The organism is Thermophilibacter provencensis (genome assembly GCF_030372065.1).
Taxonomy (GTDB): Bacteria; Actinomycetota; Coriobacteriia; order Coriobacteriales; family Atopobiaceae; genus Thermophilibacter; species Thermophilibacter provencensis_A.
Genome location: NZ_JAUDEA010000003.1, coordinates 1 through 57671, shown reverse-complemented (window position 1 = coordinate 57671; position 57671 = coordinate 1). Strand labels below are relative to the sequence as shown.

The window sequence follows — 57671 nt, the reverse complement described above, 5'->3', positions numbered from 1 at the left end:
CAGGTCATCGTCAACGAGGGCCTGCGCAACGTGGCCGCCGGCGCCAACCCCATCGCCATCCGTCGCGGCGTCGACAAGGCTGTGAACGCCGTCGTCGAGGAGATGCGCAAGAACGCGCAGGAGGTCTCCACCAAGAAGCAGATTGCCTCCGTCGGCACCATCTCCGCCTCCGACCCGGAGATCGGCAACAAGATTTCCGACGCCATGGAGGTCGTGGGCAAGGACGGCGTCATCACCGTCGAGGAGTCCCAGACCTTTGGCATCGACATCGACACCGTCGAGGGCATGCAGTTTGACAAGGGCTACATCTCCCCGTACTTCTCGACCAACAACGAGACCATGACGGCCGAGCTCGATTCCCCGTACATCCTCATGACCGACCAGAAGGTCTCCAACATCCAGGACATCCTGCCGATTCTCGAGGCCGTCCAGAAGCAGGGCGCGCCGCTGCTCATCATCGCCGAGGACGTGGACGGCGAGGCCCTTGCCACCCTCATCCTCAACAAGCTCCGCGGCGTCCTCAACGTCTGCGCCGTCAAGGCTCCCGGCTACGGCGACCGCCGCAAGCGCATGCTCGAGGACATTGCCATCCTGACCGGCGGCCAGGTTGCCATGAAGGAGCTCGGCGTCCAGCTCACCGACGTCACCGCCGAGATGCTCGGCCGCGCCAAGTCCGTCAAGATCTCCAAGGACGACACCACCATCGTGGGCGGCGCCGGCTCCAAGCAGGCCATCGACGAGCGCATCGCTCAGATCAAGGCCGAGTATGACGTGACCACCTCCGACTTTGACAAGGAGAAGCTCCAGGAGCGCCTTGCCAAGCTGGCCGGCGGCGTGGCCGTCATCAAGGTTGGCGCTGCCACCGAGGTCGAGCTCAAGGAGATCAAGCACCGCATCGAGGACGCCCTTCAGGCTACCCGCGCGGCCGTTGAGGAGGGCATCGTCGCCGGCGGCGGCGTGGCGTTCCTCGAGGCCTCCAAGGTTCTCGACGGCGTTGAGACCGTCGACTCCGACGAGAAGATCGGCGTCGAGATCGTCCGCAAGGCGCTCGAGGCGCCCGTGAAGACCATCGCCAACAACGCTGGCTTCGAGGGCTCCGTCGTGGCCGAGAAGATCAAGGGCCTGCCGACCGGCCAGGGCCTCGACTCCGCCACCGGCGAGTACGGCGACATGATCGAGATGGGCGTGCTTGACCCGGTCAAGGTCTGCCGCGTCACGCTGCAGAACGCCGCCTCCGTGGCGTCGCTCATCCTCATCACCGAGGCCACCGTCTCCGACGAGCCCAAGAACACCACTATCGAGGAGGCCATCTCCGCGGCGGCTGCCCAGGGCGGCCAGGGCGGCATGTACTAGGCTCAAGGTCTGATACGCACCTGACGGCGCCCCCGACCTTCCTACGAGAAGTGCTCTTCGAGAAACTTCTCTCCGGAAGGTCGGGGGCGTCTTCCGTCTGGGGCCCTGAAGGTCCTCTCGGGGCGTGGTGACGAGCTCAACTGATGGTTGTCCCCGCTGCTGGAATGGGGTATCAGGATGGTTGGTGGAACTCAACCGAGGGAGATGTCACAGTGGGAGCCACATGCAGGAACCCAAGGAAAGGACCAACCATGGACGAGAAGAACGAGTCGCTGGGACGTCGAATCGCGCGGCTGCGCCTGGAGCACGGCATGACGCAGGAGCGCCTGGCAGGCGAGCTGGGCGTGACGGCGCAGGCGGTGAGCAAGTGGGAAAATGATCTGAGCGCGCCCGACATCTTGCTGCTGCCCACGCTTGCGCGCACGCTCGACGTAACGGTTGACGAGCTGCTGGGCTCAAAGGGGCCCGACATTCCGACGTTGTCGATCGAGTCCGTTGAGGTTGAGTTTGGGCCTGACGAGTCCGATGAGCCCGACGATGCCAGGCCCCGCAAGCTGCACATCAACGTGGAGAGTGCCGACGGGGACAACGTCAACATCAACGTTCCGCTGGGGATGGCGAGCATGGTCCTGAAGGCCGGCTCCAAGATTCCCGGCACCGTCAACCTCAACCTTGGTGATGCCGACGTTGACGCGGCGCTTATCGCCGAGGCCATCAAGCACGGCGAGAAGGGCACGCTGCTCGAGGTTGACGGCGGTGACGGCGACCACGTGACCATCTCGCTGGAGTAGGGCGTTCCGTCGGGCTCGCAGGCGCCCGCCTCCCATCTCCCTAACGCGCCGTTTTGCGATAATGGGTCCTGTTGGGTAACGCTCTTCGCGAGGATGGTGCATGTCGCACAGGAAACGCCATACGGACATTGGGGTCGAGCTTCTGCGCGTAGTGGGCTGCCTCTTGGTCATCTGCGCGCACGTGCGCCCGCCCTATCTTCTTGACGAGGGAGCGCTCGACAGCGGGCGTCTGCTCATCACCTGTCTTGTCGCCGACGGAGTGGCGGTCTTCTGGCTCATCACCGGTTTCTTCCTCTTTAGGACGAAGAGCTATCCCGACCTGCTAAAACGGTCCGCGCGCACGATCGCGCTGCCGCTTCTTGCGATCATTCTTCTTACGTTCTACTTCTGGGGGTTCGTCATCGAGGGGCTTTCGCTTGCCCAGAGCGTGACGCACGGCGTCGATGACTACCGGGCGCTGCTCACGAGCCTGCTCTCCTGGAACGACCCCTTCCCGCAGCTGGGACACATCTGGTACCTCTTTGTCTACCTGCTGCTCATGCTGCTCTTTCCCTTTCTCAAGGGAATGGCGAGCTACCTTGACGAGAGGCCCCGGCGTTGGCGTGTCTTTCTCGTGGCGTCCGCCTGCCTGCTTCTGGTCAATGACGTTGTGGACAACGCCCTCGCGGGCTTCTCGCATCATGCGTTTGGCGGGGCGACCTGCGCCGCCATCTACGTGCTTTGGGGGCATTGGCTCTATCAGCATCGTGGCTCGCTGCGGCGCCGAGGCCTTGCCATCGGTGCGGTCGTGGCGTTTCTTGCGGTCAACGTCCTGCGCATGATGGTGCAGCGCTGGCTCATCCTGGAAGGCTCGCCCTCGGTTCACCTGCTCTTCTGGTACACCTCGTTTGGGCTTGCGTCGGCGCTCTGCCTTGCTGTTGCCTGTCTTTCCCTCGTGCCGCCACGCGGCGAGCATGACCGCGAGCCCGGCCCCGCCCTTCGCGGAATCGCCTTCCTTGGGTCGTGCACGTTTGTCGTGTACCTCGTGCACAAGCCCGTGATTCAGTTCCTTGACGCTCGCGGTCTTACCAGCGGCCTGATCAGCTCCGTCACCGGGCTCCTGGGCACGGGAAGCATGCTCTCCGACATTGCCCTCGTCCTGAGCGAGGCTGCGGTGGTGGCTGTCATCTCCCTTGTCCTGACGCTGCTCATCAAGCTACTGTCCACGTGCGCCCGTCGTCTGGTCACCCGATAAAGCCGGCGAGAAGAACCTCGCAATGGAAAAAGGCCTCCCGGCTTCCGTGGAAACCGGGAGGGCCGTCAGCTACGACCAGAGGTTCTTCTCGCTACCCGACGAGCGCCTTGGTGATGCTCGCCGCGGCGGTCTTGCCGGCGCCCATGGCCAGGATGACCGTGGCCGCGCCGGTGACGATGTCGCCGCCGGCCCAGATGCGCGGGTCGGAGGTGCGGCCGTCCTCGTCGGCGATGATGTAGCCCCACTTGTTGAGCTTGATGTCGCCGATCATCTTGGCAAACGGGTTGGCGTTGGTGCCAATGGCGGAGATGGCCACGTCGCAGGGGATCTCCTCGACGGCGCCCTCGATGGGCACCGGGCGACGGCGCCCAGAGGCGTCGGGCTCGCCGAGCTCCATCTTCTGGACGCGCACGGCACAGACGGCGCCGTCCTCGCCCTTCAAGAACTCCAGCGGGGCCACGAGCGGCATAACCTCGACGCCCTCGGCCTTGGCGTGGTGGAGCTCCGCGCGACGGGCGGGCATCTCGTCCTCGGTGCGGCGGTAGGCGATGATCGCGCGCTCGGCGCCCAGGCGCTTGGCGGTGCGCACCGCGTCCATGGCAACGTTGCCGCCACCAAAGACCACGACGTTCTTGCCGTGCTTGGTGGGGGTGTCGTACTCGGGGAAGCGGTTGGCCTTCATGAGGTTCACGCGCGTGAGGTACTCGTTGGCAAAGAAGACGTTGGGGAGGTTCTCGCCCGGGACGTTGAGGAACTTGGGCAGGCCCGCGCCCGTGGCGATGTAGATGGCGTCGTAGCCCTCGGCAAAGAGCTCGTCGGCGTCGGTGATGCGGCCAACGACGGAGTTGTACTCAAACTTGACGCCCATCTCCTCCAGGCCGTCGATCTCGCGCTTGACGACGGCCTTGGGCAGACGGAACTCGGGGATGCCGTAGACGAGCACGCCGCCGCCGGTGAAGAAGGCCTCGAAGACGGTGACGTCAAAGCCGTTGCGGGCGAGCTCGCCGGCGCAGGTGATGCCGGACGGGCCGGAGCCCACGACGGCGACCTTCTTGCCGTTCTTGGGGGCCATCTTGGGCTTGGAGGCAAGCTCGGGCTGGTCGCCGAGGAAGCGCTCCAGCTGGCCGATGGCCACCGGGTCGCCCTTCTTGCCGCGGATGCACTTGCCCTCGCACTGGTTCTCCTGCGGGCACACGCGGCCGCAGATGGCGGGGAGCATCGAGTCCTCGCGGATGATGTCCAGCGCCTCGCCGAACTTCTCCTCGCGGATCTTCTCGATGAACTTGGGGATGTTGATGTTGACGGGGCAGCCCTCAACGCAGAACGGCTTCTTGCAGTCCATGCAGCGCTCGGCCTCGGCCAGCGCCATCTCCTTGGTGAAGCCCTTGTCGACGGGGCGGAAGTCGCACGCGCGCTCGGCTGCCGGCTCCTCGTTGTCCGGCGTGCGCGGGGACTTCATGTCCGGAACAAAGCGACCGTTTACCTGTGGCATGCGCAGTTCGCCTCCTCATAGGCCTTGAGGGACTGGCCCTCCTCGGTGAGATACGCGGCCTGACGCGCGCGAAGGTCATTCCAGTCGACCTTGGTGGCGTCAAAGTCGGGGCCGTCGACGCAGGCGAACTTCGTCTCGCCGTCGACCTCAACGCGGCAGCAGCCGCACATGCCGGTGCCGTCGACCATGATGGGGTTGAGCGACGCGGTGATCGGCGTGTTGTACTTCTCGGCCGTGAGGGCGGAGAACTTCATCATGGGCACGGGGCCAACGCAGAAGACCTGCGTGACGGCCTTCTCCTGGAGCAGGCGCTCGAGCGGCGCGGTGACCACGCCCTTCTCGCCGTAGGAGCCGTCGTCGGTGGTGATGTGGATGTGGTCCTCCGGCAGGAGCTCGCGGAACTGCTCCTCAAGCAGCAGCAGGTCCTTGGTGCGGGCGCCCATGATGGCGTGGACCTCGTGGCCGGTCTCCACCAGGTGCTTGGCAACCGGGTAGGCGATGGCCAGGCCAACGCCGCCGCCGATGACCGCGCAGGGGCCCTCGGCCATCTCGGTGGGCATGCCCAGCGGGCCGGTGACGTCCTTGATGGACTCGCCCGCCTCGTAGGTGGACAGCATCTCGGTGGTCTTGCCGATCACCATGAAGATAAACTCGACCCAGCCCTCCTCGGCGTTCCAGCCTGCAAGCGTGAACGGGACGCGCTCGCCCGTCTCGTTGGCGCGCACCATCAGGAACTGGCCGGCGTGAGCGTGCTTGGCCATCCTGGGCGCCTCGATGCGGAACTTGAACACCTTCTCCGAGAACTGCGTCTTTTCGAGGATCTTGTACATTAACCGAACTCCTCTCCTGCATTCCCTCTGAGATTTGGCGGCCCTGTGCTGGGCCTTTCCAACACCCCTCATTGTACCCCAGCGCACGCGCAATCCAACGTGGGCGGGCGAGAAGAGCGGCGGACGGCAGGGGCGACGGGGCAAGTCATGACAAAGGTGACAGGGTTGACAAAGGTGACAGGGTAGATTGTCATCATGGGTTTCATGATGACAATCTACCCTGTCACCTTTGTCAACCCTGTCACCTTTGTCATGACTTGCCCGCTAGCGCAGGACGTCCTCCACGAGGTCGGCGGCGCGCTCGACGGTGAGCTCAAAGTCCTCGAGGAAGGCGCCCTTGAGCTCGCGCAGCACGTAGTCGGCCACCGCCATGCGCCCGGGCGGCCGACCAATGCCAAACTGCACGCGCGCAAAGTCGCGGCTGCCGAGCTTGTCGGCGATGGAACGCAGCCCGTTGTGCGCGTTGAGGCCGCCGCCCAGCTTGAGCCTGACCTCGCCTGCGGGCAGGTCCACCTCGTCGTGGACAACCAGAATCTCCTCGGGTCGCATGTGGTGGGCGCGAGCAAGCTTGGAGAGCGGCCCGCCGGAGGTGTTCATGTAGCTCATCGGCTTGGCGAGAAGAACCTCGCGCTTCTCGCCGTCCTTATCGACAACGGTAATCGAGGCCACCTGGGCCCCCGCCTCGGACTTCCAGTAGCTCACGCCGCGGCGCGCCGCCACGGCGTCGATGGTGGCAAAGCCGGCGTTGTGGCGCGTGCGGGCGTACTCGGCGTCGGGGTTGCCGAGGCCGCAGACGATTCTGATGGCGGCGGGCTTGGCCGCCGGGCGCTTCTCGGGCATGGTGGTCCTAAGCAGAGGTGTCGAGGAAGTCTATGGCCTTGGTGAGCGCGGACTGGCCGCGCACGAGCAGCTCGCCCTCCCAGCTGACGTTTTGCCAGCGGTTCTCGCTCGGGAGCTCGATCCACAGGCCGTCGCTGATGTAGTCGAGCTGCAGGGCGTTGGTGAGGTAGGCGGAGCGGATGAACGTCTGGCCGCTCGGCGAGGGGTGGGTCATGACCACCACCCACCAGATGTCGTCCGTGAGATTGTGGTCGTCAACGAGGACGGAGACGCCCTGCTGCGGCGCGCCAAAGCGCAAGGTGATCTGCTCGAGGAGCTCGGGGCTAAACGCCTCGCAGGTCATCGAGTCCATGATGGCCTGGTCGGGCTGGACGTCCTTGGGCTCGGAGGGCTCGTCCTCGGCGGGCGTCTCGTTGGAGGGCGTCTCGGGTTGGCCGTCCTCCTCGGCGGGCACGTCCTCGACGACCGTCTCCTGGGCGGGGTCGTCCGTCGGGGTGTCCGCGGGGGCTTCCGGCGCGCATCCCGTGAGCGTGAGCGCAACCGCGCCCGCGGCAAGGAGCGCCCCGCGCATCATCTTCAGCATGAGAACCGCCTTTCTGCCTGAGTCTCGTAGCCCCAGTGTAGCGCACGTCGACCGGAGCATGCCGCGAGGGTATGTACACAATTCAAAACCTGATGCACTTCTCGCAAGCTCCTGACCAGCGGAAACGTAAGTCTCACCGTTCGTAAAAACTTTTAACTGTGTACATACCCTCAGAGGGAGGGCAATAGGGGGGGGGCGAGAAGGACGACGCGCCGAGAAGAGCGCGCCGAGAAAAGCGGGGCCGCCCGAAGGCGACCCCGCTGCGGGTTCTTCTCGCCGTGCGCCCTTAGATCTCGGCGCCGGTGCCGCCAAAGATCTCGGAGACCGAGCGGCGCATGTAGACGCTGTTGATGGCCTCGGCGAGCTCGTTGGCAACGGAGACGGTCTTGATCTTGGAGCCGGGCTTGTTGGCCGCCTCGCAGGGGATGATGTCGGTGACCACGCACTCCTCGAGCGGGGCGTCCTGCAGGCGCTGGATGGCCTCGCCGGAGAAGATGCCGTGCGTGGCGGAAACGTAGATGTCGCCGGCGCCCATCTCCTTGAGCTTGCGGACGGAGTTGCAGAGCGTGCCCGCGGTGTCGATCATGTCGTCGTTGACGATGCAGGTCTTGCCCTTGATGTCGCCGATGATGCCCATGACCTCGGACGCGTTGTGCTTGGGACGGCTCTTGTGGGCAATGGCCACCTCGCAGCCCAGGTAGTCGGCGAGGCGCTTGGCAACCTTGGCGCGACCCATGTCCGGGGAGACCACCACGGTGTTGGCCCAGTCGAAGTCCTTGCCCTTGAAGTAGTCGCCAATGAGGTAGAGGGCGGTGAGGTGCGTCACGGGGACGTCAAAGAAGCCCTGGATCTGGCCCTGGTGCAGGTCGACGGTGATGACCTGGTCCACGCCGGCGGCCTCGAGGATGTTGGCCACGAGGCGCGCGGTGATGGGCTCGCGCGAGGCGGCCTTGCGGTCCTGGCGCGCGTAGCAGTAGTGCGGGATGACGGCGGTGAACTTGGAGACCGAGGCGCGCTTGGCGGCGTCGGCCACCACGAGCGTCTCCATGAGCAGGTCGTTGACGTTGGCGCCAGACATGGACTGGATGAAGAACACGTCGTCGCCGCGGACGGACTCGGTGAAGCGGGCGTAGATCTCGCCGTTGGCGAACTTCTCGATCTTGAGGCCCTGGAGCTCAAGGTGCAGGATGTCGGCGATCTTCTGGGAAAGTGCGGGGTTGCCGGTGCCGGTGTAGAGCTTGATCTCCTTCTTCAGCGGCATCGGCTCGCTCAGGTTCTCGTACATCTAGGCCTCTCTCCTCAGTCTCTCGAGTCTCTTGGCTGCATAGCCCTCAACGATGCGCTGCTCGGCGCGCTCGAGGTAGAGCGCGTCGGCAGGGACGTCCTTGGTGACGCAGGAGCTGGCGCCCACGAGCGCCCCGTCGCCGATGTTCACGGGCGCGACCATCATGGTGTCGGAGCCCACAAAGACGTTGTCGCCAATGACGGTACGGTTCTTGTGCACGCCGTCGTAGTTGCACGTGATGGAGCCGCCGCCAATGTTGACGCCCGCGCCCATGGTGCAGTCGCCAATGTAGGAGAGGTGAGGCACCTTGGAGCCCACGCCGATGGTGGAGTTCTTGATCTCAACGTGCGTGCCCACGTGCGCGCCCTCCAGGACGTGCGCGCCACCGCGCAGGTACGCGCGCGGCCCGCAGGTGACGTCCTTCTCGATGGTCACGTCAACGCCCACGGTCTCCTCCAGGGAGACGTTGTCGGCAACGGTGCAGTTGGTGAGGCGCGTGTTGGGGCCGATGACGCACTCCTCGCCCACGCTCGTCTTTCCCCAGAGCATGGTCATGGGGAGAAGGACGGTGTCGCGGCCAACGGTGACGTCCGGGCCCACCCACGTGGTCGCGGGGTCCATGATCGTTACGCCCTCGGCCATGAGGCGCGCGTTGATGCGGTCGCGCGCGATGGCCGTGAGCTCGGCGAGCTGCGCGCGGCTGTTGACGCCAAGAAGCTCGTCGGCGTCCTCGGTGGGAACGGCGGCCACGCGCTGGCCGTGGCCGCGCAGGATGGCCACCATATCGGTGAGGTAGTACTCGTGCTGCACGTTCTCCGTGGAGAGCTCGCCGATGTGGGCGGAGAGAAGTGCGGCGTCAAACGCGTAGAACCCCGGGTTGCAGGAGGTGAGCGTGGCTGCCTGCTCGGGCGTGCAGTCCTTCTGCTCGATGATGCGCGTGACGGAGCCCTCGGCGTCAAACTCCAGGCGGCCGTAGCCGAAGGGGTTCTCCGGGATCCAGGTGAGGATGGCCTCCGCGGCGTCGCCCGTCTCGATGGGGGCGATCAGGCGGCGCAGGGTCTCGGGCTCGACGAGCGGCCCGTCCCCGTTGAGAATGAGCAGCGGGCCCTCGGAGATGCCCGTCGCCTCGAGCGCCACGCGCACGGCGTGGCCGGTGCCCAGGCGCTCGGTCTGCTCGACGCACTCGACGCCCTTCTCGTTTGCAAGATGAGCCCGCACCTCGTCTGCACCGTGTCCCACGACCACGACGATGCGCTCGGCTCCGGCCTCGCGCGCGGCGCGCGTGACCCATGAGACGAGCGGTCGGTCGAGAAGCTTGTGCATTACCTTGGGGTGACGGGACTTCATGCGCGTTCCCTCGCCGGCGGCGAGGATGATCGCGGTCATGGGCATTGGGTAGCCTCCAAGCGACGCGTGTGTCCCTTTACGTGCCTATGATAACTCAGAACGTCACGGCCCGGCGGGCGCGGCTTCTTGATACAATGCATCCGCACAGGGGTATCGTCCAATGGTTAGGACAGTGGTTTTTGGTGCCATCAATGTGGGTTCGAATCCTACTACCCCTGCCATCCTCACGCTACGAGGGGACGGGCTTTGCCGGTCCCCTCTCTGTTTGACGGTACTTGTCAGGTGTATTCGCCAGGTGCATTCCGTTGCACGGCAAAATCCCGTTAGATGCATTCTCACGCCGATAAAAACGCGCCAGGTGTATTCACGTGGGAATACACCTGGAGGATACACCTGGCGAATGTATCTGGCGGATACACCTAACGGATACACCTGGCGGATACACCTGACGGATGCGCCGGCGAGAAGGACCTCGGCGCGCGACTACAGCTCCAGGCGGTCGAAGGCGGCGCAGATGGCGTCGAGCAGCAGCACGGCAAAGGTCTGCGCGTCGCTCACGGTGAAGGCGGCGGTGCCCACGGGCAGCTCAACGCGCACGGTGCGCGGCTCGGCCTCCGAGCTCTGGATGGCGGAGCGCATGCGCCGGGGCAGCGTGTCGATGTCGTCGAGCATGATGTTGCCCACGCCGGCGGCCACGTTGTCCGGCAGTGGCTCGGCGGAGAGGACGATGAGGACGCGGGCGCCCGAGCTTGTCTCCATGCCCAGGTTCACGAGCTCGAGCGAGCAGCCCTCCACGGTGGCGTGCGCGAGGTTCCAGATGCGGCCTGCCACGTTGCGCGAGATGGGGTCCTCGGCGGCGATGGCGATGCCGGCGTCCTCCAGCACGCTCGCCGCGCGCGCAAAGCCCATGGAGCCCTGCGGGTGCGGCCCGTTGGCGGGCTTTCCGCCCCAGACGTGGCGCAGGCGCTCGACGGCGTCAAAGGTGTCCTGAAACGCCATGCCGTCGGCCAGGGCACCGATGCTCTCCTGGAAGAGCTTCACCGCGGCCTCGGTGTGCACGCCGTAGGTGCCGTCCACGGGCCCGCAGGAGAAGCCGAGCACGTTCAGGCGCTCCTGCAGCTGGCGGACGTCGTTGCCATGGAAGTTGGGGAGACGCAGGTAGAGGGTGCGGTCACCGAGCTCGTAGCACTCGTCGACGAGCGCGGACCAGGTGGGGGCGTCAACCTCGTCCCCGAGCGAGAGCCCGTGATCGAGGCGGAACCGCGCGACGGCGGTGGCGGTCGAGCGGCCAAAGTGCTTCTCGCTGCGCTCCGCGTCGTCAACCTGATAGCCCGTCGAGCAGAGTCGCTCCTGGATGTCCTCGACGGCTGCGCCCGTTGCGCCTTCCCTGATTGCTTCCATTGCCTCTCCTATAACGCGTGGGGTGGAGCGGGCTAGCCCGCGCGCTCCACGAAGAAGTCTGACATAGATACGAGCAGGTCGCGAGCCTCAACTGTGATGTGACCCGCGTCTGCGAGCGCCCGGGCGCCCTCCTTGGCGCGCTCCGCCATCTCGTGCGCGAGCTCCTGGCAGCGCGCGATGCCCCCGCCAAGCTCAATGAGCTCGACGGCTCGCGCGAGCTCTGCGGCGTCCGACGTGCCGCTGGCGAGAAGTGCCACGAGCTCCTCCCGCTCAGCTCCCTCAAGGTGCTCGAGCGCCCACACCACGGCGAGCGTGCGCTTGCCCTCGGTGATGTCCGAGCGGAGGTCCTTGCCCTGCGCCTCGGCGTCACCGACGAGGTTGAGCAGGTCGTCGGCAAGCTGGAAGGCAACGCCGGCGGTGAGCCCCAGCTCGAGGAGCCCCCGCGCGGCCTCCTCGGAGCCCCCGCCCACGAGCGCGCCCACGTAAAGTGGGATGGCGGCGGAGTACCACGAGGTCTTGCTCGTGACCATGTAGAGGTAGTCCTCGGTGGTGACGTCCCAGCGCGCGTCGCGCACCCAGCCGAGGTCGAGCGCCTGGCCCTCGAGCGTGTGGCGCTCCATGCGCACCAGCTCGCGGAGCGCGCGGAGCCTGCGGTCCGCGGGAAGCGCCTCGTCGGCGAGAACCACCTCAAAGACCTGGGTGAGCGCCAGGTCGCCGGCGTTTATCGCCAGTCCCTCACCCTCAACGCGGTGCAGGCAGGGCTCGCCGCGGCGCAGCTCGCCCTCGTCGGCGATGTCGTCGTGGATGAGCGCCGCGCTCTGGAAGAGCTCCACGGCAACCGCGCAGGAGAGCGCGTCCTCGGCATGTCCGCTCACGGCCTCGGCGCCCAGAAGCGCGAGCACGGGGCGCACGCGCTTGCCGCCCGAGGCGGTGAAGCGCGAGAGCGGGGCGTAGAGGTAGCGGTTGAGGTCGCGCGCCGCGGGGCCGTCGGTGAGCGGCGCGGCCGCGGCGTCGGCGAGCGCCCGCTCAACGAGGGGCAGCCGCTCTGTGAGGTAGGTGACGAAGCGCTCTTCCATGGTTCTTCTCGCTGCCTAGCCCTCGTAGCCGTTGGGGTTCTTGGACTGCCAGTTCCAGGAGTCGCGGCACATGTCCTCGATGTTGAACTTGGCCTCCCAGCCCATCTCCTCGCGTGCCTTGGAGCAGTCGGCGTAGTTGGCCGTGACGTCGCCGGCGCGGCGCGGCTCGATGACGTAGGGGATCTCGTGGCCGCAGGCGGCGGAGAACGCCTTGATGATCTGGAGCACCGAGGTGCCCGTGCCCGTGCCGAGGTTGAAGATCTCCACGCCCGTGCGGCCGTTCATCCATGCGAGCGCCGCGGCGTGGCCGGAGGCGAGGTCCACCACGTGGATGTAGTCGCGCACGCCGGTGCCGTCGGGGGTGTCGTAGTCATTGCCAAAGACGTGCACGGCGTCGCGCTTGCCGATGGCGGTCTGCGCGACGTAGGGCACGAGGTTGTTGGGGATGCCCTTGGGGTCCTCGCCCATGAGGCCCGAGGGGTGCGCGCCGATGGGGTTGAAGTAGCGCAGCAGCACGACGTTCCACTCGGGGTCGGCGGTGTGGAGGTCCGTGAGGATCTGCTCGATCATCCACTTGGTCCAGCCGTAGGGGTTGGTCGCCGGCTTCTTGGGGCTCTCCTCGGTGAGGGGGAGGGAGTCCGGGTCGCCGTAGACGGTGGCGGAGCTGGAGAAGATGATGGACTTGCAGCCGTGCTCGCGCATGACGTCCACCAGCGTGAGCGTGTTGCCGATGTTGTTGGCGTAGTACTCGATGGGCTTGGTGACGGACTCGCCCACGGCCTTGTAGCCGGCAAAGTGGATCACGCGGCTCGGGTGGTGGGCGTCAAAGATCTTGGAGAGGGCGGCGCGGTCGTTGACGTCAGCCTCGTAGAAAGTGAGGTTCCTGGCCGCCCCGTCGCCCACGATGGTCTTGATGCGGTCGCAGACCTTGGGGGAGGCGTTGGAGAGGTCGTCCACAATAACGACCTGGTAGCCGCCTTGGAGCAGCTCAACGACGGTGTGGCTGCCAATAAAGCCGGCGCCGCCGGTCACGAGCACGCAGGTGTCCTGAGGCGCGATCTTCTCGCTCATGGAAGTCCTTTCGTTGTGGTGAGCTCTTCTTGTGGATTTCCCCCTGCGGATTAGTATACGACGGCCGGCGCTGTTAGGAGCTTGCGCGCGTGCGGGTGGGCTGCCGACGGAGGCGTTTTGCCATAATCTGTCACGTGGGGCGGTTCCTATGGGTGCCGGCCGGTTTGGCGTCTGGCCATGCGCTCGAGAGGGGAGAAGAACGTGCGCGAGCGGTTTCTTGCGGCGCTGCGGGCGCGCGGGCTTCTCGCCGCCGACGGCGTGACCACGAGCTTTGGCCAGCCCGCATGGCGAGAGGTGCCCGCGGGCCACGAGCCCCAGGCGCTCATGGACGCCGGGGCGCTGCAGCGCCGATTGGTGGCGTGCGTGCACGGGACCGCCCCGATGGGCGAGGACCTCTGCGCGGCGTGGGTGGAGCGCGCCTTCTCTCGGCTGGGCATGGGGTATGTGAGCGGCGATGCGCGCGAGCTCTACGACGGGTTCTGCTCGCGGACGGACGCGGCAGACCTGCTCGTGGGCATGATCGTTGCCGTTGGGCGCCACCCGTACGGCACCGGCGGCTGGGACCACGGGCACGTGGGGCTCTACGCGGGCGACGGCCTTGTGATGGACTGCGTGGGCGGGCATGTGCGGAGCGTACCGCTTGAGCTGTGGCTGAGCGCGTATGGCGTGGCGAGCGAGCCGCGCTGGGGGTGGCTCGGCGCCCTTGCCCTGGACTGATTCGATTGCGTTCCGGGCGTGTTCCCCTGCACGGAAAACGGTGGTTTTGGGTTTTGGTGGCCCGCGCGCTTGTGGAGTTGCCTTTTCCGAGAAGAACGTGGTGGTTTTGGGGCAAATGTTTTATGTGGGGTTGCCTTGTGCGGACGCAAAACCACGTTTTTCTCGCCACTATGGGCTCTTCCGTCATGTTTTGACTGGTTTTGGGCAACAAGTTTTATGTCGAGAAGGACCGAGCATCAAACTTGTTGCCCAAAACCGGGCGATGCTGGCGGGCAGGCTGGAGTCCCCGTGTCAAAAGTTGGGAAACGCACTGCGCTCTGCTCTCGTGGAGACTAAACTGGTACCCGGTGTGAACGTGGCCGGCCAACCCGGCCTGCGAGATAGGAGCATCCATGGCTGAGGACGCCAAGCAGTACGCACTGGACAAGCATCGCGAGTGGCAGGGCAAGATCGAGGTGATCACCCGCGCGCCGATCACCACGCCCGAGGAGCTGGCCGTGGCCTACACGCCGGGCGTCGCCGAGCCGTGCCTCAAGATCTCCGAGAACGTGGAGGACTCCTACACCTACACCCGCCGCGGCAACCTGGTGGCCGTGGTCACGGACGGCACCGCGGTGCTGGGCCTCGGCGACATCGGCCCCGAGGCGGGCATGCCCGTCATGGAGGGCAAGTGCGCCTTGTTCAAGACCTTCGCCGACGTGGACGCGTTCCCCCTCTGCGTGCGCTCCAAGGACGTGGATGAGATCGTGCGCACCGTCGAGCTCATCGCCGGCAGCTTCGGCGGCATCAACCTCGAGGACATCTCCGCGCCGCGCTGCTTTGAGATCGAGCGCCGCCTCAAGGAGGTCTGCGACATCCCCGTCTTCCACGACGACCAGCACGGCACCGCCGTCGTGACCTGCGCCGCGCTCATCAACGCGTGCCGCCTCACCGGCCGCGAGCTCTCCGACGTGCGCGTGGTCTTCTCCGGCGCCGGCGCGGCGGGCATCTCCATCGCCAAGCTCATGCAGCGCATGGGCGTGAGGGACGTCATCATCTGTGACCGCACGGGCGCCATCTACGAGGGCCGCGATGGCCTCAACCCCGAGAAGGCCGAGATCGCCACGTGGACCAACCGCGAGGGCGTGAAGGGCACCCTTGCCGACGCCGTGCGCGGCGCAGACGTCTTTGTGGGCGTGTCTGCCCCGGGCGTGCTCACGCAGGACATGGTGCGCACGATGGCCGCCGACCCCATCGTCTTCGCCTGCGCCAACCCCGTGCCGGAGATCATGCCGGACGAGGCGCTGGCGGCAGGGGCCGCCGTGGCCGCCACGGGTCGCTCCGACTTCCCCAACCAGATCAACAACGTCCTGGCCTTCCCGGGCATCTTCCGCGGCGCCCTCGACGTGCGCGCCTCCGACATCAACGACGACATGATGGAGGCCGCGGCCTACGCGATTGCCGGCCTCGTTGACGACGAGCACCGCGCTGCAGACTACATCATCCCCGGTGCCTTTGACGAGCGCGTGGCGCCCGCCGTGGCCGCTGCCGTGGCCGAGGCTGCCCGCAAGTCCGGCGTGGCTCGCGCGTAGGAGACAAAGGGACAGTCCCTTCCGTATCATTTGCGGTCCGCCGTTGGAGGCGGGCCGCTTTTTTGCCGTCCAAGCATTGTCCGGTCATAGGCGTACATTCGTTCTATCGAGAAGTCCGGTGGAATGGAGGCGCACATGAGCACGGAGAAGGGCATCGTCCTGTTTGAGTCGGCAGACGGGGAGGTTACGCTACCAGTAAGGATTGACCCCGAGGGTGAGGAGATTTGGCTTAACCGCAACCAGCTGGCCGCGCTTTATGGCCGCGACGTTAAGACGATTGGCAAGCACGTCGCGAATGCGCTGCGCGAGGAGCTCGCGGGAAGCGAGAGTCGAACTGTCGCAAAATTTGCGACAGTTCGACTCGAGGGCGACCGTGAGGTTGTTCGGCGGGTCGAACACTACAGCCTCGACATGATTCTTTCCGTCGGCTATCGCGTGAAGTCGCGGCGCGGCGTGGAGTTTCGCCGTTGGGCTACGGACGTGCTGCGCCGCTACGTCGTGGCCGGCCATGTGGAGAACGAGCGCCGGCTCGAGCAGCTGGGCAAGGTCACCAAGGTGATGGCGCGCATCCCGGACGACCTCGGTACGCGCCAGGTGCTCGACATCGTGCAGAGCTACACGGCCGCGCTCGACCTTCTCGACGACTACGACCACATGCGCGTTATGGTGCCCGAGGGTGTGCCGTCTGCGTACGTCCTCACCTACGGGGAGTGTCACGACGTGATTGACTCTCTACGCTTTGGCCAGGAGAGTTCGCTTTTCGGCGTCGAGAAGGACGAGTCGTTCAAGGGCGCCATCGGCAATGTGTTCCAGAGCTTTGGCGGGCGCGACCTCTACCCCACGCTCGAGGAGAAAGCGGTCCACCTGCTCTACTTCATCGTGAAGGACCACAGCTTCCTAGACGGCAACAAGCGCATTGCGGCAACGATCTTCCTGTATTTCCTTGACCGCTGCGGCGCCCTCTTCACCCCTGCGGGCGATAAGGTCATCGACGCGCTACGCTCGTTGCCGTCACTCTGCTCATTGCGGAATCCAACCCTGACGAGAAGGACGTGATGGTGGCTCTCGTGTGCCACTTCATTCAGCGCGCGTAGGAGACAAAGGGACAGTCCCTTCGTATCATTTGCGGCCCGTCGCAGGTGACGGGCCGCCCACGGGCGCGTGGCCTACCCGTCCAGCTCCGTAACGAGGTAGAGGCTCGGCGGGTTGTCCATGAGTTCCTGGACCTGCACGCTCGTGTCGGTGCCCTCGACCTCGCGCTGGATCTCGAGGTCGGTGATCTGGCCGAGGTAGGCCGCGTAGCGCTCCCTCGCGTCCTCCACGGGATCAAAGCGATAGCGCCGCGTCTGCGCGCTCCCGTCCGCGAGGCTCGCAGAGAGCGTGAGCTCAACGTCGGCCATCCGCTGTGCAAACTCCTCGGCGGCGCAGACCGCGACGAGGTCGAAGGCCCGCCAGATTTGCTCGTTGACCGCGCCCTGATCCGAGGGTGCCGCGTAGGCGTCGTGGAGCGCGTCAAGCGCCTCTCGGAGCGCCCCCTCGGCCTGCAGCCTCATGGCCACGTTGTAGCCGACGCGCTCGAGGGGAACGGCGCAGTCAACCGCGAAGGCGCTCGTCGAGCCGCCTATGGCGTCGCCAACCTCGATGCCGTCGCGGTCGAGCGCAACCCACTCAAAGCGGACGTCGCCGTCGGTTACCCCGGCGCCGCCCAGCTCGTAGGTGATCGAGTCGATCCCCTCGCCCACGCAGCTGACGTCGAAGGACGTGCTCACGTCGAAGAGTCCGCCGTCCCCCTCGCTCCAGCTGTAGATGCCGCCAAAGCAGTCGTCTGCCGCGAGTAGCGACCCGTCGTCCTGCTTGACGCCCTCGGCATAGGCGCGCAGGGCAAACCAGCAGTTCCCGGCTGCCCCCGAGGGATCGCCCTCGGACGGCCTCGTCACGATCGAGGCGACGAGAAGCGCCGCGGCCGTGCCGACCGCCCCCAGCCCCACGCCCACCACGGCCCGTCTGGTGACGGAGTGCCGTCTCGGCGAGCGGCTCTTCTCGGCTCCTCTCTCGGAAAGGACGTTGTCGCGCACGTCATCGGGGAGCTGGACGTTGCGCGCTCGCTGCTTGAACTGGTCAAACGCTTGCTTGTTCATAGCTCTCCTCCTTTGGCTCGGAATTAGGCTCAAGGATTTGTCTCATTTGTCTGCGCGCCCGGTACAGGCGCGTGCGCACCGTTGCGGGAGCACAGCCCACGATGCGGGCGATCTGATCGGTCGAGTACTCCTCCACGTAGTGCAGCAGCGCCACCACGCGAAGCTTCTCGGGCAGCTCTCGGAGCGCCTGCCACACGGGGTCCGCCCGAAGCTCGGCAAGCGCCGCGTCCTCGGTTCCCACGTCCGGTGACGACAGCTCCGCCCGCTCGTCGAGTGCGTCCACGCGGCGACGCCACGGCATCCGGTGAAGCTCGCGGCACCGGTTCACCGTCACGCGCAGCAGCCAGGCGCGCAGGTGCTCGTCGCTGGTGAAGGCGGTCGCGTCGGTAAGCAGCCTGCAGAACACGTCCTGCGCAACGTCTTGCGCATCGTGCTCCGAGCGGGTCTGCGCGAGCGCCACGAGGTAGACCGAGCTGCCATGTGCTGCCATCGCATGTCGCATGAACTTCTCGGCGCGCTGGACCTTGTTGGTCATGCTCTCACCTCCCTGCCCATAACATGCGTCAGCGTCGCATAATGTTCCCTTGGAGGATGAGCTTGCACCAGGAAGGCGCAATGGACGAGCAGAGTCAGAAATACCGGGCGTGCGAGCGCAAGAAGCGCTACGCCACGCGCGTGGAGGCGCGTAAGGCGGCCGAGAGGAGCTCGCGTCGCAAGGATGCGCCCAAGATTTTTGTCTACGAGTGCCCGTACTGCGGCGGCTGGCATCTCACGCATCGCCGTCCGGGACGCTGACTCTTTTTTGTGTGCGGTTTTTTGTACGAGGCCGAAGTATCACTTTGCAGATAGCAATTTGCTACCTGCGCAAATGTGTTGAGCGGGGTGTTGATACTCGGGGGAGGTCTAAAAAAGTACCCAACTTTCGCGAGAGGGCTATTCGACGCTCATGACGGTGCCGATGAACACCGGCGTCATCGTGGCGTAGTCAACAATGAGATAGACGAAGGGGCGGTCGAGGATGACCTCCTTGACCTCGGGCGGCGCGGCGGGGCCAGATGAGCCGTCCCCCACCTCCACGACTGTTGTCGCCGCGGCGCTCGTGCCCTCCTCGTTGACGTCAATGAACGTCTTGTGTAGCACGGCGCTCGCGTAGAGCGGACCGTTGTCGGAGGTGCCTATGCGCGTGAGGTCGGCGCGCTCTTGGTCAAAGACGTCCGTCACGCCAAGGGAGGCCAGCTCCTCCGAGAGCTCGTTGCCGTAGGTCACGGTGAACCGGGGAAGTCCCACGTCCGCGACGGTGTTGGGGCGCGGCTCGAGCAGCGCTTGGAGACTGGCGCCATCGAGGCTCGCAAGCAGGTCGCTCACGGTGACGCCCTCGTTGGGCAGAAGACCCACAAAGCCGTACTCGTAGCCCTCGTACGGACGCACAAAGCCAGTTGCCAGCTCGCCCTCAAGGTAGGAGCGTTCCATCGAGAGCATCATGTCGACGTCTTGCGTGGTCCCATCCTCGCAGGTAAAAGTGTCTGGCTCAGTGAAGGCGGGATTGTAGGGATCTTGCCATGGAGCCTCGAATGCAAGGGCGTTCACAAGGTAGAGCTGCGCCTCATCGGGGATGTCCTCAACGATGCTCGGAATCATCTCGTGGGTGTGGTCGCTCACCCAGCCGTTGATGTCATCTGCCGTGGTCTCGTCAAAGGGTGCGGCATACGCCTGCGCCCCGAGGCTCGTGGCACAAGCGTCAAGGTAGTCGTCGCTCACGCGCAGCCCATCGGAGTCCCGCAGCCAGACCGAGTTGGCAAGGGAGAGCTGGGAATCGTCGTCGGCCGCCCGTACCGCGCGGGACTGGAGAGCCGAGGAGAGGTCGTCTGCGCTCATGCCTGTGGCGGCCTCTATCTGAGCAAGCGTTTCGCCCGAGGCGCCGTTCTCGACCATCGAGAGCGCATAGAGCACGGAGAGCGGCGAGACGAGCGCGTTCTCGTCCGGCTCCTCCGTGGCGCAGGCGCGCAGCAGGTCAAGCGAGAAGTCGTAGGTGTCGAGGCTGGCAGGCTCAGGCTCGACCGAGCCTTGTTCGGCAAGCGCTCTGCCGGAGGTAAGCTCCGTTGCGGTGGTGCCTGTCCTCTGGCGGCAGGAAGCCAACACGAGCGCTAGGAGCGGAACAAGGGCGAGCGCAACGAGCAAGCGGCGAGTGCGGTACATAGGCGCCTCCTCCAGATGGCTTTGCGCCCATTATCCTACAGTGGGTGGTGCGACAGGTGACCCTTCGGTGGCCGTCTCCCGACTGGTCTGTTGACCGTACGTTGGTTTGCAGAGAAACGGAACAGACAGGTCGAGCCTATGCTCGTTCTGGTCGGTTCACCACCACGATGCCCACGCTCACGAGCGCGAGGGCCGCCACGGCTACGAGCGGGCTCACCACGTTGGTCTCGCCGAGCAGAAGCGCAGAGAGCAGCACGCCAAAGACGGGGTTCATGAAGCCAAAGACCGCCACGCGCGAGACGGGGTTGACGGCGAGCGTCGCCGACCAGAGGGAGTAGGCGGCAGCGGAAATGAAGCCCAGGTAAGCGAGGAGCGCGAGCGCCGGCAGCGGGTTTGCCGCGTCCGCCGGGGCCACGCGGCCCCCGAGCGCGAGCCCCACGCCGAGCATGACGAGACCACCGAGAAGGAACTGCCAGCCAGAGAGCAGCACTGGGTCGTGCTCTCGCGAGAAGAGCTTGGCCAGGTTGCTCGAAGTCGCCGCCGCAACGGTGGAGAGGAGCACCATGCCCTCGCCGGCAAGCGAGAAGGAGAGGCCACCGGCCTCGCTCGTCACGTTGACGAGCACGACGCCCGCAAAGCCCACGAGGCATCCCAGCACCTTGCGGCCGGTGAGCCGCTCGAAGCGGAACACGAGCGCCGCGATGAGCACGCACAGAAACGAGTTGCTCGCCTCGAGAATCGAGCTCGTGACGCCCGCGCAGTTGGCGAGCCCCACGTAGAAGAGGACGTACTGAAGAATGGTCTGAAAGAGCGAGAGCACGCCGATTGCGGGCAGGTCGCGCTTCTCGGGCACGAAGGGGCGACGCGCGGCGAGGCTCATCCCCACGGCGACCATCGCGCCGGCGAGCGCGAACCGCAGTCCCGCGAAGGCAAGAATCGACGCCATGTCCGCGGCGTCAATCCCAAACAGCTCGTAGCCGATCTTCACGCACGGAAACGCCGAGCCCCACAAAAAGCAGCTCGCCAAGCACGCCAGCGCCATCCCCGCCGTCGAGGCAAGAAACGATTGAGATTGTGGTTTGGTCACGGCGACGTCTTTCCTGACGTTTCTTGAGTTGCGGCAGCGGCCCAGGGTTTTCTAAGCAGAGGTTCCGCGAAGCGCACCTCTGCGTGAAAACCCTGGGCCGCCTACCCGACGCTACTCGGTGAAATACCCCACGCCGCCCTCGATGAGGGGCTGGTACGCGTTGCCCGGCACGTTCTTGTAGAGCCCGGCACCGGAGCGCTCGGTGTGGCCCATCTTGCCGAGGATGCGGCCGTCGGGCGAGGTGATGCCCTCGATGGCCAGGACGGAGCCGTTGGGGTTGACGTCGAGGCTCATGCCCGGCACGCCGTTCTCGTCAACGTACTGCGTGGCCACCTGGCCGGCGGCAATGAGCTTCTCGAGAAGCTCGGGCGAGGCCACGAAGCGGCCCTCGCCGTGGGAGATCGCGATGTTGTGGACGTCGCCCACCTCGCACTTGGAGAGCCAGGGGCTGAGCGTCGACGCCACGCGCGTGCGCACGAGGCGGCTCTGGTGGCGGCCGATGGTGTTGAAGGTGAGGGTGGGGCAGGTGTCGTCCATCGGGCGAATGTCGCCGTAGGGCACAAGGCCCAGCTTCACGAGCGCCTGGAAGCCGTTGCAGATGCCCAGCATGAGGCCGTCTCGGGACTGCAGGAGCTCGCGCACGGCCTCGGTGACCTCGGGCGCGCGGAAGAACGCGGTGATGAACTTTGCGGAGCCGTCGGGCTCGTCGCCGCCGGAGAAGCCGCCGGGGATCATGACAATCTGGCTCTCGCGGATGCGGCGCGCCAGCTCGTGCGTGCTCTCGGCAACGGCCTCGGGCGTGAGGTTGTTGACCACAAAGACGTCCGCCACGGCGCCGGCGCGCTCGAAGGCGTACGCGGTGTCGTACTCGCAGTTGGTGCCCGGGAAGACCGGGATGACCACGCGCGGGCGGGCAACGTGGACCGCGGGGTGCGGGCGGGCAGCAGCGGCGCGCTCGGGATCGAGGGAGACGGCGCGCACGGTCTCGCCCTCGGCGCGGTACGGGAAGACGGACTCGATGGCGCCCTCCCAGGCCTCCTGAAGCTCGGCGAGGTCGATCTTCTCGCCGGCAACGCAGAGCTCGTAGGCCTCCGTGGTGGTGCCAAAGAGCGTGGCGGTCACGCCCGCGGGGATCTCGGGGATCTGCGCGTCGTCCGTGAGCTCCACGAGGAAGCTGCCGTAGGACGGGCAGAAGAGGGCGTCCGCGCCAAAGGACTCGGAGAGCTCCAGGCCCACGCGGTTGCCCACGCACATCTTGAACGCGGCCTCGGCGGCGCCGCCGTAGCCGGGCGTGGAGATGGCAAGCGCCTCGCCGCGCGAAACGATGCCCTCGACCAGCGAGAGCGTGGCGAGAAACGCGTCGGGCAGCGGGATGAGCCCGTTGTCGGAGTAGTCCGGCACGATGACGGCCACGCGGTGTCCGGCGCCCTTGAACTCGGGCGAGGTCACGCGGCCCACGGTGCCGAGGCCCGTGGCAAACGAGACGAGCGTGGGCGGCACATCCAGGTCCTCAAAGCTGCCGGACATGGAGTCCTTGCCGCCGATGGAGCCAATCCCCAGGTCAACCTGCGCCATGAGCGCGCCGAGAAGGGCGGCGGTGGGCTTGCCCCAGCGCTCGGGCTCGGTGCGCAGGCGCTCGAAGTACTCCTGGAACGTGAGGTAGAGGTTCTCGTGCTCAAAGCCCGCGGCAACCATGCGGCTCACGGACTCAACGACGGAGAGGTACGCGCCCGTGAAGCAGTCGGCGCTCATGAGGTAGGGGTTGAAGCCCCATGCCATGCCGGAGCACGTGGTGGTCTCGCCGTCCACGGGGAGCTTGGCGACCATCGCCATCGTGGGCGTGAGCTGCGTGCGCCCGCCAAAGGGCATGAGCACCGTTGCGGCGCCGATGGTGGAGTCAAAGCGCTCGGAGAGGCCCTTGTTGGAGGCCACGTTGAGGTCGGTCACGAGCGCGCGCATCTTCTCGGCAACGCTATCGCCGGCCCAGGTGCGCTCGTACTCGCCCTGCTCCTCCACGTGGACGGCCTGCGCCTTGGGCGCGCCGTTGGAGGAGAGGAACTCGCGGCTCACGTCCACGATCGTGGCGCCGCGCCAGCTCATGCGCAGGCGGGGCTCCTCGGTGACGGTTGCCACGACGGTGGCCTCGAGGTTCTCCTCGCGCGCGTAGCGCATGAACTCGTCCACGTCCTCGGGCGCCAGCGCCACGGCCATGCGCTCCTGGGACTCGGAGATGGCGAGCTCGGTGCCGTCGAGGCCCTCGTACTTCTTGGGTACGAGGTCGAGGTTGATGTCCAGGCCGTCGGCCAGCTCGCCGATGGCCACGCTCACGCCGCCCGCGCCAAAGTCGTTGCAGCGCTTGATGAGGCGGCAGGCGTCCTCGCGACGGAAGAGGCGCTGGAGCTTGCGCTCGATGGGCGGGTTGCCCTTCTGGACCTCCGCGCCGTCCTTCTCGAGGGACTCGACGTTGTGGGCCTTGGAGGAGCCGGTGGCGCCGCCGATGCCGTCGCGGCCGGTGCGACCGCCCAGAAGCACGATCTTGTCGCCGGGCGCCGGGCACTCGCGGCGCACGTGGGAGGCTGGGGTGGCGCCCACCACGGCGCCGATCTCCATGCGCTTGGCCACGTAGCCGGGGTGGTAGAGCTCGCTGACCTGACCGGTGGCCAGGCCAATCTGGTTGCCGTAGCTGGAGTAGCCCGCCGCGGCGGTGGTCACGAGCTTGCGCTGCGGGAGCTTGCCCGTCATGGTCTCGGACACCGGGACCGTGGGGTCGGCCGCGCCGGTCACGCGCATGGCCTGGTAGACGTAGCTGCGGCCGGAGAGCGGGTCGCGGATGGCGCCGCCAATGCAGGTGGCCGCGCCGCCAAAGGGCTCGATCTCGGTGGGGTGGTTGTGTGTCTCGTTCTTAAAGAGGAAGAGCCAGTCCTCGTCGTGCCCGTTGACGTCCACCTTGACCTTGACGGTGCAGGCGTTGATCTCCTCGGACTCGTCGAGGTTCTTGAGCTGGCCGGTGTGCTTGAGGTACTTGGCGCCGATGGTGCCCATGTCCATGAGGCAGACGGGCTTCTCCTCGCGGCCCAGCTCGCGGCGCATCTCGAGGTAGCGCTCAAAGGCGGCGCGCACCACGTCGTCGTCAATCTGGACGTCCGTGAGGACGGTGCCAAAGGTGGTGTGACGGCAGTGGTCGGACCAGTAGGTGTCGATCATGCGGATCTCGGTGATCGTGGGCACGCGGCCCTCACCGGCAAAGTAGCTCTGGCAGAAGGTGATGTCCGCGAGGTCCATGGCAAGGCCGCGCTCGTCGATAAAGGCCTGGAGCTGCGCGGAGTCAAGCTCCAGGAAGCCGTCGAGCACCTCCACGTCAGCGGGCTCGGGGTAGTCCTGGCGCAGCGTGGCACGCGGCTCGAGGGAGGCCTCGCGCGCCTCCACGGGGTTGATCACGTAGTGCTTGATGGACGCAACGTCCGCGTCGCTGAGGGCGCCCTCCAGCACGTAGACCTTCGCGGAGCGCACGATGGGGCGCTCGCCCTGGCTGATGAGCTGGATGCACTCGCTCGCGGAATCGGCGCGCTGGTCAAACTGCCCCGGGAGAAACTCCACGGCAAAGACTGTCGAGCCGGGCGCAGGCTCGGGCATCTCGGTGGTGGCCACGTCGGTCTGCGGCTCCGAGAAGACCGTGGGCACGCAGCTCTCAAAGAGCTCGGGCGTGATGCCCTCCACGTCGTAGCGGTTAATGAGTCGCAGGTTGTCGAGGGCGTCGATGCCGAGGAGCGTCTTGAGCTCGCGCTCGAGCGACTGCGCCTCGCCGTCAAATCCGGGCTTCTTCTCCACGTAGATACGAGAGACCATGCGCTGCTACCTCCTGGGTACTCAAGGAGTTGTTCGTAGCTCACTATTTTACGGCAAAAGCCGTGCGGGAGGGAGCGGGCGCCGTTTAGGCAAGTGCGACGAGCGCGGTGACAAACGCCAAGGTCGCAAGCGCCGCGATGGCGTCTCTGATTCCAAGGCGCTGCTCGTGGAAGTGGGTGCGCCCCTCTCCGCCCTCGTAGCAGCGAGCGTCGAGCGCGCGGGAGAGGCCGTCGGCGTGGCGCAGCCCGCTAGCGAGAAGCGCCACCACAACGGGCGCGACCGAGCGCACGCGCTGGACGGGGCCGCCCTCGTCGAAGGCACCCCCGCGCAGCGACTGGGCGTCGATGATGGCGGTTGCCTCGTCGGCAAGGGTGGGAATGAAGCGCATCATGAGCGAGAAGACCATCGCGATCTGGTGGCCGGGAAGGCCCAGGCGCGAGAGCGGGGAGAGCATGCGGTCGAAGGCGTCGGAGAGCTGGGTGGGCGTGGTGGTGAGCATGATGAGCGAGCCCATGACGAGCGCGAGGGCAAAGCGGGCCGTGTAGAGGGCCGCGGCGAGCACGCCGCCCGACGTGACGGAGAGCGGCCCCAGCGTTGCCACGACGTCGCCCGTCCTCACAAAGAAAAGGTTGAAGAGCGAGAGCACGGCGAGAAACACCATGAGCGGGCGCACGGACGCGAGCACCCGATCCGCGGGCACGCGCGAGAGGAGCAGCGCCGCGAGGACGAAGGCCGCCGCGAGCGCGAGCTGCGCGAGGTTGGAGACGCAGAAGACGGCAACGAGCGTCGCGAGCACGCAGACGAGCTTGACGCGGGCGTCGAGCCCGTGGATGGGGGAGCGGGCGGCCACGTACTGGCCCACTGAGATCCTAAGCGCCACGGGGCTCCCTCTCCTGATTCAAAGGGGGGCAGGCCGCCCTCGAGTCTTGGGCGGCGCACGCGCCCTCGATCGAGGTGACGAGCTCGTCGGTGGTGAGGGGGTCCCCGAGCGCGGGCCAGCCGCGTCGCTCCAGCTCGCGAGCTACGCGCAGGGAGCGGGGGATGCCGAGGCCGTTCTCGCAGAGGCGCCTTTCGTTGGCTCTCGAGAAGACCTCGCGGGGCCCGCCCATGGCAACGAGCCGGGACTGGTCGAGCGCGATGACGCGGTCGCAGCGGGCGGCGTCCTCCATCGAATGGGTCACCTGGACGAGCGTGATGCCCTGCTCGCGAAGGTGCGCGAGCACGCCGCGCAGCATGGCGCGGCCCCGCGGGTCAAGCCCCGCGGTCGGCTCGTCGAGCACGAGGATCCTGGGCGCCATCGCAAGGATGCCGGCGAGGGCGCAGAGTCGGCGCTGTCCGCCGGAGAGCTTGAAGGGGGAGGCGTCGCGCCTATCGGAGAGGCCCACGATCTCAAGCGCGCGCGAGACGCGGCGCTCGACCTCCTCCGCCGGCAGCCTGAGGTTGCGCGGGCCAAACGCCACGTCCTTCTCGACGGTCTCGGCAAAGAGCTGGCGCTCCGGGTGCTGCATCACGTATCCCACGGCGCGCCGCGCCGCCCTGCGCCCGCGCCGGGAGAAGGTGTCGTTGCCGTTGACGAGGATGCGGCCCTCGTCCGGCGCCTCAAGCCCGCAGATCAGCCGCAGCAGCGTGGACTTTCCCGAGCCGGTCTGCCCGATGATGGCCGTCGAGGTGCCCGCCTCCACCTTGAAGGAGACGTCGTCGAGCGCCCTGCCGCCTCGATCGTACGCAAACGAGACGTGCTCGACCTGCAAGAGGGGCGAGGCAGGGGGGGCGGGCTCGCTCGTCTCGCTCGGCGGGGCGGACGAGGCAAAAGGACCTGCCCCCCTTATCTCGCTCAACTCGTTGACGAGGGTCTGCTCGTCGCAGGTCCAGGGGAGGCCGAGGCGCCGCGAGAGGCGCGCGGCAAAGGGGACCTCGAGGCCCAGGCCCAAGAGCAGATCGCCGTGTGAGAAGACCTCGTCGGGCGTGCCCTCGAGCACGACGCGCCCCCGGTCCATCACGATGACGCGGCTCGCCTCGAGCGCCTCCTCCATGAAGTGCGTCACGTGGACGAGGGTGGTGCCGGCTGCGGCGAGGCGGCCCATCACGCGCAGAATCGCCGCGCGCCCGCGCACGTCGAGAAGGGAGCCGGGCTCGTCGAGCACGAGCACCTGCGGCTCCATGGCAAGGGCGCCGGCGATGGTCACGCGCTGGCGCTGCCCGCCGGAAAGACGCGACGGATCTGCCTTAGCGTAGTCATCCATGGCAACGCGGTGCAGCTCACGGGTCACGCGCGTGGCGATCTCCTCGCGTGGCAGCCCGAGGTTCTCCGGGCCAAAGGCAACGTCGTCCTCAACGACGCTCGTGACGATCTGGTCGTCCGGGTTCTGGAACACCAGACCGAGCGAGCGCCGCGCGCGCCGATAGGCCACGAGGTCCGGCGTGCCGTCTGCGCACACGCGCTCGCCTACGAGCTCGACCTCGCCCTCGTCGGGCGCGAGCAGCCCGCAGATCACCGAGGCGAGCGTTGACTTGCCGGAGCCGTTGGCGCCGAGCACGCAGACCCGCTCGCCGCGCGCCACCTCGAGGGAGACGTTGTCGAGCGCACGCACGCCCCCGTCGTAGACGAGGGTCACGTGTGAGAGTCGTACCGGCACCTGAGCCCTGACCTGCGACCTCACGTTCTTCTCGGCCGCCCTACTTGGAGACGATCTGCGCGATGGGCTTCTGGATGAGCGCCGTCACCACGCAGTTGATGACGATCTTGAGCGCGTTGAAGGGCAGCAGGATCGGCACGATCATCGCGATGACGTCGGCCGTGGAGATGGCGGTGTAGAGCGGCGTCACGATGATGTTGCCCACGATGCATGCGGCGAGTGCGATGACGGCGCCCGCGACCATGCCGGCCACCAGCCCGCGTGTTCCGCTCACGCGGCGCGCGATGAGGGTGGCGGGCACGCACAGCGCCACGCCCGCGACGATGGCCATGACGTGGCCCCATGGGTTGAAGCTAAACAGGGTCTTGAGAACCCAGGGGAGAATCGTCACGATGGCGCCGGTGCTCGGGCCAAAGACGAGCGCGGCGACAAACGCTACGATGCCCGACGGGTCGTACATGAGCCACGGCGCGGGCGGGAAGATGGGGATCTCCACAAAGGTGAGGACAAACGCCAGCGCGCAGAAGAGCGCCGTCGTGGCGATGCGTCGCGTTGACCAGGTGCCGCCCGCGGTGGTGGAGTGGGTGTCGTGCGAGACGTGCGTGTGCGTGGAAGCAGCCATGATGGCCTCCGTTTCTTCCGTCCGGACTGTGACCGTTGGTCCCGGAGTCTCACCGGGTCAGCCGCCTTTTCAGCGGGTCGCGGACTGGGGGCATGGCACGCGGCCGCCCGTCACCGCCAGTGGGGACTTTCACCCCGCCCTGAAACTGACCCCTGTAGCGTATCACTTTCTGATGAGAAGAACCGCGTATACTGGATGCGACCCCAAACCCGTCGAAAGGCCAACATGTCCGAGAGCGACAACGCCCGAGAGCCCCTGGAGTGGCGCCTGCGCGCCATCGTCGGAGAGGGAAACGTCCTCGTTGACGAGCCCATGAGCGAGCACACCACGTTCAAGGTGGGCGGGCCGGCGGACCTCTACGTGATTCCCGAGGACTTTGACGAGGTGCGCGAGGTGCTCCTTGCCTGCGACGAGGCCGGCGTGGCGCGCTTTGTGCTGGGTCGCGGGTCCGACCTGCTCGTCTCCGACGAGGGCTTCCGTGGCGTGATCGTTGCGGTGGGCGACGGCCTGATGGGCGTTGCCGTGGACGGCACGGAGATGACGTGCCAGGCTGGCGTTGACCTGCGTGAGGCATCCGAGATGGCCTGTGAGCTCGGACTCTCTGGACTTGAGTTTGCGTGCGGGATTCCGGGCTCGGTGGGGGGCGCGTGCTTCATGAATGCCGGCGCCTATGGCGGGTGCGTTGCCGACGCGCTCAAGTGCGTGCGCGTGCTCATGCCGGACGGCTCGCAGGAGACGCTCGGCGTGGACGAGCTTGACCTGGGATATCGCCGCAGCCGCGTTGCCGCTGACGGCCTTGTGGTGCTCTCTGCCACCTTTGACCTCGAGAAGGGCGACCCCGAGAAGATTCGCGCCACGATGGACGACCTCACGCGCCAGCGCGAGGAGAAGCAGCCGCTCGAGCTGCCGAGCGCCGGGTCCACGTTCAAGCGGCCGGAGGGTCACTTTGCCGGCAAGCTCATCATGGACGCAGACCTCCAGGGGTTTCAGGTTGGCGGAGCTGCCGTGTCGAGGAAGCACGCCGGCTTTGTGGTGAACGTCGGCGGTGCCACGGCGGCGGACGTCCACGCCGTGATCGAGCACGTCCAGGACGAGGTGGAGCGCCAGTTTGGCGTGCGCCTCGAGCCCGAGGTGCGCTTCCTGGGCTAGCGCGCCCTTCTCGCCCTCAAGTGGCGCCTCTCACCGGAATACCTAGCAGCTAGTGGTATCTACAACAATTATTAAGTTAAGTCAAAACCTCATTGAGTTAAGATATTTTGTAGAGAATAACTACCTGCTAGGTTTGCGGGCAGGCGGCGGAGCCAACGGTGCCCCATGGTGCCCGGCATCGTCTTGCGCCCGCAGCTCTGCCGCGTCGAGAGGGGCTGCCATGTACGCCGTCGTGAGTCATGATTCCGCCTGCGACGCAATCCGCCTGCTTTTCTCGCGTGCCGAGAAGAACCCGCGGGTCTCGCGCTTTCCTCAGGATGCCTGGCGCCTTTCTCGAGGTGCGTGCGTCTCTGGCCAGCGCGCCTTCAGGGCGGCTCGCGTTGCGGAGACCCTTGCCGGGCTTGGTCTTGTCGCTCGTCCCGTTGACCTCCTGGTACCTGCGCAAACGCCTCGCAGCAGCGGCGATGAGGCGCGCTTTCACGTGTGGGGAGGCGTGGTCCCGCGGGAATCCCTCCTGCGCGTTGCCGACAGCCTGCTTGTCAGCGGTCCGGAGCTCATCATCGTCCAGCTGTGTTCTGCCCAGGGGAAGCTCGACTCGCTTCTTGACGCGCACGCCGCCGCCGTGCGCGCGGAGGCAGAGCTCGTGGCGTCCGTCGAGAAGTCGGTGAAGCCGGTGATCGACCATCCCCTGGAGTGGGAGCGCATTCGGCGCCTTGTTGCCGCAACGGTTGTGGCCTGCGAGTTCTCCGGCACATACCGACTTGGGGTCGGGTCCGGAAAGGCGGCGTACCACGCTCCCCGGCTCATGGACGCCCGCAGTCTCGGGCGAGTCATCGCCGAGGTCGGGAAGTCCCAGGGCACGCGCCGCGCGCGACGAGTGGGGGAGCTCATGCTCGAGGGGTCTGCCTCTCCCATGGAGACCGCTCTTGCGCTCATGCTCTCGCTGCCCGTCGACTTTGGTGGCTTTGGGCTCGAGAGGCCGCGCCTCAACCAGGCGGTCGACGTGCGGCACCTTCGGGAGGCGCTCTCGGATCGCGATGCCGTGACGCCGGATTTTCTCTGGGCGGAGCAAGGGGTCGCGCTCGAATATGACAGTGCCGAGTTTCACACGGACCGTGGAGGAGGCCAGCTCAGCAAGGATGCCATGCGCGCAAATATCCTCACGTCGGCGGGGCATCGCGTGTTCAGGGTGACGTCGCAGGTGGCAAAATCGCTGCCAAGGCTGGCCCTTCTTGCCAGACAGCTCGCCCACGTTCTGGACGTCGAGCTGCCCGAGGCAACACCGCTCCAGGAGCTCCGCCGCCACAAGCTCTACATGCTGCTGATGCCCCAGAAGTAGCCCCTCGGCTGCACCCCGTTGGCGCCCGCTTGCTCCCCGTAGCCAGAAGCCTAGCAGGTAGTGGTATCTACCACTAGTTTTAGGATAACTTGACAAGTTAGTAGGATATAATATTTTTTGAAGTGAAACTACCTGCCAGGTTTGTGGGGCGCTTGGGGGCGAGAAGGACGTCGGGCGCCGAGAAGAACCTGCGGTGCGTGGTCCTTCTCGGCGCCCGATTTGTGTGAAGGGAGCTTCTCGCTAGTTCTTGAGCGAGTTGAGCGGCGCGGGGAAGCGGCCGCCGCGGTGCGCGAAGACCGAGCCCGCGAACTGGTTGACGGGCATGACCGGCGCGGAGCCGAAGAGGCCGCCAAACTCGAGCATGTCGCCCTCCTTGCGCCCGATGGCGGGGATGAGGCGCACGGCCGTGGTCTTGGTGTTGATGACGCCGATGGCCATCTCGTCGGCGATGATGCCGGCGATGGTCTCCACGGAGGTGTCGCCGGGAACGGCGATCATGTCCAGGCCCACGGAGCACACGCAGGTCATGGCCTCGAGCTTCTCCAGGCTGAGCGCGCCGTCGACGGCGGCGCGGATCATGCCGGCGTCCTCGGAGACGGGGATGAAGGCGCCGGAGAGGCCGCCCACGGAGCTCGACGCCATGACGCCGCCCTTCTTGACGGCGTCGTTGAGCAGCGCGAGCGCGCAGGTGGTGCCGGGGCCGCCGCACTCGCCCACGCCGATGGTCTCGAGGATCTGGGCAACGGAGTCGCCCGCGGCGGGCGTCGGGGCCAGCGAGAGGTCCACGATGCCCTTCTCCACGCCCAGGCGGCGGCTCGCCTCGCGGCTCATGAGCTCGCCGGCGCGCGTGATCTTGAAGGCGGTCTGCTTGATCTTCTCGGCCACGTCCATGAGGCTCGCGGACTCAGGCAGCTCGGAGAGCGCCGCGGCCATGACGCCGGGGCCGGAGACGCCCACGTTGATGACGGCGTCGGCCTCGCCGGTGCCGTGGACGGCGCCCGCCATGAACGGCGAGTCCTCGACCATGTTGGCAAACACCACGAACTTGGCGGCGCCGTAGCAGTCAATGTCCACGGTGCGGCGCGCGCACTCGAGGATGGTCTCGGCGGAGAGCAGCACGGCGTCCATGTTGATGCCGGCGCGGGTTGAGGCAATGTTGAGCGACGAGCACACGCGCTCGGTCGTGGCCAGGGCCTCGGGCACGCTCGCGATGAGCTTGCGGTCCGTGGCGCCCATGCCCTTTTGGACGAGCGCGGAGAAGCCGCCCATGAAGTCGATGCCCAGGGTCTCGGCCGCGCGATCCATGGCGTGCGCGAGCGGGGAGAGGTCCTCGTCCGGGCAGCCGGCGGCAATCTGGGCGATCGGCGTCACGGAGACGCGCTTGTTGGCGATGGGGATGCCGTACTCGCTCTGGAGGTCGTCGGCGGTCTCGACGAGGTGCTCTGCCGTGCGCGTGATGCGGTCGTAGACCTTGTCGCACATGCGGCCCATGTCCTCGTCAGCGCAGCCGGCGAGCGAGATGCCCATCGTGATGGTGCGGAGGTCGAGGTTCTGCTCGGAGACCATCGAGAGGGTCTCGGCCACTTCCTGCGGTGTGATGTCCATGGGCGCCTTTCTCGCGCGGGCTTGTGCAGCCACCCATTATACGTGTCCCGTTTGGTCGTGACATCTGGCTCTGATGTGACACTCAGCTCTGATGCCAGCGTCAACCCAGGTTATGACAAAGGTGACAGGGTAGATTGTCACCATGAGCTCATGGTGACAATCTACCCTGTCACCTTTGTCATAATCTGCCCTGTCACCTTTGTCATAACACCCAGCCCCGACGCCAGCGTCACGACGGTTCGGCGAGAAGGACGTTGAGGTAGAACACCCCGTCCTGAGCTCCGGCGTGAAGAGATCCCCCATAGCGCTGCGTGATGGCGCGCATGGAGCGCGTGCCAAACCCGTGGTTGGCCCCGTCGGCCTTGCTCGTCTGCGGCAGCCCGTCCGCCGAGAAGCGCGGCGCCCGTGCGAAGTAGTTCTCCACGCTCACGGCCACCATCTTGCCCGCGCGCCGCACGGAGAGCGTGATGGTGCGCCGCTCGGGGTCGTCCACCTGGCGCACCGCCTCGATGGCGTTGTCGAGCGCGTTGCCAAAGAGTGCGTAGATGTCCGCCGGGGCCATGAAGTCGAGCGCCGCGCCGTTGGCGATGACGGTGAGCACGATGCCCTCGCCGGAGCACATGAGGCTCTTCTCGGTGAGGATGGTGTCCAGGGCCTCGTTGCCAGTCTCCACCACCGAGTCGTAGACGTTGATCTCGCGTTCGATGTCCGCGAGCACGGCGCCGTCCACAACGGCGCCCTCGTCGGCAAGGCGGCGGATCTGGTGGCGGATGTCGTGGCACTTGATGTTGATCGCCTCGATGTTCTCGCGCGAGAGACGATACTGGCGCTCGCGCTCGGCGAGCAGGCGCTCGGTTTCGGCGCGCTCGTCGTCGGCGTGCTTGGCATAGAGCAGCTCGTACTCCGCAAAGAGTACGAAGACGCAGACGAGCGGGTGAATGAGGCGCAGCAAGATGAGGTAGCGGAAGGGGATGCCCACGATTGCCAGGCCCTTGATGATGACGTCAAGCCCGATGACCGCGATCACCACCACCGCAAACATCGAGAGCATCATGCGGTTCTCGACGTCGAGAAGGCCGCGCAGCGTGACGCGACGAACAAAGAGCCAGTAGCCGGCAAGGTAGACCACGGCGGGCACGCCTATCGTCACGATGGTGGCAACGGGCTCGTCCAGCTGGACGCTCGCCCTGCCCGTGATGTACATGCGCAGCAGCTCAAGGGTTCCGCTCACGATGTTCTGCAGCGTGTATCCGGCCGTGGCGCAGAAGAGCGCGGTCCAGGGCCGCACGTCGTAGACAAAGATGACCGCTCCCACAAGGACGGCGAGCAGCGCCGAGAACACCACGAAGGCCTCGAAGGTTCCGAGTCCGGTGACGAGGCCCGCCATCAGTGGGACGATTGCTAAGGTGAGCAGTGCGGCGAGCACGAGACACTCCCGAGCTGTGGCGTGCGGCCGGCGCGGGAGTCGCAGGCAGAGCAGGACCAGCGGAATCAGCAACTGCACGAGCGGCTCGAGCGACCACCACCGCTCGAGAAACGCGCTCACCTGTGACCGCCTAGGTAGTCCGTTACGGCGTCTAGCACCTCGCGCTTTCGTGAGCGCGATATGCGCAGGACCGTGCCGTTCGACATCTGAAGGCCTTGCCCGCGCACGAGCGAAATCTTGTCCATATTGGCGACGCAGCTCTTGGTCACGCGCACGACGGGCGCACCGGCGAGCTCCTCCTCGAGCTGGCCGAGCGACCCGCGCGCCTCGAGCCGCTCGCCGCTCTCGAGATGGTAGGTGAGGCGGTGTCCCGTCACCTCAACGTAGATGACTATGCTGAGAGGGACCACGCGCAGGCCGTCCTCGGTGGGTATCATGACGGAGCGGCCGGCGTTCTGTCGGATTGAGCGTAGGGCCCGGTCGAGGCTCATAGAAAGGTTTCCCCAGGTTACGGGTTTGATGATGAAGCCGGTGGCGCCGACCTCGTAGCCCTTGACCGCATACTGGGCAAGGTTTGTCACGAAAACGATTGGCGTCACCTCATCGAAGAGTCGCATGAGCTGTGCCGCCTCCATGCCGTTGATCCCGGGCAGGTCGATGTCGAGCAGGACGAGGTCATAGTGGGCCTGCTCTGAAAGCATGTCCATTGCCGACTTGAGCCAGGTGATCTGGAAGGTCTTGCCGTGGGCCTCTCCGTAGCGGCGTACGTAGCTGAGTAGGCGCTCTGCCTCCGCCGCTTCGTCCTCGACGATGAGCACACGAATCATCCTGGTCCCTCCCCGTGGTGCCCCATGCTCCCAGCAGCGCCTCTCGAGTATATCGTTTCGCGCCTGTGGCCCTGACATGACCGCCCGCCGGAGCGGGGGACGGCTAAGGGGGTCGTCCGATGACCGGACAGGACAGGCAGACGACGCTTCAGGACGCGCCGCTGGGCGTCTCGCGTCGCGCCTCTTCCGATTGGTGTACTAGGAAGGTTTAAACCAATACCAGCTCAGCTATGGTATTCCCCCTTTTTGTTCCTCGCGCGCGTGCTTGCGGGGACCGACCCGGGGATACTACCGTCACTTGACGTCCGCCCGTGACCATACAGGACACGTCGCGGACGTTTCAGGTCAAAGTTCCCGGTCTGAGGCGGAGCCGTACTTGAATGAAAAAACGACAAGAAGGCCCGTCCGGCACAGGCGGGCCTGCTCAGGAAGGAGAAGTCATGAAGAAGCAGTTCCTTGTGGTCGGCGCCCTGGCGTGCGCGCTGAGCGTGCCGCTGGTCGGCTGCAATGGCCAGGGGGCAACGCAGGGCACTACGGGTGACGATGCCGGGGTCACGCAGTCGGACCACTTTGACGCACTCGACACCTACTGGGGACAGTGGCGCGGCTCGGTTCTCACGACCGGGAAGACCGTCTACGGAAACGAGGGAGCCATTGAGCCGATGCTCGACGTCAAGCTCGAGCAGGACGGCACCTGTACGGTGGAGCCGCTCGAGACCCACGCCGACCTGTTGACAGACGAGGGCACTTGGGAGGGCACCGAGTCTGAGATCACGTTGCACCTTTCGGCCGGTGACGTTGTCCTGACTGTCGTCGATAACGTCACGCTCCAGGGCAACGCGGCTGACTTTGGCATTGCCGACTTTGACACGATTGACTTCGACTTCTACGGCTAGGGCGCATCCCCGATGGGGCTGGGCAAGGCAAAACAAAAACTAGTGATTGGCAGGGAGGCATCATGAGCAACATCACACGCAGAAACCTTCTGGCAGCCTCTGCGTTGACGGCGGGCATGTTTGGCATAACGGGCTGCGACACGTCGACCTCGGGTGATGACGCCGCGGTGGACCTCGCTACGCCTGATGCGGGCAGTTATCCCATCGATCCCGACGGCGATGGCGTCGAGGCCAAGTGGACGAGCGAGGAGACCCGTGACGGTTGGACGCGCGTTACCAACCCCGATGGCGGAACAACGCTCGGCGTCAAGGACACGGCCAAGATCATCCAGGTTGGCGGCCTCGCCTTCCGTGACATGAACGGCAACGGCAAGCTCGACCTGTGGGAGGACTGGCGCCAGAGCAATGCTGAGCGTGCCGCCGCCTTCTCCGACAGTCTCTCCGACGACGACTGCATCAAGCTCATGTTCCATGGTGGTGCCGCCGACACCTCCGATGGGGCCGAGGATCCGGAGTTCGGCCTCCTGCGACAGGGCTCGCGTGCCGGCGTCTCGCGTCTGAGCTCAGACGAGGAGTCCTACCCGACTGACATCCGTTGGATCAACGAGGTCCAGGGCATATGCGAGGAGGCTGAGCTCGGAATCCCTTACCTCAACTCGACTGATCCCTACTCCTCTCTCAACATTCCTACCGGCCTTGGCCTCACACCGGTCATGGACAAGGACCTCTGGCGCAAGGCGGGCATGTGGACGAGCCGCGCCTGGCGTGCAACGGGCGTTACCGTTGAGCTCGGGCCTCAGATTGACCTCTACACTCAGCCCACGACCGTCCGCCTGAATGGTGCGGAGTCCGAGGATCCTGCCCTTACCCGCGACTTCGTGCAGGCGTTTTGCGCTGGCATGCAGTCTACGTGGGGTGACGACGACGCCACCGACGACCGAGGCTGGGGTGACGAGTCGGTTGCCGTGATGCTTAAGCACTATGTCGGCGCCGGAGCCATCGAGACGGGCGGTAACGACCACACGCTCGGAGCGAAATACGACGTCTTCCCGGGAGACAACTACAATGCCCACCTCATCCCGTTCCTTGACGGCGGCATGCACCTTGACTCCCAGACCGAGCAGATGGCTTCCGTCATGCCCAACTACGGCATCGCCTACTCCGATGACGAAGAGTACGGCCCGCTTGTGGGCGGCGGATTCAACGGCAAGCAGCTTTCCATCCTGCGTAATGCCGGATGGGACGGCATGATCTGCAGCGACTGGAACATCCTTGAGCCCATGCAGCGCGGTCTCGACGACCTGACCCCGGCCGAGCGCTGCAAGGTCCTGTTCGAGGCGGGCGTCGATCAGTACGGCGGCAAGTTCTACTACGAGAACTGCGGCAAGCCCGCCTATGATGCGATTGCCGAGGAGCAGGGCCAGGAGGCCGCCTCTACGCTTGTTCACGAGGCAGCTCGCCGCGTGGCCAAGGTTATGCTTGACGTCCAGCTCTTCGACGAGCCGTACTGCGACCGTTCGGTCGCCAAAGAGGTCTTCGAGTCGGAAGAGGCCAAGGCCTTTGCACAGGAGATTAACGACAAGCGCATCGTTATGCTCAAAAACGCCGGTGGAATCATCTCCGACGGCGGGATGGGCGACAAGCCCAAGGTCTACATTCCGCAGAAGTTCATCCCTACGTTCACCAACCACATGGGGACGAAACCCTCGAGTGTCGAGCCTGCCGTCGACCTTGACCTCGCCGCACAGTACTTCGAGGTCGTCACCGATACCGTTGGCGATCCGACGGGAGAGCCTGATGAGGACGGCAATCCCACCTATCAGGAGAGCGACATCACTCGCCTGAGCTCCGATGAGCTCGCTGACGTGGCGTATGTGCTCGTCAAGGTCAAGAATCCCCAGGATCACTACGAAGGCTTCTCCGGCGGCACTGACGCGCCTCAGTTCCTCACCGAGCCCGGTGGCCCAATGGTCTACCGTCCGATATCGCTGCAGTACCGTCCGTACACGGCTGACGGGCCCAACGTCAAGCAGGTTTCCATTGCCGGCGATCTTCAGGAGGACGGTACTCGTGTGAACTGCGCTCACTATGGCCAGTCCTCCTACGCCGACAACGAGTATGATCTCGACTTCGTGATTGACACGAAGGAGCGTCTGCCCAAGAATGCCAAGCTCATCCTACTTGTCCAGGCCGATCACCCCATGGTCTTCTCGGAGATCGAACCTTATGCTGACGCCATCCTGCTTGCTTGGGAGAACACTCCCGATGAGTCGTATCTGCGTGTCGTCAGCGGCGCTGCGGAGCCCTATGGCCTGCTCCAGTATCAGATGCCGGCCAACATGGACACCGTTGAGGCCCAGCTCGAGGACGTTCCGCGCGACATGGAGCCCTACGTGGACTCCGAGGGCAACGCCTACGACTTTTGCTTCGGTCTCAACTGGTCTGGCGTGATTGATGATGATCGCACCAAGACCTACAAGGCCGCCCCGCTCACCGAGCCGGAGACGACCGTGGAGGCTACGGCGTAGGCGCCGCCGTGACGTGGCACCCGTTCCCTGAGAACGGTGCGCTCGACATGCTTCCTTCTGCGCGCGGCGCAGGCTGCTCTGCGTAGCTGCCTGCGCCGCGCCTTATTTCGCGGGCTTTGGGTGAGCTTGCGCCTGAGAAGCGCCTCCCTTGGCTAAACGTCTGTCGCCTCGAGTGGTGAGCCATCCTGCATGCTCCCGCACTTGTCGGACGCCAGCGTCTTGCGGGAGCCGTGGAGATCGAGGCCGCACGCACGGGATCTGCCCGCGTTCTGCTGGCTGGGCTGTGCGATGTGCCCCCTAACCAACTGTTCTGGAGCTCCCAATCCTCTTGATGACGAGCAGGGATGGGATCCGCGTCGCGGTTCGCCATGATGCCCCTGATGGCGATGCATGCGCACGAGTCGATGCCCCCGCGCGCTCGATGTCCGGGCCTGGCCAGAGCTCCATCAGATGCGATGTCGGGTGACGGGGGAGGCCGAGACGGGCGTCCCCGCTGGTGGGGCAGGGATGCACCTCGTGCCGCGAAATCGACAGGTTGCGAGCAAGGTTGCCGTAGCCCGGCACCAACCCGTTTTCATAGGGTCAAAAGGAACTGGGAGACCGCCCCAGACCATGAAACCAGGGAGGAACCATGGCTGACACCAAGCCGAAGAAGCAACCGAAGAAGATGACGCGCCGCGGCTTTGTGGCGTGCGGCGCCACCGCCGCCGGCCTTGTGGGCGTGACCGCGGCGGTAAACGTTGGCGCCAACATGTTCAAGTCCGCGATTGACCACTACATTGGCGGCGGCGAGACCACCATCACAAACGCCCCGGGCTCGGAGAACTGGGACACCACGTACTACGACCAGCAGTACCGTGGTCGCGGCCGGGCCACCGAGGAGGCAAAGCAGATCGTCGTGGAGATTGAGGGCGAGGGCATCGTCCTGCTCAAGAACACGGAGGGCGCGCTGCCGCTGGCCTCCGGCACCGAGGTCTCGCTCATCGGCCGCTTTGCTGCGGACCCCGTCTACGGCGGCGCCGGCTCGGGTACCGTTGACCCCAACGACTGCGTGACGCTCCACGACGGCATCGCCGCCGCTGGCCTCACCATCAACGAGACGGCCTACAACTGGATTGCCGAGAACTACGGCAACTATGACAAGGCCAACATCACGATGGACAACCCCAACACGGCCACCTACTACATCGGCGAGATTCCGTGGGCAGACTACAGCTCCGAGGCGCAGGGGTCCATCTCCGGCACCACTGCGCTCGTGGTCATTGGCCGCGGCGGCGGCGAGGGCGGCGACCTCTCCCAGGATCTTCTCGGCACGATGAACGACGGCAAGCACGCTGCCTTTGTGGAAAACAGCGAGACCGCCAACTACGAGGAGGGCCAGCACGAGTTGGAGCTCTCCAAGGAGGAGCGCGACCTCATCACCGCTGCTAAGGACGCCTGCGACAAGGTCATCGTGCTCTACAACGGCTCCACCCCGATGGAGCTTGCCCCACTCATGTCCGGTGAGCTTGAGGTCGACGCCATCGTGGCCATCGGCTCGCTCGGAGCGAGCGGCGCCACGGCGGTGGGCCAGGTCCTGACCGGCGTCATCAACCCCTCCGGCAAGACCACCGACATCTGGGCCGCCGACTTCACGGCCGACCCCACCTTCGGCAACTTTGGCGGCAAGCGCTACACCGACGTCACCAACTACTACGCGCACAACTACAATGGCTCGGTCGAGGACGCCACCGCGTACTTTGTTGAGTACAAGGAGGGCATCTACTACGGCTACCGCTACTACGAGACGGCCGCCGCAGAGGCCGAGGCGGGCAACTACCCCGGCTTTGACTACGACGAGGCGGTGCTCTTCCCGTTTGGCTACGGCCTCTCCTACACCACGTTTGACCAGGTGCTCGACTCCTGCGAGTCCGACGGCGAGACCGTGAGCGCCTCCGTCACCGTGACCAACACCGGCTCGGTGGCCGGCAAGTGCGTGGTTGAGCTCTACTACAGCGCGCCCTACGCCGCGGGAGGCATCGAGAAGAGCGCCGTTGTGCTGGGCGCCTTCGGCAAGACCGCCCTTCTCGACCCCGGCGCGTCCGAGACCGTGGAGCTCTCGTTCCCCGTGCGCCAGATGGCGTCCTGGAGCTCCGACGAGGGCGGCTACGTGCTGGACGAAGGCGACTACGTGATCTCCCTGCGCTCCGACTCCCACACCGTCATTGCCGAGCAGGTCGTGGCGCTGGAGGCGCAGACCTTCAAGACCGACTCCGCCACCGGAAACGAGCTGGCCAACCGCTTTGATGACCTGACCGAGTACATGAGGGCCAACTGCGAGAACCTCTCCCGCGCGGACTTTGCGGGCACCTGGCCGGCGGCGGCGCAGGATAGGACCGCGGCCGAGTGCGGCATCACGCTCGAGGAGTACGACTACAAGCAGCACCTGGGCGACGAGCCCATGCCCACCACGGGCGCCAACAACGGTGTCTCCCTCATCGACCTGCGCGGCCGCGCGTACGACGACGAGCTGTGGGAGCAGCTGCTCGACGAGCTCACCGTGGACGACATGACCACGATGCTCAACGACTGCGCGTACAACACGCCCGCGATCGCCCACATCGGCAAGCCCGCCACCTCCGAGCCCGATGGCCCGGCCGGCTTCACCTCGCTCACCGGCGCCACCGGTAACTGCGCGTACTGCTCCGAGTTTGTCATGGCGCAGACGTGGAACACCGAGCTCATGTACCGCACGGGCCAGATGGTGGGCCAGGAGGCGCTGGCTTCCGGCTACAACGGCTGGTACGCCCCGGCCATGAACACGCACCGCAGCCCCTTTGCCGGCCGCAACTTTGAGTACTACTCCGAGGACCCGCTGCTCGCCGGCAGGATCGGCGCCGCGGTGGTCTCCGGCGCGGCGAGCAACGGCTGCTACGCCATGGTCAAGCACTACGCGATGAACGACCAGGAGTCCTACCGCATCCAACACCTCTGCACCTGGGCCACCGAGCAGACCGCGCGCGAGATCTACCTGCGCCCGTTTGAGATCACCATCAAGGAGGCCTCGACCGAGATGAAGTACATCTCGGATGACCAGGGCACCGTCGAGACCGTCGAGATGCCGGGCTGCACCGCCCTCATGAGCTCCTTCAACTACGTGGGCACCCAGTGGGCCGGCGGCAGCCACGCCCTGTGCACCGAGGTTCCGCGAGGCGAGTGGGGCTTCACCGGCTGCATCATCACGGACTTCAACCTCTACGGCTACATGGACAAGAACTGGGCGCTTGACGGCGGCACGGACCTGCACCTCACCTATGCGGCCATGACGCCGGCCTTCCAGGGTACCGGCGAGGCCAGCGTGGTGGCGCGCCTGCGCGAGGCGTCGCACCGCGTGCTCTACACCGTCGTGAACTCCAACGCGATGCAGGGCATGGCGCCCGGCTCCACCATCACCACCTCGCCGGCGCCGTGGCAGTACGCCGTCTGGGGCGGAAGCGCCGTGCTCCTTGCCGGTGCTGCCGCGCTTGGTGCGCGCTGCTACCTGGGCGCCCGTCGCAACAAGGAGATCGAGGCTGCCGAGAAGGGCGAGGCGGCGTCAAAGAGCTAGCGGTTTCAGGGCACATTCCCTCCCCGTGTCGGGCCGTGGCGTCATTGACGCTGCGGCCCGGCTCGTTTTTCTCGCGGGGTTTCTGACAGGGGCGGCGGGGCGGATTATGACAAAGGTTGACAAAGGTGACAGGGTAGATTGTCACCATGAGCTCATGGTGACAATCTACCCTGTCACCTTTGTCAGTCACCTTTGTCATAATCCGCCCTGACACTCAGTTCTGACGTCAGTGTCATGTCAGTAACGGGTATAGCCGGCGCCGCTCCGGGGTAGGACAAAAGAGGACAGCTTTGCCCGCACCCCAACAAGAAAGAGAATCATGAAGTACTGGAGCCTTCCCGCAGAGAAGACCCTGGAGCAGCTTGGCGCAAACGTGGATCGCGGCCTCTCCGCGTCCCAGGTTGCCGTGCGCCTTGCCGAGCACGGCCCAAACGAGTACCAGCAGGCCAAGCCGGAGAGCGTGGTCTCGATGGTCCTCCGCCAGCTGCGTGACGTCGCGAACCTCATCCTGCTTCTGGCCGCCGGCCTCTCGTTCGCGCTGGCCGTTCGCGAGGGGCACGGCTACGTGGAGCCGGTCGTCATTCTCGCCGTCATCGTCATGAACGTGGTGCTGGCCGTGACGCAGGAGCGCGGGGCCGAGCGCGCCCTCGACGCGCTGCGCGACCTCAACAGCCCCACGTGCCTCCTGCTGCGCGACGGCGCGCGCGTGGAGGTGGAGACGGCGGAGGTGGTCCCCGGCGACGTGGTGCTGCTCAAGACCGGCGACCTCGTGCCCGCCGACGCGCGCCTCGTGGAGGCGACCGGCCTTGCGGCGGACGAGTCCGCGCTCACGGGTGAGTCAGAGCCCGCGGAGAAGGACGCCTCGGCGCTCGCGGAGGCGGACGCGCCCATCGGCGACCGCACCAACATGGTCTTCTCGGGCTGCCTGGTCACCGCCGGCAACGGCGTTGCGGTGGTCACGGCAACGGGCATGGCGACCGAGATGGGCCGCATCGCCGCCTTTCTCAATGATGCCCAGAAGATCCAGACGCCCCTGCAGCGCCGCCTTGCGCGCGTGGTGCACGGCGTGAGCGCGGTGGCGGTTCTCGCGGCCGTGGCGCTTCTTGCCACGGGGCTCCAGCAGGGCGAGGAGTTCTGGGCCATGATGCTCGCCGCGGTTTCGCTGGCCGTGGCCGCCGTGCCCGAGACGCTGCAGCTCATCGTTACCCTCACGCTCACGCGTGGCGTGCACAACATGGTGGAGCGCCACGCTCTCATTCGCCGCCTCCCCGCGGTGGAGACGCTCGGCTCGACCTCCGTGATCTGCTCGGACAAGACGGGGACGCTCACGCAGAACCGCATGAGCGTGCGGCGCATCTGGGTGAGCGGCGAGAAGCCCCTCGAGGTGGGGGAGAGCGCTCCGGGAGGCCGCGCGCTCGAGCTGCTGCGTCGCCTTGCCCTGGCGAGCAACGCCACCGTGGAGCCGGACGGCGAGGGCGGCGAGAAGATCGTGGGCGACGCCACCGAGACCGCCATCCTGCGTTTGCTCACGGCGGGCGGCGAGACGCGCGAGGAGCTTGAGGCCGCCCTGCCCCGTGTGGGCGAGGTGCCCTTCTCGTCCGCGCGCAAGATGATGACGAGTGTCCATGAGCTGCCCCAGGGCGGCTACCTCGTGCTCACCAAGGGCGCCTTCGACCGCCTGCCCTTCTCGCCCGCGAGCGAGGCAGAGCGTGCCAAGCGCCAGGCCGCCCACGACGCCTTTGCGCATGACGCGCTGCGCGTGATTGCCCTGGGCAGCCGCGTGGTCGAGGACCTGCCCGAGAGCGGCAACTTGGAGGAGCTCGAGCGCGACCTTGCCTTTGAGGGCATCGTGGGGCTCATCGACCCGCCGCGCCCGGAGGCGGCCGAGGCCATTGCCCTCGCGCGGCGCGCGGGCGTCCGCACGGTCATGATCACGGGCGACCACGCCGCAACGGCGGGCGCCATCGCGCGGCAGATCGGCCTCATCGGGCCGGGCGGCACGGTTGTGACCGGCCGCCAGCTCGCGGGGATGTCGGACGAGGAGCTCGTCGAGAACGTGCGCGCGTACTCCGTCTACGCGCGCGTCTCGCCGGAGGACAAGATTCGCATCGTGGAGGCATGGCAGGAGCAGGGCGAGGTCGTTGCCATGACGGGCGACGGCGTGAACGACGCCCCCGCGCTCAAGGCCGCCGACGTGGGCGTTGCCATGGGCGTGGGCGGCACCGAGGTCGCCAAGGCAGCGGCGGACATGGTGCTCACGGACGACAACTTCGCCACGATCGTCTCGGCCGTGCGCGAGGGCAGAAACGTCTTCTCGAACATCAAGCGCACCGTGTACTTCCTGCTGGCATGCAACCTCTCGGAGATCTTGATCATGCTCGGCGCGCAGATCGTTGGCTGGGGCACACCGCTCACGCCCGTGATGCTGCTGCTCATCAACGTGCTGGGCGATGGCATCCCCGGGCTCAACCTTGCGCGCGACCGCTCCGACGAGCGCATCATGGCACGCCGGCCCATCGGGCGCAACGAGAGCTTTTTCTCCGGCATCACGCGCGCCATCGCGCAGCAGACCGTTGCGTTTGCGGTGGTGGGCCTTCTCGCTTTCTGGTTGGGCACGTTTGCGTGGCTGCCGGGTGGCGAGGGGCCGTCGCTCGCGGCTGGCCAGACGATGTGCTTCCTTGTGGTTGCGCTCACGAGCGTGCTGCACGTCTTCACCGTGCGCAGCCGCGGCTCGGTCTTCAGGCGCACGGTGCGCGACAACCTGCCGCTGGTGTGGAGCGCGGTGGGCGTGGTCGTGGCCTTCTCGGCGCTCGTGCTCGTGGAGCCCGTGGGCGCGATCTTTGGGCTGGCGCCTATCGGACCCTTTAGCTGGGCGTGCGCGCTTGGCCTCTCGGTTGTTCCCACGCTCGTTGCCGAGGTGTTCAAGCTGTGGGACAACCGTCACGAGACCTGGCTCTACCGCAGGCGCCTCGTCCACCACGAGAACCGCGGTGAGGAGTAACGCAAACGGCGGCGGGGCCGTGATGATGGCAAGGGCGGCAGGGTGATGACAAGGGTGATGGTGACAAAGGTGACAGGGTAGATTGTCACCATCGGTAAGATGGTGACAATCTACCCTGTCACCTTTGTCACCATCACCCTTGTCATCACCCTGCCGCCCCCCCGTTGGGGGTCTGCGCCGCCGCTACGTGCGGAGCAGGGCGTCTACGAGGACGTTGTCCTCCGGGTCTGGTGAGCCCAGCGGCAGCCCGCACGCCTCGAAGAAGTGGCTGCCGGCAAACTGTCGCGCGCGGAAGGTGTCGTGCGCGCCGTCGTCGAGATAGCGCACGCGCGAGAGGCAGTCGGTGGTGGCGCAGTAGAGCACGCCATGGCGCTCCGCGTAGGCGAGGTAGGTCTCGTCGGCGGACCACAGCGTGACGCCTGCCATGTTCTCCAGCTCATAGGCCACGGCATACTCCTGCCAGGAGATCTCCCGCACGCGAACGTAGCGGTCAAGCAGCGTGGCCATGCGCTTCACCCGGCTGAGCGTCGCCGCCGCGTCGATGAGCCGCGCGCCGGGGGCCGGCGGGAAGAGGGCCCTTCTCGCCATGGTGGTCAGCGCCTCCTCGCGCTCGCGTCCGTCGAGAAGGACCGCCGGCACGGAGAGCTTCATCGACTCGTCCGGAAAGAGCTCGATGGCGGAGTGCGGCGCCACGGTCTCGTCGCGCGCGGGCATGCGAAAGACCAGGCTGTCGTGCGCGTGCTGCACGCGGCACTCCAGCCCGCGCTGGGCAAACGCCTGTCGCATGGCCGCCACGTGCTCGTTGTCGCGCTCGCGAGAGAAGGTATCCTCCGAGAGCCGCCCCATCCTAAAGAGGTAGAGGTTGAAGAGCGGCAGCGCCTCGCCCCCGGGCCCCGCCATGGGGTAGTGGACGGTGCGCTTGCAGAAGGCGCGCACCTCAAAGCGCCGCCGCGTGGCCTTGTCGTAGAGGTCAACGAGCGCCGTGCCCGCCGCGGGCCCTGAGGTGGAGCCCTCGCGAATCTCCACCACGCCGTCCGCAACGTAGGGCGGAAAGTTGCCCTCAAAGACCTGGACAAGAATGACGCCCTGCTCAGGGGCCGTGGGATCGGGGAGAAAGCGCGCCACAAAGCGCGGGGCGGGGGAGACGTGGCGGCGGCAGAGCTCGCCGATGATCTGGCTCACGTCCGCGCTGGGGCGCGGCACGGGGCACACGTCCTTCTCGGCGTCCGAGATGCCAATGACGAGCCAGCCGCCGCGGGAGTTGGCAAACGACGCCACGATCTTGGGGATCTTGCGGCGCACGCTGGGGGAGAAGGTCTGCTTGAGCTCTAGGACAAAACCCTCGTCGAGCTCGCGCAGCTGGTCGAGGTCCGCGTACTCAACGTCCGTGATCGCCTTGGGCGCGCCCTGCTCGGTGCGGAAGGGGCTGAACATGGGTCCTCCTCGGCTCGCCGTCTTTCTCGCAGTATACCCGTGGTGGTCGCTCTTCTCGCGCTGTCCTTCTCGCTGGGCTGCTCTTGGTTTCTCAAACCTGGCAGGTAGTAGCTAATGAACAAAGTAGCAGATTAAGCAGTTGCGATGTTACTTTGTTCAAGAACCACTAGCTGCCAGGTTTGGCGAGAAGGACGACGCGGCGAGAAGGACAGGGCAGCGAGAAGGACGACGCGGCGAGAAGGACAGGGCAGCGAGAAGGACGGCGCGGCGAGAAGGGCTACCGCGCGGCGAGAAGCGGCGTGAGCGGGCCCTGGGCGAGTACGGTCACGCGGTGCATGGCGCGCGAGATTGCGGTGTAGAGACGGCGGCGCGAAAGCGGCGTGTCCGGGTAGACCTCGGCCTGTGCGTCGGGCACGATGACGTGGTCAAACTCAAGTCCCTTGGCCACGCGCAGCGGCAGCAGGACCACGCCCTCTGCCGGCAGGTTCTTGTCGCCGCGCACCACCTGCGCCGCATCGCCGAGCTGCTTGGAGAGCCAGCTCACGCGCGCGTCGCTCTCGGCCACGATCGCCGTGAGGCCCTCGCCGCCCTCAGCCACGGCCTCCCGCAGCGCGGCAAGGTACGCGTCCTTCTCATCAAACGAGCGCACGACGGGCTCCACGCCGGCACGCTGCACCGAGGTGAGCCGCAGCTGCTCGCGCTTGTCGAGAAGCCCGGTGAAGAGCGCCGTGATCTCCGGCGAGGAGCGGTAGCTTGTGAGCAGGCGGCACTCGTCCACGCTGCCGTGCGTGGCGCGGAAGATGTCCGCGATCTGCGCAAACGTTGCCGTGCCCTCGTAGATTGCCTGGTGCTCGTCTCCCAGAAGCAGGAAATGCGCGCGCGAGAAGTACCGCGCGAGCACCATGAGCTGGGCCTCGGTGTAGTCCTGGACCTCGTCGACCATAACGAAGCGCGCGTCGCGGCTGCCGATGCCGGTGAAAATGAGCCGCAGGTAGAGCCACTCGACGGCGGAAAGCGCGCTCTGCCCCAGCAGGCGCATGCCAATGCGGTCAAAGCGCAGCCACACCAGGCGCTCGATCTCGTCGTGGGTGCCGGCGTAGAGGTAGTCCACGTAACGCCGCGCGTACGCCGCGGTCTCGTCGTCGTTGTCCGGCGCGAGCGTCTCGCCGAAGATCTCGTACTGGCGCTCCACGTCCAGGCTGAGCATCTCCTCCTGGAGCTCGTCGTTTCTCGCGATCTGGCCAAGGCGGCGGTTGAGGCGGCTGTGCAGCTCCTCCTTCACGAGCGCGGTGAAGCGCGGGCCCACGTCAAACTCGGAGAACTTCTCCACGGCGCTCGCCACCTGGCTGGCCTTGAGGAGCGTCTCGCCCGCAAACTTGACCTCGCGCAGGTCCTCGGACTCCAGGACCAGCTCGCGCGCCGCCTCGTCCATGCGGCGCAGCGTCTCGGGCGAGGTGGAGAGCCCCAGGTCGCGCTCACCGGCGCCCTGCTCGCTCACGAAGGCGCGCCACGTGACCGTCTGCGGGTTGGACTCGCCCATGGAGGGCAGGACCGTGTCGATGTAGCTCTCAAAGACGTCGTTGGGCGTGAAGAGCCAGACCTGGCTGGGGTCAAGGGTCTTGCGCTCCTGGTAGAGCAGGTAGGCAATGCGCTGCAGCAGCACGGACGTCTTGCCGGAGCCGGCGATTCCGTTGACGAGAAGAACGGGCACGTCCGCGTGGCGCACCACCTCGTTCTGCTCGCGCTGAATGGTGGCCGTGATGGCCTGGAGCTTCTCGGTGTGGTGCTTCTTGAGCGCCGAGAGCAAAAGCGAGTCCTGGATAGCAATGGTGGTGTCGAAGTACATGTTGAGCTGGTCGCGCACGATGTCAAACTGGCGGCGCAGCTTGAGGTTCACCGTGCGGGTCTTGCCGTCCACCTGGTAGGAGGTGGGGCCCATCTCCTGGTTGTAGTAGGTCTCGGCCACGGGGGAGCGCCAGTCCACCACGAGCGGGCGGCTGCGCTCGTCGGTCATGCCCGCGGCGCCAATGTAGACGTCGCGCGGCGGCCTGCCGGGGCGCATCTCGAGCGTGACCTTCGCGAAGTAGGGCTGCATGAGCAGCAGCATCACACGGCGGAGCTTGTCCACGTTGAAGTCGTGGTACTGGTTGTAGGCGTCAATGATGGAGTTGAGCGTCTCAATGGCGGCGAGGGTCTCGATGGTCTCGTCCGCGCCGCCAAAGTCCAGGCGCACCTCCTCGGACATGTCGATGAGGTCCTGCTTGGCGCCGGCATGGTTGGTCTCCAGGTCCTGCGAGATGTCGTCGCGGATCTTGAGCAGCTGAGCGTAGAGCTCGGAGAGGTGGGCCTGCTCGGCCTGGAAGATCGGGTCGTCGTGCTCGGACATGGGGCTCCTTCGGCGTCGAGGCGCGGAATTTCGGATAGACAATGGTACGCCATCGCGAGCCCCTCCGGTGGGGTGATGGTACACGAGGCCGTTTTTCTCGGGAGCTCCCTACCTGCTCAAACGCAAGTATCCGCAGGTGGTTGAGGCGGCAGATCTACCGAGAAAAACGTGCGCTTGTACCGGTTGCGCCGCTAGGCGTCCTCCCGCGGCGCCATAATGGTGCCGCGCCACTTGGTCTTGCAGCTGAGCACCTGATGGACCTTCTCGCTGCTGTCGTTTGCGATGAGGTCGAGCAGGATGCGGCAGGCCTCGCGTCCCTCCTCGAAGGCCGGCTGCTCGATGGAGCTCACGCTGGGGAAGGCGACGCCCGCCCAGTCGAAGTTGTCAAAGCCCACGAGCCCCACCTTCTCGGGCATGAGCGGGTAGAACTCGCGCATGGCCACGTAGATGTCCGGCAGCGCCCAGCAGTTCGGGGCAAAGACGAGCGTCGGGGTCTCCCCGTCGATGTGGGCTCGCAGGAACTCCCGCACGGCCTTGATGTCAACGGGGGAGTCGATCTCCAGCTTCGAGAAGTCCCGGTGCTCGTCCTGGAGGGCGTCCACGAAGCCCGAGAAGCGCTCGATGCGCGAGCTCAGCAGCTGGGGCGCGGCGGCAACGAGCAGGAAGCGCTGGTAGCCGCAGGCGATGCAGTGCTCGATCGCCTGGTAGGCGGCCTCGTAGTTGTCCGTCTTGACCCAGTTGGAGGCGTAGTCGTAGAGCTTGGAGTCAAAGAACACGAGCTTCTTGCCCGCCGCCTCGATGCTCTCGGCGATCGCCTTGAACCGGGCCGTCGGCTGGACGATGAAACCGTCCACGCCCAGCGCGATCAGCCGGTCGATGTAGGCGCGCTCGGCCTCGCTGTCGTAGTTCGAGGAGCAGATGAGCAGGCGGTAGCCCTCGTGGTCCGCCACGGACCCGACGCCCTTGACGAAGCGGTTGGCAAACTCGTTGGTCACGTCGCCGATGATGACGCCGAGGAGCTTGGTGCTCTTCGCGTTCATGCCGCGCGCGAGGGGGTTGGGCTGGTACTCGGTCTCCCGGATCGCCTCCTCGATCCTCTTGCGCGTCTCCTCGGACATGCGGTCCGTGTGCCCGTTGAGGTAGAAGGACACGGTCGTCTTGGAGGTCCCCGCCATCTGGGCGATGTCGTTTATCGTGATGCGCTTCTTCTGGGCAGACGCCATGTTCTCCTCGATTCAAAGGGTTTACTAAACCAAGATACACGTTTTATGCCCGCGCGGGAGATGGGGGAGGAACCGTCGGAATGCGTCCACAAAAAACTGCCCCTCGCGGGGAGGGTGAACTGCCTCCCATTTCTTGGACATGGAAATAAAAGTCCAAGAGATGGGAGGCTTTCTCATGTCCGTCGACCTACGATGCGGGCACGACCGCAAGCTCAGGGAGCTCGCCGCCGACATGTTCGCGGAGGGGCGGGGGCGGGGATCCGTCGCCAAGGTTCTCGGGATCCCGGAGGAGGCCGTGAGAAAATGGCAGCAGACGTACCGGTCCGTGGGGAGGGGCGGCCTGCTGGCTATGGGCAAGACGCACGCGCGATACGACTTCGAGACGAAGGTGGCCGCGGCGAGCGCCGTGGTCGACGGCGGGATGGCCAAGCCCGAGGCGATGGAGCGCTTCGGCATCGCGAGCCTGTCTCCGCTGAAGCAATGGTGCCTCCTGTACCGCGAGGGAGGGGCCGAGGCCCTCAGGCCAAAGCCGAAGGGCAGGCCGAGGGGATCGGGGGCGAAGGCCGCGCCGGCGACCCGCGAGCAGGAGCTCGAGCGCCAGGTCAGGCGGCTCGAGGCGCAGGTGGCGTACCTAAAAAAATCGATAGCCCTGAAGGCGGAGCTCCGCTCCCGAGGCGGGACAAGGCCCTAGCGGTCGCCGAGCTTTCAGGGCGGGGGCACGACCTCGCCGACCTGCTGGAGGCGGCCGGGCTCGCGAGGTCCACGTACTACTACGCGCTCGCGCACCCGAAGGAGCCGACCAGGCCGGAGCTCCGGCCGAGGGTCGCCGGGATATTCGGCAGGCTCCCCAACGGCGTCGGCCACCGGCAGGTGGCCATGGAGCTGCGCGCCGTGGACGGCGCCCGCATCGCCGACAAGACCGTCCTCAAGATGATGGGCGAGATGGGGCTGAGGTGCGGCATCAGGAAGGAGACCGGCTACCACAGGTACAGCTCGTACAAGGGGGTCGTCGGCGAGACCTTCGAGAACGTGCTCGGCCGCGACTTCGAGGCCGACGGCCCCTGGCAGAAGATGGGCACCGACGTCACGGAGTTCAGGCTCTCCTTCGGCAAGGCCTACCTCGCCCCGGTCTACGACTTCGGCAGCAAGGAAATCGTCGCGCACTCGGTCTCGGAGCATCCGGACCTCGCGCAGCAGGAGGAGATGCTCGACATGCTCGAGGCGGCCATGCCGGAGGGCGCCTCGCCGGTCATGCAGACGGACATGGGGTGGCAGTACCAGCACCCGTCCTTCACGGGGAGGCTGCGCGGCATGGGCGTCACCCAGAGCATGTCGCGCAAGGGCAACTGCATCGACAACGGCGCGACCGAGCAGGTCTTCGGGCACATCAAGGACGAGTTCTTCCGCGGGCGGGACTGGGACGACTTCGAGAGCTTCAAGCGCGACCTCGAGGCGTACATCGACCACTGGAACCACGTGAGGCGGCAGGTCAAGCTGAAGGGCCTGACCCCGGCGGAGTTCCGGGAGCAGGCCCTTCGGAAGGCCGCGTAGCGGCTATGATTTATCGCGTCCAAGATTCGGGGCGCAGTTCAGGGGCAGCATTGGCGGGGCCTTCTGTTGAGCGGCGTGCCTACAGGCCGAGGATCTCCTTGACCTTGGCGATGAGCTCCTCATCCGTGGCGTTGGCGAAGAAGTACTCCTGGAAGTGCTCGCCGGAGAGGGCGCCCTTCACGAGCTCGGGGTCGAGGGCGTCGAGGATCTCCGTCAGCGGCTTGAACGCGGCGGCGCGCACGCCGTCGAGAATCTTCTTGTTGCGCTGCTCGGGGACCACGCGCTCGGCGGGGTAGCCGTTGCCGGAGCCAAAGCCGAAGAGCTTCTCGAAGGTGTACTCGAGGTTGAGCTCCTGGCCCCAGCCGTTCTTGAGGGCGAACGGCATGGCCACGGCGTTGCCGTCGTTCACCTGTGCGAAGGTGTAGGCGTCCAGCGGGTCGGCCACGTGGCCGCAGAGCACGCCCGGGAAGCTGTTGCAGGCGAGCATGGCGCCCTCGCCGGTGCCGCAGCCGGTGACCACGTAGTCGGCGGCGCCGGAGTTGATGAGCACGGCGGCGAGGATGCCGTTCTGCACATAGGTGAGGGGGTTGGAGCCCTCCTCGGCGTACATGCCGTAGTTGTAGACGGTGTGGCCCATGGGCTCGACGACCTTCTTGAGCGCAGCCTCGATCATGGGATTCTTGGCGTTCTGGCTGTTCTCGTTGATGAGGGCAATCTTCATCTTGGCACTCCTTATCCAGCTGATGGCGGCTCTTCCCGCGGGACGAGCGTTCCTAGAAAGGATTGTGCTAATAAACCAGTTTGTCAATATTCACCACTAGTAAACCCGTTCACGGAAGAAATCTTTCCGCTCAGACGCCAAATCTGAATACTCACTTGCACGATGAGCTGTAACTATTTATAAGTCTTGACTAGTGAACCGGTTTATAAGAAGCTGTTCACCGCAAACGTCGGAGGAGCGGCCGGGACCGGCGCAAGGGAGCGCGGGAAGGACGGAGCGAATGGGTCACGTGAACACCGAGAAGATTAAGGATCGCGAGCGCTGGCTCAGCGTGGAGCCCCTCACCAAGGAGGAGGTGGACCGCGGCCTGGAGATCTGCCTGAAGCAGATCGACGCCAACATGGACGCCTTTGGGACCAGGTTCCCGTGGTCGGCCACCAAGGGTCTCCAGTACCCGATCATCGACTGCATCGAGTGGACCGACGGCTTCTGGACGGGCCTGCTCTGGCTCGCCTACGAGGTGACCGGTGACGAGAAGTACCGCGAGCGCGCGATGGAGAACGTCCAGAGCTTCAAGCACCGCGTCGAGAACCGCATCGAGCTCGACCACCACGACCTCGGCTTCCTCTACGTGCCCTCCTGCGTGGCGGCCTATCGCCTCACCGGCAGCGACGACGCGCGCACCGCCGCCCTCCTCGCCGCCGACAAGCTCATGGAGCGCTGGCAGCCCAAGGGCAAGTTCCTCCAGGCGTGGGGCCCGATGGACAGCCCCGAGCACTATCGCTTCATCATCGACTGCATGCTCAACCTCCCGATCCTCTACTTCGCGAGCGAGGAGACCGGGGACACGCGCTATCGCGACGTCTGCCGCATGCACTTCGACACCACGGTGGACAACATTATCCGCCCGGACGGCAGCGCCTACCACACGTTCTACATGAACCCCGAGACCGGCGGCCCGGACCACGGCGCCACCCGCCAGGGCTACAGCGACGACTCCGCCTGGGCGCGCGGTCAGGCGTGGGGCATCTACGGCATCCCGCTGAACATGCGTCACCTCAACGACCGCAAGTACCTGGAGACCTGGCGCGCGATGGCCAACTACTTCGTCAACCGCCTGCCCGAGGACTCCATCTGCTACTGGGACCTCATCTTCGGCGACGGCTCCGGCCAGTCCCGTGACTCCAGCGCCGCGGCGGCCGCCGCGTGCGGCTTCATGGAGGTCGCCCCGATGCTTCCGGTGGACGATAAGGACGCGCCGGTCTACGCGGGCGTCACGGCGCAGATGATGCGCACGCTCATCAACTCGTACACCTCCGAGGACCACGCGCCCCTGCGCCCGATCCTCTACCACGGCGTCTACAGCTGGCACTCCGGCAAGGGCGTGGACGAGGGCAACATCTGGGGCGACTACTACTTCATGGAAGCACTGGTTCGCAGCGCCAAGAGCTGGAACCCGTATTGGTAGGAGGATAAGCATGGCAACACCCAACATCGTCGCGACGCGCATCGACGAGCGCCTGGTCCACGGCCAGGGCCAGCTCTGGATCAAGTCCCTGGGCGTCAACACCGTCATCGTGGCCAACGACGAGGCCGCCGGCGACAAGATGGCCCAGACCCTCATGAAGACCGTCATCCCCGGCAACATCGCGATGCGCTTCTTCACCATCCAGCACACGATCGACATCATCGGCAAGGCCGCGCCGGCCCAGAAGATCTTCCTGATCGTCAAGACGCCCGAGGACGCGCTCAAGCTCGTGGCGGGCGGCGTGCCCACCGGCGAGATCAACGTGGGCAACATCCATAACGCCGAGGGCAAGGAGAAGGTCACGCGCTCGATCTTCCTCGGCCCCGAGGACAAGGCCGCCTTCGTCGAGATGGCCGACAAGTACGGCGTGACGTTCAACACGCGCACGACCCCCACGGGCGCCGACGGCTCGGTCGAGGTCGACATCATGGAGTTCTGCAGGAAGTAGTTCCTGCTGGGCCTGTGCCCGTCGCCAGGCGGGCGGAAGTAGGATCTTGTAAAAGGAGGGAACGTGGAGATTTCGATCATCCAGGCCGTTCTTATCGGCCTCTGGACAGCGGTCTGCTGGAGCGGCATGCTGTTCGGCATCTACACCAACCGCAGCCTCGTGCTGGCGTTTGGCGTGGGCGTCATCCTCGGTGACATCCCGACGGCGCTCGGCGTCGGCGCGGTGGCCGAGCTCGCCTTCATGGGCTTTGGCGTCGGCGCCGGCGGCACCGTGCCGCCCAACGCCATCGGCCCGGGCATCGTGGGCACCCTGATGGCCATCACCACCGAGGGCGTCACCCCGGAGAGCGCGCTCGCCCTCTCCATCCCGTTCGCGGTTGCCATCCAGTTCCTGCAGACCGCCATCTACACGGCCTGCTCCGGCAACCAGGAGGCTGCCGCCCGCGCCCTCGCGGCCGGCAAGCTCGGCAAGTACCGCTTCGTCTGCAACATCACGGTCATCCTGTTCGCCAGCTGTGGCTTCCTGCTGGGCTTCTTTGCCTGCGTCGCCATGGGCCCGCTGCAGGCCCTCATCGAGGCCATCCCCGCGTGGCTCACGACCGGCCTCTCCGTTGCCGGCGGCATGCTGCCCGCCATCGGCTTCGCGATGATCCTGAGCGTCATGCTCACCAAGGAGTTCATCCCCTTTGCGCTTCTCGGCTACATCTGCGCCGCCTACCTGGGCGTCCCGACGGTCGGCATCGCCATGGTCGGCCTTGTGTTTGCCCTTAAGCGCTACTTTGACGTGAAGAAGCAGGAGGAGCTTCAGCCCGCTGCCGCTGCTGAGGAGGTCAGCCACGATGACTGGATCTAACGAGAAGAAGCTCGTCAAGAGCGACTACACCAAGACGATGATTCGTGCTTGGCTGCTTCAGAACGGTTTCAACTACAGCAACTACCAGGGCAACGGCTACTCCTACGTGGTCTACCCCGCCCTCAAGAAGATTCACGGGGACGACAAGGAGGGGCTGTGCAAGGACCTCGCCGATAACTGCGAGTTCTACAACACCAACCCCAACCTGCTGCCGTTCGTGACCTCTCTGCACCTTGCCATGGCCGACGAGGGCATCCCCTACAGCGAGATCCGTGGTCTCAAGATGGCCCTCATGGGCCCGCTCGCTGGCATCGGCGACTCGCTGTCGCAGTTCTGCCTCGCGCCGCTCTACTCGACGATCTTCTCGTCGCTGGCGCAGCAGGGCCTTGCCTTTGCCCCGGTGGGCTTCTGGCTGGCCATCAACGGCACGCTGCTCGCCATCAAGTTCGCGATGTGCAACCTCGGCCACAAGCTCGGCACCTCGGTCATCGACAAGCTGAGCAAGTCCATGGCGCTCATCTCCGAGTGCGCGAGCATGGTCGGCGTCACGGTCATCACCGGCCTGGCGGTCTCGTTCGTGAAGATGAACGTCAACATCGAGTTTGCCGCCGGTGCCGCCGAGGAGGGCGTCAAGCAGTCCACGGTGAGCATCCAGGGCATGCTCGACAACATCGCCCCGGCGCTCCTGCCGGTGCTCTACACACTCCTGATGTTCTACCTCATCAAGAAGCGCAACTGGAACACCTACCAGCTCGTCATTCTGACGGTCGTCGTGGGCATCGCCCTCTCCGCGTGCGGCGTCCTCGTGTAATGAGGCCGTCCGAGGCATAGCGGTTCGTCAGCCACGGTCGGCGCCGTCCCGGATGCGGGGCGGCGCCGCCTTCTTAGGCATCAAGGGAAGGAGCAGAACATGGATACCGCCGCCGTCCGCCGGAGGCTCAAGGCAACGGCAGCCCTGCTGCGGCTCGACGAGGTGGCCGGGCGCCTGCGCGGCCGCGACCTCACCGCGCTTGTCGCACGCGCAGACGAGGTGATGGCAGACACCTACACGTTCTCCAAGACGTGGGACATGGAGCGCTGCCGCACGCCGTTCACGCTGCCCGCCGGCGCCTACGACTGGAACGTCGTCAACAACGACGACGAGGAGTGGTGCTTCATGCTCAACCGCATGGACTACCTCGAGGACCTCGCGCTCGTTGCCCTGGCCACAGGGGAGGCGCGCTACGCCGAGAAGGCCGCCGCGCTCCTCGGCTCCTGGATCGACGCGCACCCGACGATCGTCCCCGAGCTCTCCACACGCACGCTGGACACCGGCATCCGCATCCGCTCGTGGGCCACGGCGCTGCCGGCGCTCGAGGCGGCCGGCGCGCTCTCGGACGAGCTGCTCGCCCTCGTGGTGGCGAGCATCGGCGACCAGATCGCCTACCTGCGCGAGCACTACGTCCCCAAGTACGAGACCAGCAACTGGGGCAGCATCCAGACGCTCGGCATCCTCACGGTGCTCGCCACCATCGAGGACGACCCGGCGTCCGACGGGGACTGGGCGTGGGCGACGGAGCGCGCCGAGTCACAGATCGCCGCGCAGGTCTATCCCGACGGCATCGACTGGGAGCAGTCCACGATGTACCACGTGGAGGTGCTGCTCTACGCGCTGTGCGCCCTCAGCACGCTGGAGGCCCAGGGCGCGCCGCTTCCGCGCGGCCTGCGCAAGGCCGCCGCGCGCCTCTCTCGCGCCCTCGCGGCGCAGATGATGCCGGACGGCTGCATCGACGCCCAGGGCGACTCCGACCGCACCGACGTGCGCGGCCTCATGGCGCTCTGCGCGGGCGTGCTCGGCGACTGCGCCCTTGCCGCGGCGTCCGGGCGCTCCGAGCTCGACCCGGGCGACCTCTTCGCCTTTGGCTGCTCCGCGGAGGACGCCCTCAGGTCGGCCGAGGAGTGCGGGGAGGCCCTGCCCCTCACCTTCGACGGCATGGACTCGGGCCTCTTCGTGGCGCGCTCCTCGTGGGGTGCGGACGCCAACCTCACGGAGTTCTCGTCCGGCCCGCTGGGCTCTGGCCACGGCCACTCGGACAACCTGCACGTCACGGCCGTGTACCAGGGCTCGCCCGTGCTTGTGGACGGCGGGCGCTACACCTACCGCGAGGACTCGTCGGTGCGCCCGTTCCTCAAGGGGCCGCTCGCGCACAACGTCCCGCTGCTCGACGGCCGCTCGAGCTGCGTGCCCAAGGGCAGCTGGGGCTACAGCGACTTTGGCTACCCGCTCAAGACCTATGCGCGCCACGCCGGGGGCGCCCACTACTTTGAGGGCGCGCTCGTGGGGCACGACCCGCTGCACGTCCTGGTGCGCAAGCTCGTGGCGCTCGACTGCGGCATCTGGGTCTGCGCGGACGAGGCCCTGGCCGAGGGGGAGCACGAGCTCGTCTCGCGCCTCCACTTTGACCCCGAGGTGCGCGTGGAGGCCGTGGGCGACGGCTGCCGCGTGGGCTGTGCTGCCGGTGAGCTCGCGCTCGGCTCCACCGGCGCGCTCGAGCTGGGCTCCGAGCAGATCTCGCTCGACTACAACGCGCTCTCAGACGCCGCGCTCGTGCAGGCGCGCATCCGGTTCGCCGAGAGGGGCGGCCAACTCTGGTGGCTCGCCCCGGCGGGCGTGGCCGTGACGAGCGTGCCGGTGCTGCGTGGCGGCACCGAGCCCGTTGACCCGGCGCTCGCGGAGGCCGTGCGCTTTGACGTGGCGCCCGACGAGTTCTACACCGTCGCCGTCTTCCACGGCGAGGTCTACACCGGCGTGAAGGCCTTCGCGCTCGAGGGCGTGAGCTTCCACGCCAAGGCCGTCGTGGTGCACGGCGTGGGCGAGAAGCGCGAGCTCACGGTGCTGCGCGCGTAGCGGGGCGCAACGGGGCACGACGGGGGCGGGCAGCCGAGGTTCTTCTCGACTGCCCGCCGCTTTTTGTGGGGACGTGCGGTCTGTGGCGCGTTGGTGCCTAGCCTCTGCCGGCGTTGTCCCGGAATCTCCGGGTTTCTCGCCTGGCGAGAAGAACGTGTCCCGGAAACG

At 66.2% G+C, this 57671-nt stretch carries 44 protein-coding genes, 1 tRNA gene and 1 riboswitch (1 of these 46 running past the window's edge); of the genes, 21 read left to right on the top strand and 24 right to left on the bottom strand.

Annotation, left to right across the window (positions count from 1 at the left end; genetic code table 11):
- From groL to QUW25_RS03115, 3 genes are all read left to right on the top strand, one after another.
- On the top strand, nt 1-1353 hold the 3' portion of the coding sequence (groL, locus tag QUW25_RS03125) for a chaperonin GroEL (protein WP_289510783.1). Its footprint begins 285 nt before the window's first position; only the last 1353 of its 1638 coding nucleotides appear in the window; the start codon falls outside the window, past its left edge; its stop codon occupies nt 1351-1353.
- Between the two features lie 251 nt (nt 1354-1604).
- On the top strand, nt 1605-2144 hold the full coding sequence (locus tag QUW25_RS03120) for a helix-turn-helix domain-containing protein (protein WP_289510782.1): 540 nt from the start codon (nt 1605-1607) through the stop codon (nt 2142-2144).
- Nucleotides 2145-2244: 100 nt separating this feature from the next.
- Nucleotides 2245-3378 carry an acyltransferase family protein gene (locus tag QUW25_RS03115; RefSeq protein WP_289510781.1) on the top strand — a complete coding sequence of 378 codons (1134 nt, stop codon included), beginning with the start codon at nt 2245-2247 and terminating at the stop codon, nt 3376-3378.
- A gap of 91 nt (nt 3379-3469) precedes the next feature.
- Here the strand turns inward: QUW25_RS03115 and gltA are convergent, their stop codons facing one another.
- The 6 genes from gltA to glmU all read right to left on the bottom strand — a co-directional run bounded on the left by gltA (nt 3470) and on the right by glmU (nt 9800).
- The gene (gene gltA, locus QUW25_RS03110) at nt 3470-4870 is read right to left on the bottom strand and encodes an NADPH-dependent glutamate synthase (protein ID WP_289510780.1); all 1401 of its coding nucleotides are present in this window, start codon (nt 4868-4870) and stop codon (nt 3470-3472) included.
- Nucleotides 4858-5700: a sulfide/dihydroorotate dehydrogenase-like FAD/NAD-binding protein gene (locus tag QUW25_RS03105; RefSeq protein WP_289510779.1), complete on the bottom strand. Its 843-nt coding sequence runs from the start codon at nt 5698-5700 to the stop codon at nt 4858-4860. Before QUW25_RS03105 ends, gltA begins: the two co-directional genes overlap by 13 nt.
- 264 nt (nt 5701-5964) lie before the next feature.
- Nucleotides 5965-6540, bottom strand: a complete 576-nt coding sequence (gene pth / locus QUW25_RS03100; protein ID WP_289510778.1) for an aminoacyl-tRNA hydrolase — start codon at nt 6538-6540, stop codon at nt 5965-5967.
- Between the two features lie 7 nt (nt 6541-6547).
- Nucleotides 6548-7123 (bottom strand): hypothetical protein, encoded by a 576-nt coding sequence (locus QUW25_RS03095; RefSeq protein WP_289510777.1) that lies wholly within the window; start codon nt 7121-7123, stop codon nt 6548-6550.
- Between the two features lie 286 nt (nt 7124-7409).
- Nucleotides 7410-8408 (bottom strand): ribose-phosphate diphosphokinase, encoded by a 999-nt coding sequence (locus QUW25_RS03090; protein WP_289510776.1) that lies wholly within the window; start codon nt 8406-8408, stop codon nt 7410-7412.
- On the bottom strand, nt 8409-9800 hold the full coding sequence (gene glmU / locus QUW25_RS03085; RefSeq protein ID WP_289510775.1) for a bifunctional UDP-N-acetylglucosamine diphosphorylase/glucosamine-1-phosphate N-acetyltransferase GlmU: 1392 nt from the start codon (nt 9798-9800) through the stop codon (nt 8409-8411). It lies immediately after the preceding gene.
- 101 nt (nt 9801-9901) lie between these two features.
- Here glmU and QUW25_RS03080 point away from each other — a divergent pair.
- Nucleotides 9902-9976, top strand: a tRNA-Gln gene (locus QUW25_RS03080).
- 262 nt (nt 9977-10238) lie between these two features.
- On the opposite strand, the gene QUW25_RS03075 is transcribed toward QUW25_RS03080, so the two are convergent.
- The 3 genes from QUW25_RS03075 to galE are packed head-to-tail and all read right to left on the bottom strand — an operon-like array spanning nt 10239 to nt 13303.
- On the bottom strand, nt 10239-11156 hold the full coding sequence (locus QUW25_RS03075; RefSeq protein ID WP_289510774.1) for a peptidoglycan-binding domain-containing protein: 918 nt from the start codon (nt 11154-11156) through the stop codon (nt 10239-10241).
- A gap of 32 nt (nt 11157-11188) precedes the next feature.
- Complete coding sequence (locus QUW25_RS03070; RefSeq protein ID WP_289510773.1) at nt 11189-12232, bottom strand: polyprenyl synthetase family protein; 1044 nt, start codon at nt 12230-12232, stop codon at nt 11189-11191.
- 15 nt (nt 12233-12247) lie between these two features.
- Nucleotides 12248-13303, bottom strand: a complete 1056-nt coding sequence (gene galE / locus QUW25_RS03065) for a UDP-glucose 4-epimerase GalE (RefSeq protein ID WP_289510772.1) — start codon at nt 13301-13303, stop codon at nt 12248-12250.
- Between the two features lie 201 nt (nt 13304-13504).
- On the opposite strand from galE, the gene QUW25_RS03060 reads away from it, so the two are divergent.
- The 3 genes from QUW25_RS03060 (at nt 13505) to rhuM (ending at nt 16647) form a co-directional block, all read left to right on the top strand.
- Entirely contained in the window at nt 13505-14020 is a 516-nt protein-coding gene (locus tag QUW25_RS03060; RefSeq protein ID WP_289510771.1) for a hypothetical protein, read from the top strand.
- A gap of 392 nt (nt 14021-14412) precedes the next feature.
- Nucleotides 14413-15591: an NAD(P)-dependent malic enzyme gene (locus QUW25_RS03055; protein ID WP_289510770.1), complete on the top strand. Its 1179-nt coding sequence runs from the start codon at nt 14413-14415 to the stop codon at nt 15589-15591.
- Nucleotides 15592-15726: 135 nt separating this feature from the next.
- Nucleotides 15727-16647 carry a virulence protein RhuM/Fic/DOC family protein gene (gene rhuM, locus QUW25_RS03050; protein WP_289510769.1) on the top strand — a complete coding sequence of 307 codons (921 nt, stop codon included), beginning with the start codon at nt 15727-15729 and terminating at the stop codon, nt 16645-16647.
- Nucleotides 16648-16757: 110 nt separating this feature from the next.
- On the opposite strand, the gene QUW25_RS03045 is transcribed toward rhuM, so the two are convergent.
- Both QUW25_RS03045 and QUW25_RS03040 read right to left on the bottom strand, forming a co-directional pair.
- Nucleotides 16758-17729: a hypothetical protein gene (locus tag QUW25_RS03045; protein ID WP_289510768.1), complete on the bottom strand. Its 972-nt coding sequence runs from the start codon at nt 17727-17729 to the stop codon at nt 16758-16760.
- Nucleotides 17710-18264 carry an RNA polymerase sigma factor gene (locus tag QUW25_RS03040; RefSeq protein ID WP_289510767.1) on the bottom strand — a complete coding sequence of 185 codons (555 nt, stop codon included), beginning with the start codon at nt 18262-18264 and terminating at the stop codon, nt 17710-17712. Before QUW25_RS03040 ends, QUW25_RS03045 begins: the two co-directional genes overlap by 20 nt.
- An 80-nt stretch (nt 18265-18344) precedes the next feature.
- On the opposite strand from QUW25_RS03040, the gene QUW25_RS03035 reads away from it, so the two are divergent.
- Nucleotides 18345-18524, top strand: a complete 180-nt coding sequence (locus QUW25_RS03035) for a hypothetical protein (protein ID WP_289510766.1) — start codon at nt 18345-18347, stop codon at nt 18522-18524.
- Nucleotides 18525-18662: 138 nt separating this feature from the next.
- Here QUW25_RS03035 and QUW25_RS03030 read toward each other — a convergent pair whose 3' ends face one another.
- The 6 genes from QUW25_RS03030 to QUW25_RS03005 form a co-directional block, all read right to left on the bottom strand.
- On the bottom strand, nt 18663-19925 hold the full coding sequence (locus QUW25_RS03030) for a serpin family protein (protein ID WP_289510765.1): 1263 nt from the start codon (nt 19923-19925) through the stop codon (nt 18663-18665).
- Nucleotides 19926-20061: 136 nt separating this feature from the next.
- On the bottom strand, nt 20062-21012 hold the full coding sequence (locus QUW25_RS03025) for a DMT family transporter (RefSeq protein WP_289510764.1): 951 nt from the start codon (nt 21010-21012) through the stop codon (nt 20062-20064).
- Nucleotides 21013-21123: 111 nt separating this feature from the next.
- Nucleotides 21124-24858, bottom strand: coding sequence for a phosphoribosylformylglycinamidine synthase (locus QUW25_RS03020; protein ID WP_289510763.1), 3735 nt, complete (start codon nt 24856-24858; stop codon nt 21124-21126).
- An 85-nt stretch (nt 24859-24943) separates the two neighbouring features.
- Nucleotides 24944-25738 (bottom strand): energy-coupling factor transporter transmembrane component T family protein, encoded by a 795-nt coding sequence (locus QUW25_RS03015; protein WP_289510762.1) that lies wholly within the window; start codon nt 25736-25738, stop codon nt 24944-24946.
- The gene (locus QUW25_RS03010; RefSeq protein ID WP_289510761.1) at nt 25728-27494 is read right to left on the bottom strand and encodes an ABC transporter ATP-binding protein; all 1767 of its coding nucleotides are present in this window, start codon (nt 27492-27494) and stop codon (nt 25728-25730) included. Before QUW25_RS03010 ends, QUW25_RS03015 begins: the two co-directional genes overlap by 11 nt.
- A gap of 40 nt (nt 27495-27534) precedes the next feature.
- Nucleotides 27535-28116, bottom strand: a complete 582-nt coding sequence (locus QUW25_RS03005) for an ECF transporter S component (RefSeq protein WP_289510760.1) — start codon at nt 28114-28116, stop codon at nt 27535-27537.
- Nucleotides 28117-28121: 5 nt separating this feature from the next.
- Nucleotides 28122-28267: riboswitch (FMN riboswitch) on the bottom strand.
- Between the two features lie 74 nt (nt 28268-28341).
- Here QUW25_RS03005 and murB point away from each other — a divergent pair.
- Nucleotides 28342-29265 (top strand): UDP-N-acetylmuramate dehydrogenase, encoded by a 924-nt coding sequence (gene murB, locus QUW25_RS03000; RefSeq protein WP_289510759.1) that lies wholly within the window; start codon nt 28342-28344, stop codon nt 29263-29265.
- Nucleotides 29266-29485: 220 nt separating this feature from the next.
- Nucleotides 29486-30604 carry a hypothetical protein gene (locus QUW25_RS02995; protein ID WP_289510758.1) on the top strand — a complete coding sequence of 373 codons (1119 nt, stop codon included), beginning with the start codon at nt 29486-29488 and terminating at the stop codon, nt 30602-30604.
- A gap of 240 nt (nt 30605-30844) precedes the next feature.
- On the opposite strand, the gene QUW25_RS02990 is transcribed toward QUW25_RS02995, so the two are convergent.
- The 3 genes from QUW25_RS02990 to QUW25_RS02980 all read right to left on the bottom strand — a co-directional run bounded on the left by QUW25_RS02990 (nt 30845) and on the right by QUW25_RS02980 (nt 34462).
- Entirely contained in the window at nt 30845-32209 is a 1365-nt protein-coding gene (locus QUW25_RS02990) for a PFL family protein (protein ID WP_289510757.1), read from the bottom strand.
- 229 nt (nt 32210-32438) lie between these two features.
- Nucleotides 32439-33755 (bottom strand): ATP-binding protein, encoded by a 1317-nt coding sequence (locus QUW25_RS02985; protein ID WP_289510756.1) that lies wholly within the window; start codon nt 33753-33755, stop codon nt 32439-32441.
- A complete protein-coding gene (locus QUW25_RS02980) occupies nt 33752-34462 on the bottom strand; it encodes a LytR/AlgR family response regulator transcription factor (RefSeq protein ID WP_289510755.1) in 711 nt (236 codons plus the stop codon). The genes QUW25_RS02985 and QUW25_RS02980 overlap by 4 nt, the downstream gene beginning before the upstream one ends.
- Nucleotides 34463-34902: 440 nt before the next feature.
- Here QUW25_RS02980 and QUW25_RS02975 point away from each other — a divergent pair, with 440 nt between their 5' ends.
- The 4 genes from QUW25_RS02975 (at nt 34903) to QUW25_RS02960 (ending at nt 44473) form a co-directional block, all read left to right on the top strand.
- A complete protein-coding gene (locus QUW25_RS02975; protein ID WP_289510754.1) occupies nt 34903-35358 on the top strand; it encodes a hypothetical protein in 456 nt (151 codons plus the stop codon).
- A gap of 62 nt (nt 35359-35420) precedes the next feature.
- On the top strand, nt 35421-37886 hold the full coding sequence (locus QUW25_RS02970) for a glycoside hydrolase family 3 N-terminal domain-containing protein (RefSeq protein WP_289510753.1): 2466 nt from the start codon (nt 35421-35423) through the stop codon (nt 37884-37886).
- A gap of 631 nt (nt 37887-38517) precedes the next feature.
- Complete coding sequence (locus tag QUW25_RS02965; RefSeq protein ID WP_289510752.1) at nt 38518-41472, top strand: glycoside hydrolase family 3 protein; 2955 nt, start codon at nt 38518-38520, stop codon at nt 41470-41472.
- 319 nt (nt 41473-41791) lie between these two features.
- On the top strand, nt 41792-44473 hold the full coding sequence (locus QUW25_RS02960; protein ID WP_289510751.1) for a cation-translocating P-type ATPase: 2682 nt from the start codon (nt 41792-41794) through the stop codon (nt 44471-44473).
- A 183-nt stretch (nt 44474-44656) separates the two neighbouring features.
- Here QUW25_RS02960 and QUW25_RS02955 read toward each other — a convergent pair whose 3' ends face one another.
- From QUW25_RS02955 to QUW25_RS02945, 3 genes are all read right to left on the bottom strand, one after another.
- Nucleotides 44657-45907: an ATP-binding protein gene (locus tag QUW25_RS02955; protein ID WP_289510750.1), complete on the bottom strand. Its 1251-nt coding sequence runs from the start codon at nt 45905-45907 to the stop codon at nt 44657-44659.
- 277 nt (nt 45908-46184) lie between these two features.
- Nucleotides 46185-48293, bottom strand: a complete 2109-nt coding sequence (locus QUW25_RS02950) for a HelD family protein (protein ID WP_289510749.1) — start codon at nt 48291-48293, stop codon at nt 46185-46187.
- Nucleotides 48294-48484: 191 nt separating this feature from the next.
- A complete protein-coding gene (locus QUW25_RS02945; protein WP_289510748.1) occupies nt 48485-49516 on the bottom strand; it encodes a LacI family DNA-binding transcriptional regulator in 1032 nt (343 codons plus the stop codon).
- Between the two features lie 160 nt (nt 49517-49676).
- Between QUW25_RS02945 and QUW25_RS02940 the strand changes: the two genes are divergently transcribed.
- Both QUW25_RS02940 and QUW25_RS02935 read left to right on the top strand, forming a co-directional pair.
- A complete protein-coding gene (locus QUW25_RS02940) occupies nt 49677-50207 on the top strand; it encodes a helix-turn-helix domain-containing protein (protein WP_289510747.1) in 531 nt (176 codons plus the stop codon).
- Nucleotides 50156-51067 carry an IS3 family transposase gene (locus tag QUW25_RS02935; RefSeq protein WP_289510865.1) on the top strand — a complete coding sequence of 304 codons (912 nt, stop codon included), beginning with the start codon at nt 50156-50158 and terminating at the stop codon, nt 51065-51067. Before QUW25_RS02940 ends, QUW25_RS02935 begins: the two co-directional genes overlap by 52 nt.
- Nucleotides 51068-51146: 79 nt before the next feature.
- On the opposite strand, the gene QUW25_RS02930 is transcribed toward QUW25_RS02935, so the two are convergent.
- Nucleotides 51147-51788 (bottom strand): RpiB/LacA/LacB family sugar-phosphate isomerase, encoded by a 642-nt coding sequence (locus QUW25_RS02930; protein WP_289510746.1) that lies wholly within the window; start codon nt 51786-51788, stop codon nt 51147-51149.
- 280 nt (nt 51789-52068) lie between these two features.
- On the opposite strand from QUW25_RS02930, the gene QUW25_RS02925 reads away from it, so the two are divergent.
- The 5 genes from QUW25_RS02925 to QUW25_RS02905 all read left to right on the top strand — a co-directional run bounded on the left by QUW25_RS02925 (nt 52069) and on the right by QUW25_RS02905 (nt 57503).
- Nucleotides 52069-53256 carry a glycoside hydrolase family 88 protein gene (locus tag QUW25_RS02925; RefSeq protein WP_289510745.1) on the top strand — a complete coding sequence of 396 codons (1188 nt, stop codon included), beginning with the start codon at nt 52069-52071 and terminating at the stop codon, nt 53254-53256.
- 10 nt (nt 53257-53266) lie between these two features.
- Entirely contained in the window at nt 53267-53764 is a 498-nt protein-coding gene (locus QUW25_RS02920) for a PTS sugar transporter subunit IIB (RefSeq protein ID WP_289510744.1), read from the top strand.
- A 63-nt stretch (nt 53765-53827) separates the two neighbouring features.
- Entirely contained in the window at nt 53828-54616 is a 789-nt protein-coding gene (locus QUW25_RS02915) for a PTS mannose/fructose/sorbose/N-acetylgalactosamine transporter subunit IIC (protein ID WP_289510743.1), read from the top strand.
- A complete protein-coding gene (locus QUW25_RS02910; protein WP_289510742.1) occupies nt 54603-55427 on the top strand; it encodes a PTS system mannose/fructose/sorbose family transporter subunit IID in 825 nt (274 codons plus the stop codon). Before QUW25_RS02915 ends, QUW25_RS02910 begins: the two co-directional genes overlap by 14 nt.
- A gap of 99 nt (nt 55428-55526) precedes the next feature.
- Nucleotides 55527-57503, top strand: coding sequence for a heparinase II/III family protein (locus QUW25_RS02905; RefSeq protein ID WP_289510741.1), 1977 nt, complete (start codon nt 55527-55529; stop codon nt 57501-57503).
- The last annotated feature ends 168 nt before the right edge of the window (nt 57504-57671 follow it).

What these genes read in the sequence shown, in the direction of transcription:
- QUW25_RS03120 (WP_289510782.1), top strand. Translation starts at nt 1,605, where the DNA reads ATGGACGAGAAGAACGAGTCGCTGGGACGTCGAATCGCGCGGCTGCGC.
- QUW25_RS03115 (WP_289510781.1), top strand. Translation starts at nt 2,245, where the DNA reads ATGTCGCACAGGAAACGCCATACGGACATTGGGGTCGAGCTTCTGCGC.
- gltA (WP_289510780.1), bottom strand. Translation starts at nt 4,870, where the DNA reads ATGCCACAGGTAAACGGTCGCTTTGTTCCGGACATGAAGTCCCCGCGC.
- QUW25_RS03105 (WP_289510779.1), bottom strand. Translation starts at nt 5,700, where the DNA reads ATGTACAAGATCCTCGAAAAGACGCAGTTCTCGGAGAAGGTGTTCAAG.
- pth (WP_289510778.1), bottom strand. Translation starts at nt 6,540, where the DNA reads ATGCCCGAGAAGCGCCCGGCGGCCAAGCCCGCCGCCATCAGAATCGTC.
- QUW25_RS03095 (WP_289510777.1), bottom strand. Translation starts at nt 7,123, where the DNA reads ATGCTGAAGATGATGCGCGGGGCGCTCCTTGCCGCGGGCGCGGTTGCG.
- QUW25_RS03090 (WP_289510776.1), bottom strand. Translation starts at nt 8,408, where the DNA reads ATGTACGAGAACCTGAGCGAGCCGATGCCGCTGAAGAAGGAGATCAAG.
- glmU (WP_289510775.1), bottom strand. Translation starts at nt 9,800, where the DNA reads ATGCCCATGACCGCGATCATCCTCGCCGCCGGCGAGGGAACGCGCATG.
- QUW25_RS03075 (WP_289510774.1), bottom strand. Translation starts at nt 11,156, where the DNA reads ATGGAAGCAATCAGGGAAGGCGCAACGGGCGCAGCCGTCGAGGACATC.
- QUW25_RS03070 (WP_289510773.1), bottom strand. Translation starts at nt 12,232, where the DNA reads ATGGAAGAGCGCTTCGTCACCTACCTCACAGAGCGGCTGCCCCTCGTT.
- galE (WP_289510772.1), bottom strand. Translation starts at nt 13,303, where the DNA reads ATGAGCGAGAAGATCGCGCCTCAGGACACCTGCGTGCTCGTGACCGGC.
- QUW25_RS03055 (WP_289510770.1), top strand. Translation starts at nt 14,413, where the DNA reads ATGGCTGAGGACGCCAAGCAGTACGCACTGGACAAGCATCGCGAGTGG.
- rhuM (WP_289510769.1), top strand. Translation starts at nt 15,727, where the DNA reads ATGAGCACGGAGAAGGGCATCGTCCTGTTTGAGTCGGCAGACGGGGAG.
- QUW25_RS03045 (WP_289510768.1), bottom strand. Translation starts at nt 17,729, where the DNA reads ATGAACAAGCAAGCGTTTGACCAGTTCAAGCAGCGAGCGCGCAACGTC.
- QUW25_RS03040 (WP_289510767.1), bottom strand. Translation starts at nt 18,264, where the DNA reads ATGACCAACAAGGTCCAGCGCGCCGAGAAGTTCATGCGACATGCGATG.
- QUW25_RS03035 (WP_289510766.1), top strand. Translation starts at nt 18,345, where the DNA reads ATGGACGAGCAGAGTCAGAAATACCGGGCGTGCGAGCGCAAGAAGCGC.
- QUW25_RS03030 (WP_289510765.1), bottom strand. Translation starts at nt 19,925, where the DNA reads ATGTACCGCACTCGCCGCTTGCTCGTTGCGCTCGCCCTTGTTCCGCTC.
- QUW25_RS03020 (WP_289510763.1), bottom strand. Translation starts at nt 24,858, where the DNA reads ATGGTCTCTCGTATCTACGTGGAGAAGAAGCCCGGATTTGACGGCGAG.
- QUW25_RS03005 (WP_289510760.1), bottom strand. Translation starts at nt 28,116, where the DNA reads ATGGCTGCTTCCACGCACACGCACGTCTCGCACGACACCCACTCCACC.
- murB (WP_289510759.1), top strand. Translation starts at nt 28,342, where the DNA reads ATGTCCGAGAGCGACAACGCCCGAGAGCCCCTGGAGTGGCGCCTGCGC.
- QUW25_RS02995 (WP_289510758.1), top strand. Translation starts at nt 29,486, where the DNA reads ATGTACGCCGTCGTGAGTCATGATTCCGCCTGCGACGCAATCCGCCTG.
- QUW25_RS02990 (WP_289510757.1), bottom strand. Translation starts at nt 32,209, where the DNA reads ATGGACATCACACCGCAGGAAGTGGCCGAGACCCTCTCGATGGTCTCC.
- QUW25_RS02980 (WP_289510755.1), bottom strand. Translation starts at nt 34,462, where the DNA reads ATGATTCGTGTGCTCATCGTCGAGGACGAAGCGGCGGAGGCAGAGCGC.
- QUW25_RS02975 (WP_289510754.1), top strand. Translation starts at nt 34,903, where the DNA reads ATGAAGAAGCAGTTCCTTGTGGTCGGCGCCCTGGCGTGCGCGCTGAGC.
- QUW25_RS02970 (WP_289510753.1), top strand. Translation starts at nt 35,421, where the DNA reads ATGAGCAACATCACACGCAGAAACCTTCTGGCAGCCTCTGCGTTGACG.
- QUW25_RS02965 (WP_289510752.1), top strand. Translation starts at nt 38,518, where the DNA reads ATGGCTGACACCAAGCCGAAGAAGCAACCGAAGAAGATGACGCGCCGC.
- QUW25_RS02960 (WP_289510751.1), top strand. Translation starts at nt 41,792, where the DNA reads ATGAAGTACTGGAGCCTTCCCGCAGAGAAGACCCTGGAGCAGCTTGGC.
- QUW25_RS02955 (WP_289510750.1), bottom strand. Translation starts at nt 45,907, where the DNA reads ATGTTCAGCCCCTTCCGCACCGAGCAGGGCGCGCCCAAGGCGATCACG.
- QUW25_RS02950 (WP_289510749.1), bottom strand. Translation starts at nt 48,293, where the DNA reads ATGTCCGAGCACGACGACCCGATCTTCCAGGCCGAGCAGGCCCACCTC.
- QUW25_RS02945 (WP_289510748.1), bottom strand. Translation starts at nt 49,516, where the DNA reads ATGGCGTCTGCCCAGAAGAAGCGCATCACGATAAACGACATCGCCCAG.
- QUW25_RS02940 (WP_289510747.1), top strand. Translation starts at nt 49,677, where the DNA reads ATGGGAGGCTTTCTCATGTCCGTCGACCTACGATGCGGGCACGACCGC.
- QUW25_RS02930 (WP_289510746.1), bottom strand. Translation starts at nt 51,788, where the DNA reads ATGAAGATTGCCCTCATCAACGAGAACAGCCAGAACGCCAAGAATCCC.
- QUW25_RS02925 (WP_289510745.1), top strand. Translation starts at nt 52,069, where the DNA reads ATGGGTCACGTGAACACCGAGAAGATTAAGGATCGCGAGCGCTGGCTC.
- QUW25_RS02920 (WP_289510744.1), top strand. Translation starts at nt 53,267, where the DNA reads ATGGCAACACCCAACATCGTCGCGACGCGCATCGACGAGCGCCTGGTC.
- QUW25_RS02910 (WP_289510742.1), top strand. Translation starts at nt 54,603, where the DNA reads ATGACTGGATCTAACGAGAAGAAGCTCGTCAAGAGCGACTACACCAAG.
- QUW25_RS02905 (WP_289510741.1), top strand. Translation starts at nt 55,527, where the DNA reads ATGGATACCGCCGCCGTCCGCCGGAGGCTCAAGGCAACGGCAGCCCTG.